At 74.9% G+C, this 55,805-nt stretch carries 54 protein-coding genes and 1 pseudogene (1 of these 55 running past the window's edge); 35 read left to right on the top strand and 20 right to left on the bottom strand.

From position 1 onward, the window contains the following. The 15 genes from ftsW to ACFVS0_RS08915 all read left to right on the top strand — a co-directional run. Nucleotides 1-369, top strand: the final stretch of a protein-coding gene (gene ftsW / locus ACFVS0_RS08985; protein WP_430552281.1) for a putative lipid II flippase FtsW. It extends 1,002 nt beyond the left edge of the window; the window shows 369 of its 1,371 coding nt (coding positions 1,003-1,371); its start codon lies off the left edge, out of view; its stop codon occupies nt 367-369. Nucleotides 370-379: 10 nt separating this feature from the next. Next, nucleotides 380-1,555, top strand: coding sequence for an undecaprenyldiphospho-muramoylpentapeptide beta-N-acetylglucosaminyltransferase (gene murG, locus ACFVS0_RS08980; protein WP_430587758.1), 1,176 nt, complete (start codon nt 380-382; stop codon nt 1,553-1,555). Further along, the gene (gene murC, locus ACFVS0_RS08975; protein ID WP_430563412.1) at nt 1,552-3,075 is read left to right on the top strand and encodes a UDP-N-acetylmuramate--L-alanine ligase; all 1,524 of its coding nucleotides are present in this window, start codon (nt 1,552-1,554) and stop codon (nt 3,073-3,075) included. Before murG ends, murC begins: the two co-directional genes overlap by 4 nt. Next, nucleotides 3,075-4,100 (top strand): cell division protein FtsQ/DivIB, encoded by a 1,026-nt coding sequence (locus ACFVS0_RS08970; RefSeq protein ID WP_430587757.1) that lies wholly within the window; start codon nt 3,075-3,077, stop codon nt 4,098-4,100. Before murC ends, ACFVS0_RS08970 begins: the two co-directional genes overlap by 1 nt. 240 nt (nt 4,101-4,340) lie before the next feature. Next, nucleotides 4,341-5,693, top strand: coding sequence for a cell division protein FtsZ (gene ftsZ / locus ACFVS0_RS08965; RefSeq protein ID WP_430552277.1), 1,353 nt, complete (start codon nt 4,341-4,343; stop codon nt 5,691-5,693). A gap of 7 nt (nt 5,694-5,700) precedes the next feature. Then, a complete protein-coding gene (locus tag ACFVS0_RS08960) occupies nt 5,701-6,519 on the top strand; it encodes a polyphenol oxidase family protein (protein ID WP_430563410.1) in 819 nt (272 codons plus the stop codon). A 160-nt stretch (nt 6,520-6,679) separates the two neighbouring features. Further along, a complete protein-coding gene (locus ACFVS0_RS08955; protein WP_430552275.1) occupies nt 6,680-7,153 on the top strand; it encodes a cell division protein SepF in 474 nt (157 codons plus the stop codon). A gap of 90 nt (nt 7,154-7,243) precedes the next feature. Continuing rightward, nucleotides 7,244-7,537, top strand: a complete 294-nt coding sequence (locus ACFVS0_RS08950; protein WP_430552274.1) for a YggT family protein — start codon at nt 7,244-7,246, stop codon at nt 7,535-7,537. Between the two features lie 208 nt (nt 7,538-7,745). After that, nucleotides 7,746-8,378: a DivIVA domain-containing protein gene (locus ACFVS0_RS08945; protein ID WP_430563409.1), complete on the top strand. Its 633-nt coding sequence runs from the start codon at nt 7,746-7,748 to the stop codon at nt 8,376-8,378. A gap of 159 nt (nt 8,379-8,537) precedes the next feature. Beyond that, nucleotides 8,538-8,999 (top strand): TraR/DksA family transcriptional regulator, encoded by a 462-nt coding sequence (locus ACFVS0_RS08940; RefSeq protein ID WP_430552272.1) that lies wholly within the window; start codon nt 8,538-8,540, stop codon nt 8,997-8,999. A gap of 51 nt (nt 9,000-9,050) precedes the next feature. Further along, the gene (locus ACFVS0_RS08935; protein WP_430587756.1) at nt 9,051-9,743 is read left to right on the top strand and encodes a signal peptidase II; all 693 of its coding nucleotides are present in this window, start codon (nt 9,051-9,053) and stop codon (nt 9,741-9,743) included. Between the two features lie 2 nt (nt 9,744-9,745). After that, entirely contained in the window at nt 9,746-10,684 is a 939-nt protein-coding gene (locus ACFVS0_RS08930) for an RluA family pseudouridine synthase (protein WP_430587755.1), read from the top strand. Nucleotides 10,685-10,692: 8 nt separating this feature from the next. Beyond that, nucleotides 10,693-11,109 (top strand): YkvA family protein, encoded by a 417-nt coding sequence (locus ACFVS0_RS08925; RefSeq protein ID WP_430563406.1) that lies wholly within the window; start codon nt 10,693-10,695, stop codon nt 11,107-11,109. 76 nt (nt 11,110-11,185) lie between these two features. After that, complete coding sequence (gene dnaE / locus ACFVS0_RS08920; RefSeq protein WP_430552268.1) at nt 11,186-14,773, top strand: DNA polymerase III subunit alpha; 3,588 nt, start codon at nt 11,186-11,188, stop codon at nt 14,771-14,773. After that, complete coding sequence (locus ACFVS0_RS08915) at nt 14,770-15,288, top strand: NUDIX domain-containing protein (RefSeq protein ID WP_430587754.1); 519 nt, start codon at nt 14,770-14,772, stop codon at nt 15,286-15,288. Before dnaE ends, ACFVS0_RS08915 begins: the two co-directional genes overlap by 4 nt. A 33-nt stretch (nt 15,289-15,321) precedes the next feature. On the opposite strand, the gene ACFVS0_RS08910 is transcribed toward ACFVS0_RS08915, so the two are convergent. Beyond that, nucleotides 15,322-16,062: a DUF899 family protein gene (locus ACFVS0_RS08910; RefSeq protein ID WP_430563404.1), complete on the bottom strand. Its 741-nt coding sequence runs from the start codon at nt 16,060-16,062 to the stop codon at nt 15,322-15,324. 115 nt (nt 16,063-16,177) lie between these two features. On the opposite strand from ACFVS0_RS08910, the gene ACFVS0_RS08905 reads away from it, so the two are divergent. Next, a complete protein-coding gene (locus tag ACFVS0_RS08905) occupies nt 16,178-16,582 on the top strand; it encodes a pyridoxamine 5'-phosphate oxidase family protein (RefSeq protein WP_430552265.1) in 405 nt (134 codons plus the stop codon). 23 nt (nt 16,583-16,605) lie between these two features. Here ACFVS0_RS08905 and ACFVS0_RS08900 read toward each other — a convergent pair whose 3' ends face one another. The 7 genes from ACFVS0_RS08900 to ACFVS0_RS08870 all read right to left on the bottom strand — a co-directional run bounded on the left by ACFVS0_RS08900 (nt 16,606) and on the right by ACFVS0_RS08870 (nt 23,769). Further along, nucleotides 16,606-16,833, bottom strand: a complete 228-nt coding sequence (locus tag ACFVS0_RS08900; protein ID WP_430552264.1) for an RNA-binding S4 domain-containing protein — start codon at nt 16,831-16,833, stop codon at nt 16,606-16,608. A 67-nt stretch (nt 16,834-16,900) separates the two neighbouring features. Next, nucleotides 16,901-17,890, bottom strand: a complete 990-nt coding sequence (locus ACFVS0_RS08895) for an ornithine cyclodeaminase family protein (RefSeq protein WP_430587753.1) — start codon at nt 17,888-17,890, stop codon at nt 16,901-16,903. An 89-nt stretch (nt 17,891-17,979) separates the two neighbouring features. Then, the gene (locus ACFVS0_RS08890) at nt 17,980-18,906 is read right to left on the bottom strand and encodes an ABC transporter permease (RefSeq protein WP_430552262.1); all 927 of its coding nucleotides are present in this window, start codon (nt 18,904-18,906) and stop codon (nt 17,980-17,982) included. Next, nucleotides 18,903-20,192: a hypothetical protein gene (locus tag ACFVS0_RS08885; RefSeq protein ID WP_430587752.1), complete on the bottom strand. Its 1,290-nt coding sequence runs from the start codon at nt 20,190-20,192 to the stop codon at nt 18,903-18,905. Before ACFVS0_RS08885 ends, ACFVS0_RS08890 begins: the two co-directional genes overlap by 4 nt. Next, entirely contained in the window at nt 20,189-21,817 is a 1,629-nt protein-coding gene (locus tag ACFVS0_RS08880; RefSeq protein ID WP_430587751.1) for an ABC transporter ATP-binding protein, read from the bottom strand. Before ACFVS0_RS08880 ends, ACFVS0_RS08885 begins: the two co-directional genes overlap by 4 nt. Nucleotides 21,818-21,892: 75 nt before the next feature. Then, nucleotides 21,893-22,939: a BMP family ABC transporter substrate-binding protein gene (locus ACFVS0_RS08875; RefSeq protein WP_430563399.1), complete on the bottom strand. Its 1,047-nt coding sequence runs from the start codon at nt 22,937-22,939 to the stop codon at nt 21,893-21,895. A 104-nt stretch (nt 22,940-23,043) separates the two neighbouring features. Continuing rightward, the gene (locus ACFVS0_RS08870) at nt 23,044-23,769 is read right to left on the bottom strand and encodes a GntR family transcriptional regulator (protein WP_430552258.1); all 726 of its coding nucleotides are present in this window, start codon (nt 23,767-23,769) and stop codon (nt 23,044-23,046) included. Nucleotides 23,770-23,832: 63 nt separating this feature from the next. Between ACFVS0_RS08870 and hisD the strand changes: the two genes are divergently transcribed. Both hisD and ACFVS0_RS08860 read left to right on the top strand, forming a co-directional pair. Further along, nucleotides 23,833-25,158 (top strand): histidinol dehydrogenase, encoded by a 1,326-nt coding sequence (gene hisD, locus ACFVS0_RS08865; RefSeq protein ID WP_430552257.1) that lies wholly within the window; start codon nt 23,833-23,835, stop codon nt 25,156-25,158. A gap of 108 nt (nt 25,159-25,266) precedes the next feature. Then, complete coding sequence (locus tag ACFVS0_RS08860) at nt 25,267-28,626, top strand: SNF2-related protein (protein WP_430587750.1); 3,360 nt, start codon at nt 25,267-25,269, stop codon at nt 28,624-28,626. Nucleotides 28,627-28,662: 36 nt separating this feature from the next. Here ACFVS0_RS08860 and ACFVS0_RS08855 read toward each other — a convergent pair whose 3' ends face one another. Together ACFVS0_RS08855 and ACFVS0_RS08850 are read right to left on the bottom strand one after the other, a co-directional pair. Beyond that, nucleotides 28,663-30,897 carry a RecQ family ATP-dependent DNA helicase gene (locus ACFVS0_RS08855; protein WP_430552304.1) on the bottom strand — a complete coding sequence of 745 codons (2,235 nt, stop codon included), beginning with the start codon at nt 30,895-30,897 and terminating at the stop codon, nt 28,663-28,665. A 249-nt stretch (nt 30,898-31,146) separates the two neighbouring features. Next, nucleotides 31,147-31,569 carry a hypothetical protein gene (locus ACFVS0_RS08850; RefSeq protein WP_430563395.1) on the bottom strand — a complete coding sequence of 141 codons (423 nt, stop codon included), beginning with the start codon at nt 31,567-31,569 and terminating at the stop codon, nt 31,147-31,149. A 79-nt stretch (nt 31,570-31,648) separates the two neighbouring features. Between ACFVS0_RS08850 and ACFVS0_RS08845 the strand changes: the two genes are divergently transcribed. Beyond that, a complete protein-coding gene (locus tag ACFVS0_RS08845; RefSeq protein WP_430587749.1) occupies nt 31,649-32,170 on the top strand; it encodes a Rieske (2Fe-2S) protein in 522 nt (173 codons plus the stop codon). Nucleotides 32,171-32,254: 84 nt separating this feature from the next. Here the strand turns inward: ACFVS0_RS08845 and adhP are convergent. Next, nucleotides 32,255-33,268, bottom strand: a pseudogene (gene adhP, locus ACFVS0_RS08840) (alcohol dehydrogenase AdhP); the annotation flags it as partial. A gap of 279 nt (nt 33,269-33,547) precedes the next feature. Between adhP and ACFVS0_RS08835 the strand changes: the two are divergent. The 6 genes from ACFVS0_RS08835 (at nt 33,548) to ACFVS0_RS08810 (ending at nt 38,342) form a co-directional block, all read left to right on the top strand. Next, the gene (locus tag ACFVS0_RS08835; protein ID WP_430587748.1) at nt 33,548-34,771 is read left to right on the top strand and encodes a histidinol-phosphate transaminase; all 1,224 of its coding nucleotides are present in this window, start codon (nt 33,548-33,550) and stop codon (nt 34,769-34,771) included. Further along, complete coding sequence (hisB, locus tag ACFVS0_RS08830; RefSeq protein WP_430547395.1) at nt 34,771-35,373, top strand: imidazoleglycerol-phosphate dehydratase HisB; 603 nt, start codon at nt 34,771-34,773, stop codon at nt 35,371-35,373. The genes ACFVS0_RS08835 and hisB overlap by 1 nt, the downstream gene beginning before the upstream one ends. Nucleotides 35,374-35,377: 4 nt before the next feature. Continuing rightward, nucleotides 35,378-35,923 carry a hypothetical protein gene (locus ACFVS0_RS08825; protein ID WP_430552251.1) on the top strand — a complete coding sequence of 182 codons (546 nt, stop codon included), beginning with the start codon at nt 35,378-35,380 and terminating at the stop codon, nt 35,921-35,923. 195 nt (nt 35,924-36,118) lie between these two features. Next, a complete protein-coding gene (hisH, locus tag ACFVS0_RS08820) occupies nt 36,119-36,760 on the top strand; it encodes an imidazole glycerol phosphate synthase subunit HisH (RefSeq protein ID WP_430586301.1) in 642 nt (213 codons plus the stop codon). 62 nt (nt 36,761-36,822) lie between these two features. Further along, nucleotides 36,823-37,554 carry a bifunctional 1-(5-phosphoribosyl)-5-((5-phosphoribosylamino)methylideneamino)imidazole-4-carboxamide isomerase/phosphoribosylanthranilate isomerase PriA gene (gene priA / locus ACFVS0_RS08815; RefSeq protein WP_429762153.1) on the top strand — a complete coding sequence of 244 codons (732 nt, stop codon included), beginning with the start codon at nt 36,823-36,825 and terminating at the stop codon, nt 37,552-37,554. After that, entirely contained in the window at nt 37,551-38,342 is a 792-nt protein-coding gene (locus ACFVS0_RS08810) for an SseB family protein (RefSeq protein ID WP_430587747.1), read from the top strand. The genes priA and ACFVS0_RS08810 overlap by 4 nt, the downstream gene beginning before the upstream one ends. Before the next feature lie 32 nt (nt 38,343-38,374). Here ACFVS0_RS08810 and ACFVS0_RS08805 read toward each other — a convergent pair whose 3' ends face one another. The 5 genes from ACFVS0_RS08805 to ACFVS0_RS08785 all read right to left on the bottom strand — a co-directional run bounded on the left by ACFVS0_RS08805 (nt 38,375) and on the right by ACFVS0_RS08785 (nt 42,309). Then, nucleotides 38,375-39,181, bottom strand: coding sequence for a S1C family serine protease (locus tag ACFVS0_RS08805; RefSeq protein WP_430587746.1), 807 nt, complete (start codon nt 39,179-39,181; stop codon nt 38,375-38,377). Then, nucleotides 39,178-39,663, bottom strand: coding sequence for a hypothetical protein (locus ACFVS0_RS08800; protein WP_430552247.1), 486 nt, complete (start codon nt 39,661-39,663; stop codon nt 39,178-39,180). The genes ACFVS0_RS08805 and ACFVS0_RS08800 overlap by 4 nt, the downstream gene beginning before the upstream one ends. 97 nt (nt 39,664-39,760) lie before the next feature. Then, the gene (locus ACFVS0_RS08795) at nt 39,761-40,168 is read right to left on the bottom strand and encodes a DUF1844 domain-containing protein (RefSeq protein ID WP_430587745.1); all 408 of its coding nucleotides are present in this window, start codon (nt 40,166-40,168) and stop codon (nt 39,761-39,763) included. A 123-nt stretch (nt 40,169-40,291) separates the two neighbouring features. Further along, the gene (locus ACFVS0_RS08790; protein WP_430564201.1) at nt 40,292-41,809 is read right to left on the bottom strand and encodes a catalase; all 1,518 of its coding nucleotides are present in this window, start codon (nt 41,807-41,809) and stop codon (nt 40,292-40,294) included. Between the two features lie 32 nt (nt 41,810-41,841). Continuing rightward, nucleotides 41,842-42,309 (bottom strand): Fur family transcriptional regulator, encoded by a 468-nt coding sequence (locus ACFVS0_RS08785; RefSeq protein WP_430552244.1) that lies wholly within the window; start codon nt 42,307-42,309, stop codon nt 41,842-41,844. Between the two features lie 315 nt (nt 42,310-42,624). On the opposite strand from ACFVS0_RS08785, the gene infC reads away from it, so the two are divergent. The 4 genes from infC to ACFVS0_RS08765 all read left to right on the top strand — a co-directional run bounded on the left by infC (nt 42,625) and on the right by ACFVS0_RS08765 (nt 45,320). Then, entirely contained in the window at nt 42,625-43,623 is a 999-nt protein-coding gene (infC, locus tag ACFVS0_RS08780; RefSeq protein WP_430552303.1) for a translation initiation factor IF-3, read from the top strand. 104 nt (nt 43,624-43,727) lie between these two features. Continuing rightward, nucleotides 43,728-43,922, top strand: a complete 195-nt coding sequence (gene rpmI, locus ACFVS0_RS08775; protein ID WP_079576291.1) for a 50S ribosomal protein L35 — start codon at nt 43,728-43,730, stop codon at nt 43,920-43,922. Between the two features lie 85 nt (nt 43,923-44,007). After that, on the top strand, nt 44,008-44,391 hold the full coding sequence (gene rplT, locus ACFVS0_RS08770) for a 50S ribosomal protein L20 (RefSeq protein ID WP_430552243.1): 384 nt from the start codon (nt 44,008-44,010) through the stop codon (nt 44,389-44,391). Between the two features lie 53 nt (nt 44,392-44,444). Next, the gene (locus tag ACFVS0_RS08765) at nt 44,445-45,320 is read left to right on the top strand and encodes a TrmH family RNA methyltransferase (protein ID WP_430587744.1); all 876 of its coding nucleotides are present in this window, start codon (nt 44,445-44,447) and stop codon (nt 45,318-45,320) included. Between the two features lie 199 nt (nt 45,321-45,519). Here the strand turns inward: ACFVS0_RS08765 and ACFVS0_RS08760 are convergent, their stop codons facing one another. Next, nucleotides 45,520-45,873, bottom strand: a complete 354-nt coding sequence (locus ACFVS0_RS08760; RefSeq protein ID WP_430587743.1) for a nuclear transport factor 2 family protein — start codon at nt 45,871-45,873, stop codon at nt 45,520-45,522. A 114-nt stretch (nt 45,874-45,987) separates the two neighbouring features. On the opposite strand from ACFVS0_RS08760, the gene ACFVS0_RS08755 reads away from it, so the two are divergent. After that, nucleotides 45,988-46,770, top strand: coding sequence for a helix-turn-helix domain-containing protein (locus tag ACFVS0_RS08755; RefSeq protein WP_430587742.1), 783 nt, complete (start codon nt 45,988-45,990; stop codon nt 46,768-46,770). An 83-nt stretch (nt 46,771-46,853) separates the two neighbouring features. On the opposite strand, the gene ACFVS0_RS08750 is transcribed toward ACFVS0_RS08755, so the two are convergent. Further along, complete coding sequence (locus tag ACFVS0_RS08750) at nt 46,854-47,525, bottom strand: SRPBCC family protein (RefSeq protein ID WP_430587741.1); 672 nt, start codon at nt 47,523-47,525, stop codon at nt 46,854-46,856. Nucleotides 47,526-47,559: 34 nt separating this feature from the next. Here ACFVS0_RS08750 and ACFVS0_RS08745 point away from each other — a divergent pair, with 34 nt between their 5' ends. Then, complete coding sequence (locus tag ACFVS0_RS08745; RefSeq protein ID WP_430587740.1) at nt 47,560-48,222, top strand: 2'-5' RNA ligase family protein; 663 nt, start codon at nt 47,560-47,562, stop codon at nt 48,220-48,222. On the opposite strand, the gene ACFVS0_RS08740 is transcribed toward ACFVS0_RS08745, so the two are convergent. Continuing rightward, nucleotides 48,219-49,715: an FGGY-family carbohydrate kinase gene (locus tag ACFVS0_RS08740; RefSeq protein WP_430587739.1), complete on the bottom strand. Its 1,497-nt coding sequence runs from the start codon at nt 49,713-49,715 to the stop codon at nt 48,219-48,221. The two genes, ACFVS0_RS08745 and ACFVS0_RS08740, sit on opposite strands and share 4 nt — an antisense overlap. Then, entirely contained in the window at nt 49,712-50,725 is a 1,014-nt protein-coding gene (locus tag ACFVS0_RS08735; RefSeq protein ID WP_430564208.1) for a sugar-binding transcriptional regulator, read from the bottom strand. The genes ACFVS0_RS08740 and ACFVS0_RS08735 overlap by 4 nt, the downstream gene beginning before the upstream one ends. Nucleotides 50,726-50,880: 155 nt before the next feature. Here ACFVS0_RS08735 and ACFVS0_RS08730 point away from each other — a divergent pair, with 155 nt between their 5' ends. The 4 genes from ACFVS0_RS08730 (at nt 50,881) to ACFVS0_RS08715 (ending at nt 55,728) form a co-directional block, all read left to right on the top strand. Further along, entirely contained in the window at nt 50,881-51,996 is a 1,116-nt protein-coding gene (locus ACFVS0_RS08730; RefSeq protein WP_430587738.1) for a zinc-binding dehydrogenase, read from the top strand. A gap of 42 nt (nt 51,997-52,038) precedes the next feature. Continuing rightward, nucleotides 52,039-53,388: an MFS transporter gene (locus ACFVS0_RS08725; protein ID WP_430586284.1), complete on the top strand. Its 1,350-nt coding sequence runs from the start codon at nt 52,039-52,041 to the stop codon at nt 53,386-53,388. Nucleotides 53,389-53,457: 69 nt separating this feature from the next. After that, complete coding sequence (locus ACFVS0_RS08720) at nt 53,458-55,173, top strand: dihydroxyacetone kinase family protein (protein ID WP_430586285.1); 1,716 nt, start codon at nt 53,458-53,460, stop codon at nt 55,171-55,173. 63 nt (nt 55,174-55,236) lie between these two features. Then, a complete protein-coding gene (locus ACFVS0_RS08715) occupies nt 55,237-55,728 on the top strand; it encodes a ribose-5-phosphate isomerase (protein WP_430587737.1) in 492 nt (163 codons plus the stop codon). Nucleotides 55,729-55,805 lie beyond the last annotated feature (77 nt).

Genomic DNA, 55,805 nt, shown 5'->3' with positions numbered 1-55,805 from the left:
GCCGTCCTCGGGATCGCGATGGCGCGGGTGGTGCGCCGGCACCCGGACCCGTTCGTGAAGATCACCACGGCCGCGATCGGCTGCTGGGTCGTGGGCCAGGCCTTCGTGAACATCGGCGTGGTGATCGGCGTCCTGCCGGTGATCGGCGTCCCGCTGCCGCTGGTGTCGGCGGGCGGGTCCGCCCTAGTCACGACGATGGTGGCGCTCGGCGTGGTGATCAGCTTCGCGCGCAGCGAGCCGGGCGCCGCCGAGGCCCTGGCTGCGCGCCGGAGCGTCGTCAAGCGCTCGGTCGCGGTCCTGTCGCGGCGCGGCCGGGCCGGCGGCGCCGGTGGGGGCGCGCGGCGCCGCGGGGGCGACGGCGGCCGATAGGGTCCTGCCTGTGAAGAGCTCTGCAGTCACGTCCGTCGTCCTCGCCGGGGGCGGCACCGCCGGCCACGTCAACCCCCTCCTCGCCGTCGCGGACGAGCTCCGCGCGCGGGAGCCGGAGGCCAGGATCCTCGCCCTCGGCACCACGTCGGGGCTGGAGGCCGACCTCGTCCCGGAGCGCGGCTATCGGCTCTGGCCGATCCCTCGCGTCCCGCTGCCGCGGCGCCCGAGCGTCGACCTGCTGAAGCTGCCGGGCCGCCTCAGCGCCGCCGTGAAGGCGGCCGAGGCCGCCATCGACGAGATCGGCGCCCAGGCGGTCGTCGGGTTCGGCGGGTACGTCTCGACCCCCGCGTACCTCGCCGCCCGGCGCAAGGGCGTCCCCGTGGTGATCCACGAGCAGAACGCCCGCGCGGGCCTGGCCAACAAGCTCGGCGCCCGCTGGGCGGCGGCCGTCGGGGCGACGTTCCCGGGCACCCCGCTGCCGGGGGCCCAGGTCGTGGGCCTGCCGCTGCGGGCCGAGATCGCGGACCTCGTCTCGGCCCGTGAGGCGGACGCCCTGGCCGCGCGGGTGCAGGCCGCCGACGCGCTGGGCCTCGACGCCGGCCTCCCGACGCTCGTCGTCACGGGGGGTTCCTCGGGGGCGGCGTCGGTGAACGCCGCCCTGGCCGGGTCGGTGGAGGCGCTGCTGCGCGCCGGCGTCCAGGTGCTGCACCTGACGGGCAAGGGCAAGGACGGACCCGTCCGGGCCGCGGTCGACGCCGCCACGGCCGCGGGCGGGCACGAGGCCGCGCGCTACCAGGTGCGCGAGTACCTGTCCGAGATGCAGCTCGCCCTCGCCGTCGTAGACCTGGTCGTGGCCCGCTCGGGCGCCGGCACGGTGTGCGAGCTCGCCGCCCTCGGCGTGCCCGCCGTCTACGTGCCGCTGCCCATCGGCAACGGCGAGCAGCGGCTCAACGCGGCGCCCTTGGTGGAGGCGGGCGGTGGCCTCCTCGTCGACGACGCCGACCTCACGCCCGCCTGGGTGGCCGAGCACGTGCCGGCGCTGCTGGCCGACCGGCCGCGGCTCGACGCGATGGCGTCCGCCGCCCGGGCGACCGGGGTGCGCGACGGTGCCGCCCGCGTGGCCGACCTCGTCGCCGCGGCGGTCGCGCAGGCGGACGCCGGCTCGGGCGCCGGGCGGCAGGCATGAGCGCCACCGGGTCGGCGCGGCCGCCGGCGCTGCCCGTCGAGGAGCTCGGCCGCGTGCACCTGGTGGGTGTGGGCGGCGCGGGCGTCTCCGTCGTCGCGCGGCTGCTGGCGGCCCGCGGCGTCGACGTCCAGGGCTCCGACGCCGCGGCCGGCCCCGCCCTCGAGGCGCTGCGCGCCGACGGGGTGCGGGTCTGGGTCGGGCACGACGCGGCGCACGTCGTCGGACCGGACGGCGCACCCCTGGTCGACACGCTCGTCGTGTCCTCCGCGGTGCGGGAGACCAACCCGGAGCTGGCCGCGGCCCGCGCGGCCGGGGTCCGGGTGCTGCACCGCTCCCAGGCGCTCGCGTCGCTGATGCTCGGGCGCCGGGCGGTGGCCGTCGCCGGCGCGCACGGTAAGACCACGACGTCGGCGATGGTCGCGACCGTGCTGCGCGCGTGCGGCGTCGACGCGTCGTTCGCGATCGGGGGCACGGTGCGGGTGCGGGACGCCGAAGGCCACGAGAGCGCGGTGCCCGGGGGGCATCTCGGCGCCTCCGACGTGCTGGTGGCCGAGGCGGACGAGTCGGACGGCTCGTTCCTCAACTACGCCCCCACGGTGGCCGTCGTGACGAACGTCGAGCCGGACCACCTGGACCACTACGGCTCGCAGGCGGCCTTCGAGCGGGCCTTCGAGGAGTTCGCCGGACGGATCGTCGACGGCGGCACGCTCGTCGCGTGCGCGGACGACGCCGGCTCGGCGGCCCTCGCGGGCGCGCACCGGGCCGCGGGAAGGGCCGTGGTGACGTACGGCGAGGCCGCGGGTGCCGACGTGCGGGTGCGCGACGTCGTCGTCGGGGCGGGGACCGTCGAGGCGGTCGTCTCGGGCGGCCCGCTCGGCGGCGAGCCGCGCGCGCTGCGCCTCGCCGTGCCGGGGGCGCACAACGCGCTCAACGCGACGGCCGCCGTCGTGACCGCGGTGCTGCTCGGCGTCGAGCCGGGCGACGCCGTGCGGGCCGCGGGCACGTTCGTCGGCACGGGCCGGCGGTTCGAGCCCAAGGGGGAGGTCGACGGGGTCCGCGTGTTCGACAGCTACGACCACCACCCCACCGAGGTGGAGGCGCTGCTGCGGGCGGCCCGGCCGGCGGCCGGGGACGGTCGCATCGTCGTGCTCTTCCAGCCGCACCTGTACTCGCGCACGCGGATCTTCGCCGACCGGTTCGCCGCGGCGCTGGCGCTCGCGGACGAGGTCGTCGTCACCGGTGTCTACCGGGCCCGCGAGGACGTCGACCCGACGGTGGGGCCGCGCACGATCACCGACCTGCTCGGCCGGACGTCGTCCGGCGGGGGAGTGCGTGCCGTCGAGGACCGGCTGGAGGCCGCGCACGTGGCCTCCGCTCTCGCGCGCCCCGGCGACCTGGTGCTCACCGTCGGCGCGGGAGACGTCACCGAGCTGGGTCCCGTGATCCTGGCGGACCTCGCCGCGCGTACCTCCGGCGTGGCGTCGCCGGGCGGCGGCGCCCCCGACGCGACCATGGGGTGATGCGACCGCCAGCCCGCCCGCGCCCGACCAGCACGACGTCGGGCCGCACGACGTCGGGACGATCAGCGGCGACCGCGCCGACCGGCACGCCCTCGGTGGGCGCCGGGACGCCGCCGGGGACGCGCGGGACGAGGGGAAGCCCGCGGGGGCCGGCGACCGGAGCCTCCAAGACGGCCTCGAAGGCGGCCTCGAAGGCGGCCCCGAAGACGGCCCCGGCGGCGCCCGCCGAGCCCCGGCGTCCCGGCGCCCGCACCGCGGCGACGGCGGTGGTCCCGGCCGGGCAGGTGGTCCCTCCCCGCGTGTCGACGGCGATGGCGGACCGCCTCGCCGAGCGCACCGCGATGCGCCGGCACCGCGCCTGGCGGCGCGTGCTCGCGTGGGTCCTCTCGCTGGCGCTCGTCGTGGGCCTCGCGTGGGTGGCGCTCTGGTCGCCGGTGCTCGCCCTGGAGAAGGCGGAGGTGAGCGTGACCGGCGCGGGGCGGTACGTCGACGAGGCCAGGGTGCGCGAGATCGCCGAGGCCCCGGACGGCACCCCGTTGCCCCGCCTGGACACCGTGGCGATGCGGGAGCAGGTGCTCGGGCTGCGCGGGGTGAAGGACGTGCGGATCGCGCGGGCCTGGCCCCACGGGCTCGCGGTGGAGCTCACGCCGCGCGTCCCGGTCGCGGCTGTGCCCGACGGCGACCGCCTGGCGCTCCTCGACTCGGCCGGGGTGCGCGTGGCGACGCGCGACGCGGCGCCGAAGGGGCTGCCGCAGGTGGACGTGCCGCTGGACGACGCGCTGGCGCTGCAGGCGGCGCTCCACGTGCTGGCGGCGCTGCCCGCCAAGCTCGCCGGCCAGGTGGACCACGTCAGCGCCGACACGCAGGACGCCGTCGAAACGGTGCTGGAGGACGGCACCACGGTCCGCTGGGGCGGCAGCTCGGACCTTCCGCTCAAGGTCGAGGCGGTGCGCACGCTGCGCAAGCTCGACGACGGCGCGCGGACCATCGACGTCTCGTCGCCCGAGCTGCCGGTGACCCGATGAGGGGGGCGGGGAGGGCGCAGCAGGCGCGGGCGGGTGAGGCAAGCACCGGGCGCGCGCGACACGCCGAGAGACGTCCGGCGTCGCGCCCACCGCGCCGCCTACCGTCGATCGCAGCAGCAACCTGACATAACTCTAACCCTCAACTCGAACCTTAAGGTTAGACCCGCGGGTCGGCCGGTCGGGGCGACGGGGGCGCGAGGACCGGACGTCGGGACAAGGAACGACCCGAGAGGCAACGACGTGGCAACTCCGCAGAACTACCTGGCAGTGATCAAGGTGGTCGGTATCGGCGGTGGCGGCGTGAACGCCGTGAACCGCATGATCGAGGTCGGGCTCAAGGGTGTCGAGTTCATCGCCATCAACACCGACGCGCAGGCGCTGCTGATGTCGGACGCCGACGTCAAGCTCGACGTCGGTCGCGAGCTCACCCGTGGCCTTGGCGCCGGCGCCGACCCGGAGGTCGGCAAGAAGGCGGCCGAGGACCACGCGGAGGAGATCGAGGACGTCCTGCGCGGCGCCGACATGGTCTTCGTGACGGCGGGCGAGGGCGGTGGCACCGGCACGGGCGGCGCCCCCGTGGTCGCCCGGATCGCCCGGTCGCTGGGTGCCCTGACGGTGGGGGTCGTGACGCGGCCCTTCACGTTCGAGGGCCGCCGCCGCTCCGTGCAGGCCGAGCAGGGGATCGACGCCCTCCGCGAGGAGGTCGACACCCTCATCGTGATCCCCAACGACCGGCTCCTGTCCATGTCCGACAAGAGCGTCTCGGCGATCGCGGCGTTCCACTCGGCCGACCAGGTGCTGCACTCCGGCGTCCAGGGCATCACCGACCTCATCACGACGCCGGGCCTCATCAACCTCGACTTCGCGGACGTGAAGTCCGTGATGCAGGGCGCGGGCTCGGCGCTGATGGGCATCGGCTCGGCCCGGGGCGAGGACCGCGCGGTGCAGGCGGCCGAGCTCGCGATCTCGTCCCCGCTGCTCGAGGCCTCCATCGACGGCGCGCACGGCGTCCTGCTGTCGATCCAGGGCGGCAGCGACATCGGCCTCTTCGAGGTGCACGAGGCCGCTCGCCTCGTCCAGGAGGCGGCCCACTCCGAGGCGAACATCATCTTCGGCACGGTCATCGACGACGCGCTCGGCGACGAGGTGCGGGTCACCGTCATCGCGGCCGGGTTCGACGGCGGCGTGCCGCAGGCCCGCAAGGACGGCCGCGGTCTCGGCCAGATCGCCGGCGCGCCGGCCAAGCCGACGGTCACCGTCGGTGAGGGGGGCACGACGGCGACGTCCGTGCCGCAGCCCGGCGTCCAGACCGCCCCGCCGCGCCCGCCGCAGCCGGCCACCGCGTCGGTGCCGGCGGCCCCCGTGCAGCCGCGACCGATCCCGGCGGAGCCGGACGACGTCCCCGTGAGCCTCGACGCGCCGCCGGCCCCGCCGGTCGGGGCGCGGCCTGCGGAGCAGCGCCGCCCGTTCACGGTGGTCGAGGACGCCGAGGGCGAGGGCGTCACCGTGGAGCGGCCGGTCGAGGTGCCGCGCCTGTTCGACGAGCCGCGCCGCCCGGCCGAGGAGCTCGACGTGCCCGACTTCCTCAAGTGAGCGCCGGGTGAGCGGGACTCACGGAGCGGTCGGCTGGGCCCAGGAGGCGTTGTTGCCGGACCAGTTCGGTGCGGGGCTGCTGCGGGTGGACCTCGGGGAGGGCGTCGTGGCGGGCTTCACCACGCGTCACGGCGGGGTGTCGCCCGCCCCCTGGTCGTCGCTCGACCTGGGCACCTCGACGGGCGACGACCCCGTGCGGGTGCGGGAGAACCGGGCCCGCGTCGGGGCGTGGCTCGGTGCGCCCGTGGCCTTCTCGGCCCAGGTGCACGGCGACCAGGTCCTGGACCTGGGCTCCGCCGAGCTCGCCGAGTGGTCGTCGACGGAGCCGCCGGTCGCGGCGGGCGAGGCCGACGCCATGGTCACCGCGGAGGCCGGTCTGGCGCTCGGCGTCCTGGTCGCGGACTGCGTGCCGGTCGTCCTCGCGGACCCGGTGGCCCGCCTGGTGGCGGTCGCGCACGCGGGCCGGGGCGGGGTCGCCCTGGGGGTCGTGCACCGCGTGGTCGAGCGGCTGCTCGCACGCGGGGCCCGGGCCGAGCACCTCCGGGCCGCCGTCGGCCCGGCGGTCTGCGGCGCCTGCTACGAGGTGCCGGCCGCGATGCGCGACGAGGTCGCCGCCGTCGTCCCCGAGACGTGGGCGACGACCACGGCGGGCACGCCTGCGCTCGACCTGCCGGCCGGCGTGCTCGCGCAGCTGGCGGCGCACGGCGTGACCGCCAGCCGGGTGGACCGGTGCACGCTCACGGACACCGACCTCTACTCCCACCGTCGCGCCACCGCCCAGGGCACGACGACCGGGCGGCAGGCGGGGGTCGTCGTCCTGACCTGACCCGCCGGCCCGGCGTGCCGAACTGACGCGGTCGTGACCTGACACGCCCGCGACGCGCGACACACCGGCGTGTCGTGCGCCGATGCCGCCACGGGCGTGGTTAACGTCGTGACACCGTCCGGGACGGAGGGCGGGACGTGGCGACGAACGGAGCAAGGCGATGGGCGGAGCGCTTCGCAAGACGATGCTGTACCTGGGGCTCGCCGACGACCAGGGTGAGTCGGAGGAGTACCTCGACGAGTACGAGGAGCTGGAGGCACCGGTGCGCGACCGTGACGACTACCAGGCGCAGGTCACCCCGCTGCACCGTGGCGGAGGGAGCGAGTCGGTGATCGCCTCCGACCTGCGACGCATCACGACCATCCACCCGCGCTCGTACAACGACGCCCGCACCATCGGCGAGGCCTTCCGGGGCGGCACGCCGGTGATCATGAACCTGTCCGACATGGACGACGCCGACGCGAAGCGCCTCGTGGACTTCTCGGCGGGCCTCATCTTCGGGCTGCGCGGGTCGATCGAGCGCGTGACGAACAAGGTCTTCCTGCTCTCGCCGGAGCACGTGGAGATCGCGGGCGAGGAGCCGCCGGCGGAGAAGGCCGCCCCCGGACGCGGGGCGTTCTACAACCAGAGCTGAGCGCGCGCCCGAGAGCGCCGATCGCACCGTCCGGCAGGGGCCGGGGCAGTCCTGCCCCGGCCCTGCGTCGTGCTCGGGTAGGTTCGTCCCGTGAGCCTCGTCTTCAACCTGGTCTACCTCGTCCTGTGGCTGTTCCTGCTGTGCCTCATCATCCGGCTCGTCTTCGACTGGGTGCAGTTCTTCGCGCGCGACTGGCGGCCGAAGGGCGTGCTGCTGGTGCTGGCGGAGGCGGTCTACACGGTGACCGACCCGCCCCTGCGCTTCCTGCGCGGGCTGATCCCGCCGCTGACCCTCGGTCAGATCCGGCTGGACATCGCGTTCCTCGTGCTCTTCATCGGCACGGGCATCCTCATGCGGGTGGCGTCGTTCCTGGCCACGATGTGACCGCCGCCGCGGCGGCTCTGCTGTGACCTCGGCCGGGTTCGCGCCGGCTGGGGACGAGCGCCCTGGTGCTGACCTGTGAAGACGTCGTGTGGGCGGGACGACCCGACCTCGCCGGGCAGGTCGCCCGCCGACACGTCCGCTACCGTGGTCATCCAGACGGCCCGGGAACCGGGTCCCACCGACCCTGCAAGAACGATGAGGTGAGACGATGGCGCTGCTGACGGCAGAGGACATCCTGAACAAGAAGTTCGCCGCGACCAAGTTCCGCGAGGGCTACGACGTCGAGGAGGTCGACGACTTCCTCGACGAGGTCGTGCGGACCCTCACGGCGGTCCAGGAGGAGAACGACGACCTGCGCTCCAAGCTCACCGCGGCCGAGCACCGGGTCGCCGAGCTGAGCCGCTCGGACGCTGCGCAGCAGGCGCAGCCCACGCCGACCCCGGCGCCCGCCCCGGCGCCGGCGCCCGCCCCGGCCGCCGCGAAGCAGCAGCCCGCGGAGCCGGAGTCCGCCACCGGGATGCTCCAGCTGGCCCAGAAGCTGCACGACGACTACGTGCGGTCCGGCCAGGAGGAGGGCGACCGCCTCATCTCCGAGGCCAAGTCCGAGGGCTCGCGCATCGTCCGCGAGGCCGAGGAGACCAGCCACCGGACGCTGTCGCAGCTCGAGCAGGAGCGGTCGCTTCTCGAGCGCAAGATCGACGAGCTCCGCCTCTTCGAGCGCGACTACCGCACGCGCCTCAAGAGCTTCCTGCAGAACCTGCTGGGCGACCTCGACGCCCGCGGCTCGGCCCTGCCGCCGCAGCGGCAGAACGCCGCTGCCGGTCGCGGCTCGGAGCTCTGAGCGGGGGGCCGTCACCCCGCGCACCCCGCTCCCTCGTCACGCCTCACGCCGAGCGGCCCGCACGACACGCACGCGTTCACCACGCGTGCTGTTGTGCGGGCCGCTCGGCGCACTTACGCTGCGGTGACTCGTCGTCGACGCACCAACGAAAGGGCACCGATGGCCAAGCTCTCGACCACCACGCGCGCGGCACTGCGCGAGAACTTCCCGCACCTCGCGCGCGACGTGAAGACGTTCCCGGTCCGCGACGGCGAGGAGCCCTGGACCCTGCACGAGGTGGAGGAGCTGGCGGCCTTCCTGCTCGAGGAGAAGGAGCGCCTCGAGCACGAGCTCGCGGCCGCCGACCAGGAGCTGTCGGACCTGCTGCGCAACTCGGGCGACGGCGCGGGCGACGACCAGGCCGACTACGGGTCGAGCGCCCTCGAGCGTGAGCAGGAGCTCACCCTGGTCAACAACATGCGCGACCTGCTCGCCCAGACCGCGCACGCCGTCGACCGCATCCGCAAGGGCACCTACGCCACCTGCGAGATCACCGGGCTGCCGATCGGCAAGGCGCGCCTGCAGGCGTTCCCGCGCGCGACGCTCTCGGTCGAGGCGAAGGCGCGCGAGGAGCGTCGCTGACCGGGCGGCCCTGCCCCGGCGACCGGCCCGGTCCGCCTACACTTGCGGACGATGTCGACCACGCCCGCCGGCTCCGCCCCGGCCCCTGAGCCCGCGCCGCGCGACGGCGCACCCGAGTCGCCCGTCTCGGACGCGCCCGACGACGCCGTCCCCACCGGGGACGCACGTGCTGTCGCCGAGGAGGCCGCGGTGCCCGAGGCGCGTCGTCGCCGGCTGATCGTGGGGACCTTCGTGCTCGCCGCCGTCGTGCTGCTGGTCGACCAGCTCACGAAGTGGTGGGCGGAGTCCGCCCTCGTCTGGGGGGACGACCCGAAGCCCCTGATCGGCGAGCTGCTGCAGCTGCGCCTCATCTACAACGACGGCGCGGCGCTGTCGATCGCCACCGGCATGACGTGGATCCTCACGATCGTGGTGTGCGTCGTGGTGGTCGTCATCGTGCGGGCCATCCGCCGGATCGGTTCCACCGGCTGGGCGGTGGCCCTGGGCCTTCTGCTCGGCGGCGCGCTCGGCAACCTCGGCGACCGCTTCTTCCGCGAGCCCGGGTTCGCCCAGGGGCACGTGGTCGACTTCATCGACTACGGCGTCTTCGTCGGCAACGTCGCGGACATCGCCATCGTCGCCGCCGCGGTGCTCATCGTCGTCCTGTCCTTCCGGGGGATCGGCCTGGACGGCCGACGGCACGTCGAGGGCGGGGACGCCCCGGCGGAGCCCGGCGAGCTGGCCGGGCCGACGGGGGAGCGCTGACGATGTCGGCCGGGTCCACCCGCACCCTGCCCGTGCCCGACGGCCTCGCGGGCGAGCGCGTCGACGCCGCGCTCGCGCGGATGCTCGGCTTCTCCCGCACCCAGGCGGCGGACCTCGCGGCCTCCGGCGCGGTGCTCCTGGACGGGCGCCCGGTCGGCAAGTCCGACCGCGTGGTCGCCGGCGGCTGGCTCGAGGTCACCGTCCCCGACGCGCGTCCGGCGGCGCCGGTGGTCGCCGAGCCGGTGCCCGGCATGGGCATCGCCTACGAGGACGACGACGTCGTCGTCGTCGACAAGCCGGTCGGGGTCGCCGCCCACCCGTCGCCGGGCTGGACCGGCCCCACCGTGGTCGGTGCGCTGGCCGCGGCCGGCTACCGGATCGCGACCTCCGGCGCGGCGGAGCGGCAGGGCATCGTGCACCGGCTCGACGTCGGCACGTCGGGCCTCATGGCCGTGGCGAAGAGCGAGGCGGCGTACAGCGGCCTCAAGCGGGCGTTCAAGGAGCGCACGGTCGAGAAGGTGTACCACGCGCTCGCGCAGGGTCATCCCGAGCCGACGACGGGCACCATCGACGCCCCGATCGGGCGGCACCCGAGCGCCGACTACCGGTTCGCGGTCGTCGCGGACGGCAAGCACTCCGTGACGCACTACGAGGTGCTCGAGATGCTGCCGGCGGCGTCGCTCGTCGAGGTGCACCTGGAGACCGGCCGCACCCACCAGATCCGGGTGCACTTCCAGGCGGTGCGGCACCCGCTCGTGGGCGACCTCACCTACGGCGCCGACCCGGTGCTCGCGTCGAAGGTGGGGCTGACGCGCCAGTGGCTGCACGCGGTGCGGCTCGGCTTCGAGCACCCGCTGACCGGCCGCTGGGTGGAGGTCACCAGCGAGTACCCCGACGACCTGGCGCACGCGCTCGAGGTCGTGCGCGGGGCCTACCGGTAGGGAGCCCGGTGACCGGCCTGCCCTGGTGGGCGGACGCCATCGCCGGTCTGGTGGTGGCCGTGCTCGCCCTCTGGGCGCTGCTGGCCGTCGGCCTGCTCGTCGTGCGGCGGCGCACCGGTCGCGGCTCGCTGCGGGGCGCCGTGCGCCTGCTGCCCGACGTGCTGCGCCTGGTCAGACGGCTCGCCGCGGACCGTGCCCTGTCGCGGCGCGTGCGTGCGCTGCTCGTCGTGCTGCTGGGCTACCTGGCGATGCCGTTCGACGTCGTCCCCGACGTCATCCCCGTGCTCGGCTGGGCCGACGACGTGGTCGTGGTCGTGCTCGTCCTGCGGGCCGTGGTGCGCAGCGCGGGGCCCGACGTCGTGCGCCGGCACTGGCCGGGCACGGACGACGGGCTGGCCGTGCTCCGCCTGCTGGTGCGATGGTGACGGCGGTCGCGGCCCTGTGAGGTTCCCCTCGGCGGGGCGGTCGGGAGTGTCGGAGGCGACTGCCTAGACTCGGTCCATGCCCGACGCAGGTTCCCCCATCGCCCAGCCGACCGGTACCGCCGAGGACGACTTCGTCCACCTGCACGTGCACACCGAGTACTCGATGCTCGACGGCGCGGCGCGCATGAACGACCTGTTCAGCGAGGTGTCGCGGCTCGGCCAGAAGGCCATCGCGATCACCGACCACGGGTACCTGTTCGGGGCGTTCGACTTCTGGAGCACGGCGCAGAAGCACGGGGTGAAGCCGATCATCGGCGTCGAGGCGTACGTGACCCCGGGCACCAGCCGCCACGACCGCACCAAGGTGCTCTGGGGCGAGCAGCACCAGCGGCGCGACGACGTCTCCGCGGGCGGCGCCTACACGCACATGACGCTCTGGGCACGCGACAACGAGGGGATGCACAACCTCTTCCGCGCGTCGTCGCTGGCGTCCCTGGACGGCCAGATGGGCAAGTGGCCGCGCATGGACCGCGAGCTCCTCGAGACGTACGGCAAGGGCCTCATGGGCACCTCGGGCTGCCCGTCCGGCGAGGTGCAGACCCGGCTGCGGCTGGGCCAGTGGGACGAGGCCGTGCGCGCGGCGGGCGAGCTGCAGGACATCCTCGGCAAGGAGAACTTCTTCGTCGAGCTGATGGACCACGGGATCGAGATCGAGTCCCGCACGTACAAGGACCTGCTGCGGCTCGCCGAGCACATCGACGCGCCGCTGGTGGCCACCAACGACCTGCACTACACGAAGCAGGAGGACTCCCACTCCCACGAGGTGCTGCTCGCGGTGAACTCCGGGTCGACGCTCGACGAGCCGACCTACGACCAGGGCGGCAGCCGGTTCGCCTTCAGCGGCGACAGCTTCTACGTGCGCTCGGGCGCCGAGATGCGCCGCCTGTTCTCCGAGCTGCCGCAGGCGATCGAGAGCACGCTGCTCATCGCCGAGCGCTGCGACGTCTCGTTCGACACCAAGGCCAACTACATGCCGCGGTTCCCCGTGCCCGACGGCGAGGACGAGGTCAGCTGGTTCGTCAAGGAGGTCGAGGCGGGCCTGCGCCGCCGCTACCCCGAGGGCATCGGCGACGACGTGCGCAAGCAGGCGAACTACGAGGTCGAGGTCATCATCCAGATGGGCTTCCCGGGGTACTTCCTCGTGGTGGCCGACTTCATCAACTGGGCCAAGGAGCAGGGCATCCGGGTGGGCCCGGGCCGTGGTTCGGCCGCCGGCTCGATGGTGTCCTACGTCATGGGCATCACCGAGCTCGACCCCCTCAAGCACGGCCTGATCTTCGAGCGCTTCCTCAACCCGGAGCGCGTGTCCATGCCCGACGTCGACGTCGACTTCGACGAGCGCCGTCGCGCCGAGGTGATCCGGTACGTCACCGAGAAGTACGGTGACGACCGCGTCGCGATGATCGTCACCTACGGCTCCATCAAGGCGAAGCAGGCCCTCAAGGACGGCTCGCGCGTGCTCGGCTTCCCCTTCGCGATGGGGGAGAAGCTCACCAAGGCGATGCCTCCCGCCGTCATGGGCAAGGACATCCCGCTGTCCGGGATCTTCGACCCGAAGCACGAGCGCTACGCCGAGGCCGCGGAGTTCCGCGCGGTGCACGACGCCGACCCCGAGGCGCAGCGCGTCGTCGAGACGGCGCGCGGCATCGAGGGCCTGAAGCGGCAGTGGGGCGTGCACGCCGCCGGCGTCATCATGTCGAGCCACCCGTTGATCGACATCATCCCGATCATGCGGCGCCCGCAGGACGGCGCGGTCATCACGCAGTTCGACTACCCGACGTCCGAGGGCCTCGGCCTCATCAAGATGGACTTCCTCGGGCTGCGCAACCTCACGATCCTCGACGACGCGCTCGAGAACATCGTCATGAACGGCAAGGAGCCGGTGGCGATCGAGACCGTCGAGCTCGACGACAAGGCCACCTACGACCTGCTCGCCCGCGGCGATACGCTCGGCGTGTTCCAGCTCGACGGCGGCGCGATGCGCTCGCTGCTGCGCCAGATGCGGCCGGACAACTTCGAGGACGTCTCCGCCGTCATCGCGCTGTACCGCCCCGGGCCGATGGGCATGAACTCGCACATCAACTACGCCCTGCGCAAGAACGGCCTGCAGAAGATCGAGCCGATCCACCCGGAGCTCGAGGAGCCGCTCAGCGAGGTCCTGGGCGAGACGTACGGCCTGATCGTCTACCAGGAGCAGGTGCAGCGCGCCGCGCAGATCCTCGCCGGGTACTCGCTCGGCCAGGCCGACCTGCTGCGGCGCGCGATGGGCAAGAAGAAGAAGGAGATCCTCGACAAGGAGTTCGTCCCCTTCGAGGCGGGCATGAAGGAGCGCGGCTACTCCAAGCCAGCGATCCAGGCGGTCTGGGACACCCTGGTGCCGTTCGCCGGCTACGCGTTCAACAAGGCGCACTCCGCCGGGTACGGCGTCGTGTCCTACTGGACGGCCTACCTCAAGGCGAACTACCCGACCGAGTACATGGCCGGCCTGCTGCAGAGCGTGCGGGACGACAAGGACAAGATGGCGCTCTACCTGGGCGAGTGCCGTCGCATGCACATCACGGTGCTGCCGCCCGACGTCAACGACTCCGCCGCCAAGTTCACCGCCGTCGGCGCCGACATCCGCTTCGGCCTGACGGCCATCCGCAACGTCGGCGCCAACGTCGTGGACGCGATCATCGCCGCCCGCGAGGAGAAGGGCGCGTTCACCTCGTTCACGGACTTCCTCGACAAGGTGCCGGCCGTGGTCTGCAACAAGCGCACCATCGAGTCGCTCATCAAGGCCGGGGCGTTCGACTCGCTCGGCCACCCGCGCCGTGCCCTGCTCGTGGTGCACGAGCAGGCGGTGGACTCGGTCATCTCCGTGAAGCGCAAGGAGGCCGAGGGCCAGTTCGACCTCTTCGCCGGCTTCGGCGGCGCGGAGGAGGACGCGGCGATGACGTTCGCCGTCGACGTGCCCGACCTGCCCGACTGGGACAAGAAGCAGCGGCTCGCCTTCGAGCGCGAGATGCTCGGCCTGTACGTCTCGGACCACCCGCTGTCGGGGCTCGAGCACGTGCTGGCGCGCGCGGCGGACACGTCGATCGCGGCGCTGATGGCCGACGAAGGGCGCCAGGACGGCTCCCAGGTCACGGTCGCGGGGCTGCTCACCAGCGTGCAGCGCAAGATGAGCAAGAACGGCAACCCCTGGGCGGCCGTCACGGTCGAGGACCTCGAGGGCGCCGTCGAGGTGATGTTCTTCGGCGAGACGTATCTCGCGTACTCGACGATCCTCGCGGAGGACCAGGTCGTCACGCTGCGCGGCCGCGTGCGGCGCCGCGACGACCAGATGCAGCTGCAGGCGATGGAGGTGTCGCTTCCGGACACGTCCGCCGTCGCCGACGCGCCCGTCCTGGTCACCGTGCCGCACACCCGCTGCGTCGAGCCGGTCATGGTGCGGCTGCGCGAGGTGCTGGCCACGCACCCCGGCTCGGCGGAGGTGCACGTGAGCGTCGCGGAGCCGGGCAAGCGGACGGTGGTGCGCGCGGCGGACACGCTGCGGGTGGAGAAGTCGCCCGCGCTGTTCGGCGACCTCAAGGCCCTCCTCGGCCCGAGCTGCCTGTCGTGAGCGCGGACGTGACGAGGGTCGAGGCGGGCCCGGGCGACGGCTCGGCGGACCACCGCTTCCGGGTGGTGCCGGCGGCGTACGTGTACCTGCGCCGCGAGGGGCAGGTGCTGCTGCAGCTGCGGCAGGGGACCGGGTACCGGGACGGGCACTGGGCCGCCGCCGCGGCGGGGCACGTCGAGGCGGGGGAGTCGGTGCTCGAGGCGGCGGTGCGTGAGGCCCGCGAGGAGCTCGGCGTCGTCGTCGACCCCGCCGACCTGGTGCCCGTGACGACGATGCACCGCGGACAGCCCGGCGGCCCGGCGCTCGAGCAGCGCGCCGACTTCTTCTTCACCGCGACCCGGTGGTCCGGCAGCCCCGAGATCCGCGAACCCGCGAAGGTCGGCGACCTGCGGTGGTTCCCGTTCGTCGCGCTGCCCGACCCGGTCGTGCCGCACGAGCTCGTGGTGCTGCGCGCCCTGCACGACGAGGGACGGCACGGCACCCGCGTGCCGCCGATCCTCACCGACGGCTTCTGAGGGCGCGACCCGCCGGGAGGCTCTCGCGGCCGGTCAGTGGTGGTGGCCGTGCGCCGCGTGCGGGTCGTACGGCGCGGCCTCGGGCCGGGACCACTGCGGAACGGGGCGCCCGCGGTCCTTCCACCACGTCGCGGTCGGGTGCTGCGGCCAGCCGGCGGGGGAGTCCTCCCACTCCTCCTGCCGCCCGTACGCGGTCAGGTCGAGCAGCTGGGCCTGCGCCATGATCGCCTCGACGCCGCGGTGCGTGGTCTCGTTGGTGAGGAACACCCGGTCGTCGACGCGCAGGTAGCAGGAGATCAGGCCGCGGTCGTCGCTGAGGCCGCCACCCACCGCCTCGTCGGTGACGCCCTGCATCGAGTACCAGGGCACCCGGTAGCCCATGAACTCCACGAAGGGCGCGACCTCGTCCCACGGGCCCTCGCAGAAGACGGCGAACGTCACGCCGCGGTGGTGCAGGTAGGCGGCGTCCTGCACGCTCCAGATGCTGGCCGTGCAGCCCTCGCACTGCCCCTCGACCGGCTGCCCGGCGTGCCACATGTGCTTGTACGCGATCAGCTGGTCTCGCCCGTCGAAGACGTCCAGGAGCGGGACCGGCCCGTCGGGGCCGACGAGCAGCGCGCCCGCGTCGACCTCGGTCATCGGCAGGCGCCTCCGCGCGGCGGAGATCGCGTCCCCCTCGCGGGTGTGCGCCTTCTCGCGGGCACGCAGCGCCTCGCGGTCACGCAGCCACGTGGCGCGGTCGACGGGGGAGGGGGAGGCGGCGGTCTCGGTCACGGCGGGCTCCTCGGCAGGTCGGGTCCGGGGCAGGGCGGTCCGGCTGCTCCGGTCGGTGGTTCGACCGGCGCGCGCCCCCGGACTCATCGGTGCCCCGCGGCCGTAGGCTCGGGGCGTGTTCCGCCTCAACCCCGAGCAGCTCGTGTTCGTCACCGAGCGCCACCTCGCCACCCTGACCACCCTGCGCGCCGACGGGAGCCCGCACGTCGTGCCCGTCGCCTTCACCTGGGACGCCGAGGCGGGCGTCGCGCGCACCACGGCGCGCCGGTCGTCGACCAAGGTGGCCAACGCACGCCGGGAGACCTCCGCGGGAGGCCGCCCCCGCGCGGCGCTGTGCCAGGTGGACGGCGGGCGGTGGCTGACGCTCGAGGGGACGATCGAGGTGAGCGAGGACGCCGACGAGATCGCGGACGCCGTCGTGCGGTACTCGAAGCGCTACCGGCCGCTGGAGCACGACCCCGAGCGCGTCGTGCTGCGCCTCACCCCGGACCGGGCGATGGCCTCGACCTACATGGCCTGAGCGCCCCGGCTCCCCGGCGGTGCTCAGGCGACGACGGCGGTCTCGTCGCCCTCGGGCAGGGCCACCGTCACCCGGTCGCCCCGGACCAGCTGGCGCCCGCGGCGGGTCTCGGGTTCCTCGTTGACCCGGACCTCGCCGTCGGCGACCAGGTCACGCGCGTGGGTTCCGGACTCCGCGAGGCCCGCTAGCTTGAGGAACTGCCCCAGCCGGATCATGTCGTCGCGGATGGGGACCTCGATCGGGGCGCTCATGGGACCCATTGTCCGTTCTCGCGGTCGCGGTCCGGGCACCTCGCCGCGTGCGCGTGGCGACGGGGTGTCACGCCGCCAGGTCGACCGCGACGCCACGGCCGGCCGCTCGCGCCCGCTCGAGCAGGACCGCGCCCAGTGCGACGTCGAGGACTCCGAGCCCGACCGAGTCGAAGAGGGTGATCTCGTCCGGGGCGCGGCGCCCCGTCGCACGGCCCGTGACGACGTCGCCGAGCTCGAGGCGGCACGCGTCGGCGTCGATGGCCCCTTCGGCGATGGCGAGGAGCGCGTCGCCGGACTCGTGCAGGGCGGTCCCCACGGAGTCGACCACGACGCGGGAGCGCGCCATCGCGGCCCCGTCCACCTCGCGATGGTCCGGCCGGGGCGGCGCGCCGACGACGTTCACGTGCAGGCCGGGGGCGAACCACGACCCCTGGACGAGGGGGTCGCGGGCGGGGGTGAGCGTGCACACCACGTCGGCCGTCCGGACCGCGGCCTCGGGAGATCCGACCGCCTCCACGGCGAGGTCCGGGAGGTGCTCGGCGACCTGCGCGGCGAAGGTCGCGACGCGCTCCGTGGTGCGGGACCAGACGAGGACGCGCTCGAGCGGCCTGACCTCGGCCAGCGCCCGCACGTGCTCGAGCGCGAGCGCGCCCGCGCCGACGAGGCCGAGCACGCGGGCGTCCTCGCGTGCCAGCCACCGCGTCGCCACGGCGCTCGCGGCGGCCGTGCGCAGCCGGGTGGGGACCGCGCCGTCGAGCACCGCGGCGGGCGCGCCCGTGCTCGCGTCGACGAGCACCAGGACGGACCGCTGGGCCGGCAGGCCGCGGTCGCGGTTGCCGGGGACGTCGGCCAGCAGCTTCGAGCCGGCGAGCCCGGCCCGGCCCGACACGGCGGTCATGGGCAGGAAGTGCGCGGCGGGGTCGAGCGCCGCGGCCGTGAGCGGCGCCTGCGCGGCGACGCCGTCCGCGAGGTCTGCGAAGGTCTGCTCGACGAGGTCGACCACCTCCCGGGGCGACACCAGCCCGGTGAGCTCGGATCGGGTGAGGACGAGGGGCACGGGCGCTCCAGCATGGTCGGCGGGACGGGCGGTGGGACGGTCGGTGGGATCGTCGGTGGGACAGGCGGTGGGACGGACCGCGGCGGTGCTCATGCGGTGCGTCCGAGCCGGGCGAAGGGCGTGGTGAGCCCCGACGGCGGGCGGCTGTGGGTGACGAGCCCGGCGACGGCCAGCAGCGCGAGGACGTACGGCAGCATGACGAGCAGCGCGAACGGCACGTCCACCCCCAGTGCGGGCAGCGTGAACTGCAGCGCCTGCGCCAGGCCGAAGACCAGCGCCGCCACGGCGACGCCGACCGGGCGCCAGCTCCCGGCGATCACGGCCACGACCGCGAGATAGCCGACGCCCGCCGTCATGTTGTCCGTGAAGGTGTGCACCTCCGCGAGGGCGAGCTGGGTGCCCGCGAGGCCGGACAGCACCCCGACCACGAGCACCGCCAGGAACCGGACGCGCAGCACGGGCACGCCCGCACGGTCGGCGCTCGCGGCGTCCTCGCCGACGGCGCTCAGGGCGATGCCCCACGCCGTGCGGCGTGACGTGAGGAGGCCGAGCCCCACGACCACGGCCAGCAGGACGTACGCGAGGCCGGTCTGCTGGAACAGCGCGGGGCCGAGGACGGGGAGGTCGGACAGCCAAGGCACCGCGACCCGGTCGAAGCCCGGGACGACGGTGCCGCGCTCGAGGAGCAGGCGGGCGCCGAAGGTGGTGCCGGCGAGCGCGAGCGCGTTCGCGGCGATGCCGGTGACGATCTGGTCGGCGCGCAGGACGACGCTGAGCAGCGCCTGCAGGAGCCCGGCCAGGAGCCCCGCGGCGGCGCCGCAGGCGACGCCGACGAGGGCCGACCCGGAGGCCGTGGCCCCGACGACGGACGCGAACGCGCCGGTGAGCATCATGCCCTCGACGCTCATGGTCAGGACTCCCGAGCGCTCGCCCACGAGCTCGCCGCTCGCGGCGACCAGGACGGGGACGGCCAGGGCGACGCCTGCGGCGAGCAGGTCGGTGAGGGTGTCGATCACGGGGTCGCCTCCGGTCGGGGGGTCGTCGGGACGGTGCGGTGCGCGCGCCGGTGCCGGGCCGGGCGCACGGCCCAGACCGCGGTCCCGGCGACGCCGAGGATGACGAGGCTCTCCGCGACCTGCGTCAGCGACGCGGGGACGCCGGCGGCGAGCTGCAGGTTGATCCCGCCCGACACCAGGAAGCCGAGCGCGGCCGCGACGACCACGGCGACGGCGCACGACCCGCGCGCCAGCAGGCCGACGACGAGGCCGGAGAACCCGTATCCCGACGAGATGCCGTCGTCGAGCACGTACGGCGCGGACACGACGAGGACGCCGCCCGCGACGCCCGCGGCCGCCCCGGCGGCGGTCAGCGCGGAGAACCGGAGCCGGTCCACGCCGAGGCCGAGGCGGTGCGCCGCGGGCCGGGACAGGCCGACGGCGGCGAGCCGGACGCCGGTGCCGGTGCGGTGCAGGACGAGCGCCACGACGCCCGCGGCGACGAGGGCGAGCACCGCGGCGACGGTCGCCGGCGAGCCCGGGACCCCGAGCAGCGGCAGGTGGGCCGCCTCCACGAGGGGGGCGGACTGCGGGAGCGTCTCGGAGCTGGTGACGGGCTGGCGCAGGAGTGCCTCCTCGTGCACGGCGAGGACGAGGACCGCGGCGCCGACGAAGTTGAGCAGCAGCGTGGTGATGACCTCGCTCACTCCGCGCCGGACGGCGAGCCAGGCCGCGATCGCGGCCCATCCCGCGCCGCCCGCGGCGGCGGCGAGCAGGACGAGGGGCAGCGCGACGGCCGGGGGCGCGCTCGGGGGCAGGGCGGTGCCGACCGCGGTCCCGGCGACCGCCCCCACGCAGATCTGGCCCTCCCCGCCGACGTTGACCAGGCCCGCGCGGTGCGCGAGCAGGAACCCGGCGGCCACCAGGAGCAGGACCGCCGCCGTGTTGACGGCCGAGCCGATCGCGTACGGGGTGCCGACCATGCCGTCCCAGAGGGCCGCCGCCGCCTCGGCGGGCGGCGCTCCGGCGAGCGCGGCAAGGGCGGCGGCCACGGCCAGGGCGCCGGCGACCGCCGCGGCCGGGACGAGGACGGGCGCCAGGTCGCGGAGCCGGGCCGTCGGTCCGCGCGGCGGCGCCTCCCGACCACCGTCGGCGGGGGAGCTCGTGGGGCCGGGCTGTTTCGGCGTCCCGGTCGGTGTTCCTGTGGGTGTCCCGCTCGACGGCGTGGGCGGGGGCGCCGGCGGCGAGCCTGGCGCGGTGCTCCGCGGGGAACGTGCGGCGGCGAGGGCGCGTGCGGCGAGGGTCATACGGCTGCTCCCGTCATGAGGTGCGCGACCTGGTCGCGCGCGTCCGGCGCGTCGGTGGGCACGGCGTCGCTCAGCCGGCCCCGGTAGGCGACGTGCACGCGGTCGCACGTCGCGAGGAGCTCCGAGAGCTCGCTGGAGACCACCAGCACGGCGACGCCGGACGCGGCGGCGTCGCGCAGGCGGGTGACGACGTCGTCGACGGCGCCGAGGTCGAGGCCGCGCGTCGGCTGGGCGGCGACGACGCAGCGCAGCGGGTCGAGGCTGAGCTCGCGGGCCAGCACGGCCTTCTGCTGGTTGCCGCCCGAGAGCGAGGAGAGGGGTGCGTCGAGGTCGGCGGCCCGCACGTCGAACCGGGCCGCGAGGTCGCGCGCGTCGGCGCGCAGCGCACGCCGGTCGAGGAGCCCGAACCTCCGGTAGGCGCCGAGACGCCCGAGCAGGAGGTTCGTCGTGACGCTGAGCGCCGGGACGACGGCCTCGTGGTGGCGGTCCTCGGGGACGACGCCGAGGCCGAGCGCGGTGCGCCGTCCCGGCGTCGCGCGGGTGAGGTCGTGCCCGTCGAGCAGGACCTGTCCCGCCGCCGGGGCGCGCGCCCCGGAGAGCGCCGCGACGAGCTCGCTCTGGCCGTTGCCCTCCACGCCCGCGATCCCGACGACCTCGCCGGGTCGGACGGCCAGGTCGACGTCGTCCACCAGCCGCTCGCCGTCCGCGCCCTCCACGACGAGGCCGCGGACGTCCAGCGCGACGGGCAGGGACGCGTCGGGTCGCGGCGGGGCCGGACGGCGGGCCGCCGCCTTCCCCTCCACGTCGACGCTCGCGGCGAGCACCGGGTCGAGCCCCCCGACGTCGCGACCGATCATCAGGGTGACCAGGTCCGCCGTGCCGAGCGCGTCGGGACCGCCGCCGTCCTCGGCCGTGGGGCCGCCGTCGCCGGGGCGGGTGATCCGGCCGCCCCCGACGACGCGCCCGCCCCGCAGCACCGTGGCGCGGTCGCCGACGCGCCGCACCTCCGCCAGCTTGTGGGTGACGAGGACGACGGCCGTCCCGGCGGCCGCGACGCGGCGACAGGTCCCCAGCAGCCGCTCGACGTCCTCGGGGCCGAGGACGCCCGTGGGCTCGTCGAGCAGCAGCAGGCGCGGCCGGTCGAGCAGGGCGCGCACGATCTCGACCTGCTGGCGCGCGCCGATGCTGAGCTCCCCGGTCACGGCCGCCGGGTCGACGCGCAGGCCCAGGTCGTCCTCGATCTCCGCGAGCCGCGTCGTGAGCCCCGCGAGGTCGGGGCGCAGCCGCCGCCCGCGCCCGAGCAGGAGGTTCTCCCGCACGGTGAGCGTGGGGACCAGCGAGAAGTGCTGGTGGACCATGCCGATGCCCAGGCGGATCGCCTCGGCGGGGGACGCGGGGGCGTACGGCGCTCCGTCCAGCAGCAGCTCGCCGCGGGTGGGGGGCAGGGTGCCGAAGACGAGGTGGCACAACGTCGACTTGCCGGCGCCGTTCTCGCCGAGCACGCAGTGCACCTCGCCGGCGGCGACCGTGAGGTCGACGTCGTCGAGCGCGGTGTGCGCGCCGAAGCGGCGGGTGACGCCGCGGAGCTCGAGCGCGGGCGTGTCGCCCGGTCGCGGTGGGGGCACGGGACCTCCTCGGTCGGTGGTCGGTCCGGCAGGACGGAGCCGGGTCGGTACGGGGCCGGGTCGGTGCGGGCCGGGTCAGTACGGGGCGACGTCGCCGCTGGCGACGGACTCGGTGAGGGTCGCGAGCGCGTCCGCGGTCTCGGGGTCGTCGCCGCACAGGACGAACTCGGTACCGCCACGCTCGGACGTCAGGCCGAAGGGCACCTGCGCCGCCTCCCACGTGCCGTCCAGCACCGCCTGCACGGCGTACTCGACCTCGGTGCCGATGTCCGTGCGCACGTACCCGGCGTACGGTCCGGTGCACTCGCCGGGGATCGGCCCGCCGATCATCGCGGCGTCCGCGTCGGCCGCGGCCTGCTCGATGCCCTGCTTGCCGAGGTTCACGATCTGCCCGACGACGTCGACCCCGACACCGAAGTTCGCCGCGGCGGCCTGCTTCGCCTTGGCCGGGTCGTTGAAGTCGCCGAGGAACTGCGGCGTCACCACGGTGGTGCCCGGGACGGCGGCCTCGGCGCCGTTCGCGAAGGCGGCCGAGGCGTTGACGATGGCCGGCAGCTCGACCCCGCCGATGAAGCCGATCTTCCCGGTGGACGACGACAGGGCCGCGACGGCGCCCGAGAGGTACTCGGCCTCCGCCTGCTGCGGGTCGTAGTAGGCGAGGTTGTCCAGCGGCTCGGCGTCGGCCGGCCCGCCGATCTCGACGAACGTGACGTCGGGGAACTGCGGAGCCACCTTGCGGAGGTCGGCGTCGGTCTGCCCGCCCACGGAGATCACCAGGTCGGAGCTGCCCGCGAGCCGCACCAGCGTCTGCTCGTAGTCGGCCGCGGCGACCTCCTCGACGAACGACATGTCGACCTCGTCGCCGAGCTCCTCCTCGACCCGCTGGTACCCGAGGTAGGCCGACTGCATGAACCCCGTGTCCGAGGTCGAGCCGGGGAGGAACACGCCCACGGCCAGAGGCCCGTCGGCCGTCGGGTCGGTGCCGGAGGCGGCAGGGGTGCCGCAGGCCGCGAGAGCGAGGGTCCCCGCGGCGGCGAGCGCGGTGGCCAGGCGCCGGCGGGTCGGTGCGGCGGGAGACGGTCCGGTGCGGTGGGTGCGGGTTCCGGGGCGGGGGCTGCGCATGTCGTCCTCCAGTGAGTTAGCGGTATACCACTAATGGAGGAGTCTCGGGACGTCGTGTTTCCAGGGGGTCAACCGGCCGTAAATGCTGCGTGACCGTGCGCCCGTCAGCCGGCGCGCCGGCCCCGGTTGCGCGACCGGGTCGCCTCGACGGGGTCGACGGGGGAGGAGGCCCAGGTCTCGGCGAGCGCGAGGCTCGGCCCGCGTCCCGAGGCCACGTGCCGCTGGGCGAGCGCGCCGACGGTCTCCGCGTCGCGGGCCTCGATCGCCGCGAGCATCGCCGCGTGCTCCTCGCACTGCTCGCGGGTGTCCCGACGCTTCGTGAGGTGGAAGAGCCAGCGCACCCGGGCGTCCAGCGGCGCGAGCATCGACCGCAGCAGCGTGTTGCCGCACGCCTGCACCACCGCCGCGTGGAAGCCGGCGTTCGCCGCGGCCGTCGCGGCGTCGTCGTGGGCGTCGAGGGCCTCGCGCGCGGCCTGCACGGCGGCCGCCATCGTCTCGAGGTCGGCGGCCGTGCGACGCAGCGCCGCGAGCCGGAACGCCAGCACCTCGACGCTCTCGCGGACCTCGAAGAGCTGCTCGACGTCCTCGCGCGTGAAGGGCGCGACCAGCGCCCCCTGCCGGGGCACCAGGATGACCAGGCCCTCGCCCTCGAGCTGCTGGAGCGCCTCGCGGAGCGGGACGCGCGAGACGCCGAGCTCGGCGGCGATGTCCCTCTCGACCAGCCGCTGACCCGGATGGAGGTCGAGGCCGATGATGCGTGCCTTGATGGTCTCGTAGGCGGTCTCGCGCAGCGAGCGGCTGTCGCCGCGGGGCGCGGGGGGCGTGGTCACGCACCGATCCTAAGGAGCGGGCGGGGCCGGTGGCCGGACCGGGGCCCGGCCTAGACTGGTCCGGTGATCCGACGCATCGACCTCCGCGGGCAGGACCTGACCCGCACCGAGCTGCTCGGGGTGCTGCCGCGCCCCGAGATCGGGGTGGACGAGGCCGTCCAGGCCGTCACCCCGATCATCGCCGACGTCCGGGCCCGCGGTGCCGCCGCGCTCCGCGACCTGTCGGAGCGCCTCGACGGCGTGCGTCCGGAGCATCTGCGCGTCCCGGTGGAGGCGCTGGCCGCCGCCCTCTCGGGGCTCGACCCGCAGGTGCGGGCGGGGCTCGAGGAGGCCATCCGGCGGGTCCGGGCGGTGCACGCCGCGCAGGTGCCGACGGAGCACGCCACGCAGCTCGCGCCGGGTGCGGTGGTGCGACAGCGGTGGGTCCCCGTGCAGCGCGTGGGCCTTTACGTGCCCGGTGGCCGCGCCGTGTACCCGTCGTCCGTGATCATGAACGTGGTCGCCGCGCAGGAGGCCGGGGTGCCCGGGCTCGCCGTCGCGTCGCCGCCGCAGAAGGACGCCGGCGGGCTGCCGCACCCGACGATCCTCGCCGCGTGCGCGCTGCTCGGCGTCGACGAGGTCTACGCGGTCGGCGGGGCCCAGGCGGTGGCGATGTTCGCGTACGGCGCCGCCGGCACCGAGCCGCAGGACGGCGACGTGCTGTGCGACCCGGTGGACGTCGTGACGGGCCCCGGCAACGTGTACGTGACGGCGGCCAAGCGCCTGGTGCGCGGCGTCGTCGGCATCGACGCCGAGGCCGGGCCCACGGAGATCGCCGTGCTCGCCGACGAGACGGCCGACCCGGGGCACGTCGCCCTCGACCTCATCAGCCAGGCCGAGCACGACCCGATGGCCGCCTCCGTCCTGGTCACGCCGTCCGTGGAGCTGGCCGGCGCCGTGGAGGCCCGGCTGAGCGACCTGGTGGGCTCCACCAAGCACTCGGCCCGCGTCCTGCAGGCGCTCGGCGGACCGCAGTCCGCCGTCGTGCTCGTCGACGACCTGGAGCAGGGTCTCGCGGTGGTGGACGCCTACGGCGCGGAGCACCTGGAGATCCAGACCGAGGGGGCAGCGGCGCTCGCGGAGCGCGTGCGATCGGCGGGGGCGATCTTCGTCGGTCCGTGGTCGCCCGTCTCCCTCGGCGACTACATGGCGGGCAGCAACCACGTGCTCCCCACCGGCGGCTCCGCGCACTTCTCCAGCGGCCTCGGCGTCCACGCCTACCTCAAGTCCGTCCAGGTGGTGGAGTACACCCGCGACGCGCTCGAGGAGCTCGCCGACCGCATCGTCGCCGTCGCGAACGACGAGGACCTGCCCGCGCACGGCGAGGCCGTCCGCGGGCGCTTCCTCTGAGCAGCCGCACCACGCCCACGACCGGTCCTCGCCGGCGCGCGGAATAGTGTGCCAAGCGGCACGGCCCACGGCGTCGGCCGCGTCGGAGGGCCGTGCGAGCATGGGCGCATGCCCTCGCCGCCACCCCGCCTCGACCCGGTCGTGGTGGGCGACGTCGTCGGGAGCGCCGCGTTCCGCCGCGCACAGGGCTACCAGCGTGCGGGCATGGTGCGCACCTGGCACTGGGACCCCGACGCGCGGGCGCTCACGGCCCGCGTCGCGGGCAGCGGTGCGCAGCCCTACGCCTGTCGCGTGACGTTCACCGTCGGGGCCGACGGGCGGTACGCCTACGACGGGTCGACCTGCAGCTGTCCGGTGCGAGCGGACTGCAAGCATGTCGCAGCCGTCCTGCTGCACGTCGGTGCCCAGCCCGAGGCGGCCGGGACCGCCGTGGCCGCCGTCAGCGGTGACGAGGACGGCGACGAACCCGTGGGCTGGAGGGGGCGCCTCGCCGCGGTGACCGGAGCCCCGGACGCCGGGTCCCGCCGGCCGGCCGCGCACGGCACCCGCGACGGCGGCACCCTGCCGGTCGCGCTGCGGTTCCGGCTCGACGAGGAGTTCGGCGGCCTGCCCCCGGAGCTCTCGGTGCGGCCGGTCGTGCCGGGGCGCACCGGCTGGAAGGTCGCGCCCGAGGCGAGCTGGGAGGCGCTGGCCACCGGCCTGTACGCGTTCGCCGACGTGCGGGCCACGCCCGCGCCCGAGGTGCGGCGCTGGTTCGCCGACCTCGGGTCCGCCCTCGGCGACGGGGGCGGGTTCGGCCGCGGCCGGCGCGCCTGGCGCCCCCTGGCCGCCGGCGGACGCGGGCTGTGGGCGCTGCTCGCCGAGGCCGCGGACCTGGCGATCCCGCTCGTCGCGCACGGTGCGCGTGACGAGGTGCTCCTGGCGGACGCGGCGGAGCTCCGCCTGAGGGTGGGGACCGCGGTCGGCGCGGCGGACGGCGGGGTGCACCTGGACCCGGTCGTGGCCTTCGACCGCGTCGACGTGGCCCCGGGTGCCCCGCTCGGCACGGTGGGGGACACCGGCCTGTACGCGGTCGAGGCCTCCGGCCGGCGGACCGTGCTCCGGCTGGGGCCCACGCCGCGGCGGCTGTCCGACGCCGCGCGGGAGCTCGTCGTCGTGGGCCGGGTGGAGGTGCCGGGCGACGACGTGGCGGAGCTCTACGCCGAGCACCTCCCCGCGCTCCGTCGCGCCGTGCGCGTCGTCACCGACGGCTCCGTCGCGCTGCCCGACCCGCCGCGCCCGGTGCTCGTCGCCGAGGTCGCCTTCCCGTCGCCGGAGCACGCGCTCCTGACGTGGGCGTTCGAGTACCCGACGCTCGAGCACACGACCCCGGGCGCGGGCAGGGTGCGTCGCGTCGCGCTGGACGGGGCGACGTCGGACCCGGTGCGGGACCCGGAGGCCGAGGCCGAGATCCGGGCCAAGGCGCAGGCGACCGTCCGGGGCGTGCCCGGCTTCGAGCGCTTCGACCTCGCCGCCCGGACGGACCTCAAGGGCCTGGACGCCCTCGACCTCGCCCACGGCGTGCTCCCCGCGCTGGCCGCCACGGGCGACGTGCGCGTCGAGGCCGGCGACGTGCCGCACTACCTGCACCTGGACGCCGCGCCCCGCGTGGTCGTCTCGGGGGCGCCCTCGGGGGACTCCGACTGGCTCGATCTCGGCGTCTCGGTGACCGTCGGCGGCAAGGCGCTCCCTTTCGCCCGCCTGTTCACCGCCCTCGCGCGCGGCGACAAGCGGCTGCTCCTCGTCGACGGGTCGTGGCTGCGCCTCGACCAGCCGGTGCTGGGCCGCCTGCGTGACCTCATCACGGAGGCCACCGCGCTGAGCGACCGGCCGGGCAAGGCGCGGGTCAGCCGCTACGACGCGCAGCTGTGGGGCGAGCTCGAGGACGTGGCGGACGTCGTCGAGGCCGCGGAGGCCTGGCGGCGGTCGCTGGCCGGCCTGCGCGCGCTCGCCGCGGGGGAGCGTGTCGCGGAGGCGTTGGACGTGCCCGACGGCGTGCGCGCCGAGCTGCGGCCGTACCAGCGGCAGGCGTTCGAATGGCTGACCTTCCTGTGGCAGCACGGGCTCGGGGGGATCCTGGCCGACGACATGGGGCTCGGCAAGACGGTCGAGACGCTCACGTTCCTGGCGCACGCGCGGACGACGGCGGCGGACGCCCCGCCCTTCGTCGTCGTCGCCCCGGCCTCCGTGGTCGGGAACTGGGTGGACGAGGCGGCGCGCTTCACCCCCGGGCTGCGGGTGGTCGCGATGCCCGCCACCTCGCGCACGCTCGGCACCGACCTGGCCGAGCTCGCCGCCGGGGCCGACGTGGTCGTCACGTCGTACGCCGTCTTCCGTCTCGAGTTCGACGCGTTCGACGCCCTCGAGTGGGGCGGGCTGATCCTCGACGAGGCGCAGGTGGCGAAGAACCCGCGCACGCGGGCGCACGAGACCGCCCGGCTGCTGCGCGCCCCGTTCAAGCTGGCGGTCACGGGCACGCCGCTCGAGAACAACCTCATGGAGCTGTGGGCGGCCCTCGCGATCGTCGCGCCGGGGCTGTACCCGTCGATGCACCGCTTCAAGGCGGAGACTGCACGGCTGGTCGACGCCGCGGCCGCCGACGACGACCCCCAGGTGGTCGCGGCCGGCAACCGCGCGCTCGCACGCCTCAAGCGGCGCATCCGCCCGCTCGTGCTGCGCCGCACCAAGGAGCAGGTCGCCCCCGAGCTGCCCGAGCGCACCGAGCGCGTGCTGCGCGTGCCGCTCACCCCCGACCACCGCAAGGTCTACGACACCCACCTGCAGCGCGAGCGACAGCGGTTGCTCGGGCTGCTGGAGGACTTCGACGCGAACCGCGTGGCGATCTTCCGGTCGTTGACGACGCTGCGCCGCCTCGCGCTCGACGCGTCGCTCCTCGACGACGCGTACGCGGGCGTGGGCTCCGCCAAGCTCGACGTGGTGACCGACGAGCTGACCGAGATCGCCGCGGAGGGCCACCGGGCGCTCGTCTTCTCGCAGTTCACGTCGTTCCTGCGGCGCGTCGAGCAGCGCGTCACCGCCGCTGGGCTGCCCGTCGTCTACCTCGACGGCGCCACCCGCCGGCGCGCGGACGTCGTGCGGGCCTTCAAGGAGGGCGACGCCCCGGTGTTCCTCGTCTCGCTCAAGGCGGGCGGCGTCGGGCTCAACCTCACCGAGGCCGACTACGTCTACCTGCTGGACCCGTGGTGGAACCCCGCCACCGAGGCGCAGGCCGTCGACCGCACCCACCGCATCGGGCAGACCCGCAACGTCGTCGTGACGCGCCTGGTCGCGCAGGACACGATCGAGGAGAAGGTCATGGCGCTCGCGCGGCGCAAGGCCGCGCTGTTCGACGCCGTGCTCGACGACGCGGCGGGCACGTTCGCCCGGGCGCTCGCGGCCGACGACGTCCGGGGGCTGCTCGACGGCTGACCAGGTGCCCCGCCCGCCGCGGCGCGCGCGGACGCGTCAGCGCACGCCGAGCACGAACGGGTGCACCGCCGCGGCGCCGGCCTGGCGCAGCAGCCGGGCGGCCACCGTGAGCGTCCAGCCGGACTCGGTCCAGTCGTCCACCAGCAGCACGGTACGGCCCGGCAGGCCGCGCAGGGCGGCGTCGCCCAGCTCCGGTCGCAGGCGCCGCGCCACTCCCGCGAGGCGCATCGCCGAGTTCACGTCGTGCCGGTCGGGCTGCTCGGAGCCGGCGGCCGGCCCGACCGCGCCGATGAGCGGCACGCCCAGGTAGGCGGCCAGCCCCGAGGCCAGGTGGTAGGTGAGCTGCGGACGGGTGGCCGACCGCACCGCGACCACGCCCTCGATCGCGTGGGACGCGCCCGCGTCGTCCGCCCCGTCGCCGCCGTCGCTGCGGCCGGGGTGGATGGCGTCCCAGTCGTCGAGGACCCGCGCGGCGGCGTGCCGCAGCGGCACGGGCACCTCGCCGTCGGGTGCACCCGCCGCGAACAGGTCGCGCAGCGGGCCCGACCAGCCCAGCCCGTCGAGGCGGGCGACCGCGCGTCCCGGCTCGGCGCGCTCGCCGGGCGCGATCTTGCCCTTGAGGTCGAGGCCGAGGGCGGCCAGCCCGGACGGCCACATCGCGCGCGGTCCGACCTCCACGCCGGGCCGGTCCATGTCGGCGCGCGCGGCGGCCACGGCCTCCGCGTCGGGGACGGCGGGCAGCGTGACACCGTCGCACCGGTCGCAGCGGCCGCAGGCCCAGCCGTCGGGCAGCTCCGGGTCGTCGAGCTGGGCGCGCAGGTACGCCATCCGGCACCCGGAGGTGGCCACGTAGTCGACCATGGCCTGCTGCTCCGCCTGGCGGGTGGCCTCCACCCGTGCGTAGCGCTCGGCGTCGTACGCCCAGGGGGTGCCGGTGGCGACCCAGCCGCCCTGCACGCGGCGCACCGCGCCGTCGACGTCGAGCACCTTGAGCATCGTCTCCAGCCGGGACCGCTTGAGGTCGACCTGCGTCTCGAGTGCGGCGGTCGACTGCGCGCCCTCGGACGCCCCGAGGGCGCCGAGCGTGGCGCGGACCTGCGGCTCGGCGGGGAACGCCTGCGACCCGAACCAGTCCCAGATCGCCCGGTCCTCGTGCCCGGGCAGGAGCACGACGACGGCGTCGTCCACGCCACGGCCCGCGCGGCCCACCTGCTGGTAGTAGGCGATGGGGGAGGAGGGGGCGCCGAGGTGCACGACGAACGCGAGGTCGGGCTTGTCGAAGCCCATGCCGAGCGCGGACGTCGCCACCAGGGCCTTGACCCGGTTCTCCTTGAGGTCCTCCTCCAGCTGCTCCCGCTGGGTGGGGTCGGTCCGGCCGGTGTAGGCCGCGACCGCCAGCCCCGCGCCCCGGAGCTGCTCGGCCACCTGCTCGGCGGCGGACACGGTGAGGCAGTAGACGATGCCCGACCCCTCGACGTCCTGCAGCGCCTCCACGAGCCACGCCACCCGCGTGGGCTGGTCGGGGAGCTCGAGCACGGCGAGGTGCAGCGACTCGCGGTCCAGCCCGCCCCGCAGCACGAGCACGTCCTCGTCGGGGACGGGGTCGCCGCCGGCGGCCGTTCCGTGCACGCCGAGCTGCTCGGCGACGTCGGCGGTGACGCGGGCGTTGGCCGTGGCCGTCGTGGCGAGGACGGGGATGCCGGGCGGCAGGTCGGCGAGCAGCGTGCGGATGCGGCGGTAGTCGGGCCGGAAGTCGTGGCCCCAGTCGGAGATGCAGTGCGCCTCGTCGATCACCACGAGGCCGGCGTCGGCCGCCAGGCGGGGGAGCACCTCGTCGCGGAACGCCGGGTTGTTGAGCCGCTCGGGCGAGCACAGGAGCACGTCGACCTCGCCCGCCGCGATGTCCGCGTGCACCTGGTCCCACTCGGTGACGTTCGAGGAGTTGATCGTCACGGCGCGGATCCCGGCGCGCGACGCCGCCGCGATCTGGTCGCGCATGAGCGCCAGGAGCGGGGACACGATGACGGTGGGACCCGCGCCCCGGGACCGCAGCAGGGACGTCGCGACGAAGTACACGGCGGACTTGCCCCACCCGGTGCGCTGCACGACGAGCGCGCGGCGGCGGAACGCGACGAGCGCCTCGATCGCGCGCCACTGGTCCTCCCGCAGCGTCGCGTCCTCGCGGCCGACCAGCGCGCGCAGCGACTCCTCGGCCTGCTCGCGCAGCGTGCCGCCGCCCTCGCCCGCGCTGTCGAGCAGCCCGCGGAGCATCGCGAGCTTCGCGCGCTTGGCGGCGTCGGGTGCCGACGCGGGTTCGGGGGACGGGACGGGCGGCGGGGCGGTCCGCGGCCCGGGCGGGGCGCCGTGCTCGTTCTCGTTCTCGGGCGCCTGGTCGTCAGGCGGCGGGACGTCCTCGTCCGTCGGGTCGAACACGAGGTCGGCGTACGGGTCGTCGGGGTGGCTCACGTCTTCGATCGTAGGGGGCGCCGCCGACGGCTCCGGCCCGTCCTCCACAGGCCGTCAGCGCACGTACTCCCGCAGGAGCGCCACGGACGACGCCACCACCGCGACCACCTCGGCCGCGGCGGCGACGATCTCGGTGGCCCCCGCGAACGTCTCGTTGACGCCGTAGAAGCCGACCGTCGTCGACAGGACGAACGCGAGCAGCGTCAGGCCGCCGAAGCCGATGCCGCCGACGAGCGGCAGCCAGTGCCGCCAGGCCACGAGCAGCCCGGCCAGCACGACGCCCGCCACGGCGTTGAGGAGGAAGAGGGGGCCGACGACGGCGATCGTGTCGTAGCCGTCGACGTACAGCACGACGTGGACGACGGCGGAGACGAGGACCGCGATCGCGGCCGCGAGTCGCCAGCCGCGCGCGACGGGCGGCCGGGCCGAGGGGGTGGGCCGCGGCCGGGGTGGCACCGCGCCGTGCGACGAGTCCATGATGATGATGCTCCCACTCCTCGGTGGTGCCGTCAGCGGAAGCGTCCGGCGGGCCGGGGCCCGACCCACCGGAGGCGCCATGCCGACCAGCCCAGCGACCAGCCCTCAGGCCAGCCCTCAGGCCAGCCCTCAGGCCGGCCCGACCGTGCCCGACGCGGCCGCCTGCTCCTGCGGCCCGACCCGCCGACAGCTGCTGCGCGGCACGGGCGCGGCGGCGGGCGCGATCGCGGGCGCCGGGGTGCTCGCGGCCTGTGCCGAGCAGAAGCCGACGCCGCAGGAGGCCGCGGCCTCCGCGAGCGCGGCGGGCGCGGGCACGGTCGTCGTCGCGCTCGCCGACGTGCCGGTGGGCGGCGCCGTCGCCGCGAAGGTCGGTGGTCAGGACGTGCTCGTGACCCAGCCGACCCAGGGCGAGGTGCACGCGTTCAGCGCGATCTGCACGCACGCGGGCTGCACGGTCGCGCCCGGCGAGGGCGAGCTGCTGTGCCCGTGCCACCAGTCGCGCTACGCGCTGACGGACGCCGCGGTGCTCGGCGGGCCGGCGCCCGAGCCGCTCCCGTCGATCCAGGTCGAGGTCTCGGGGGACGACGTCGTGCTCGCGTGACGGGGCGCACGGACGACGGGGGCCCGGGGGAACACGCCACCGGGCCCCCCCCCTGCGCGGGGGGCATCCGCTCCCCCCCTCCCCTACGACACGGCCCGTCATTCTTCCCCCCATCCCCTCCTCTAAGACCGCATTGATGTCGCCGAGGGGGCGCACCGTGTAGGTCGGGTCGACCTTGCCGCGGGCGAAGAAGTCGAGGGCCTCCGCCATGTCCTTGCGGGTGCCGACGATCGAGCCGCGCACGGTGAGCCCGAACAGGACCGTGGTGAAGATGTCCAGCGGGAACTTCTCCGGGGGCAGGCCCACGAGGGACACCGTGCCGCCGCGGCGCAGCGCGCCGACGGCCTGCGGGAACGCGTGGGCGTTGACCGCGGTCACCAGTGCGCCGTGGACGCCGCCGCCGGTCTTCTCCTGCAGCTCGGCCGCGGCGTCGGCGGAGGTGGCCGCGTTCACGGTCACCTCGGCCCCGTGCTTGCGCGCCAGCTCGAGCTTGGCGTCGTCGACGTCGACCGCGGCGACGCGGCGGCCCATCGCGACCGCGTACTGCACGGCGATGTGGCCGAGGCCGCCGATGCCGGAGATCAGCACCCACTCGCCCGGCTTGGTGTCGGTGACCTTGAGGCCCTTGTAGACGGTGACGCCGGCGCACAGGATCGGGCCCACGGCCGACAGGTCGACGCCCTCGGGGACGATCGGGGCGTACCGGGAGTCGACGAGCATGTACTGGCCGAAGGAGCCGTCGACCGAGTAGCCGCCGTTCTTCTGGTTCGGGCAGAGGGTCTCCCAACCGGTCTCGCAGTACTCGCACTCGCCGCAGGCGCTCCACAGCCAGGCGTTGCCGACGGTGTCGCCGACCTTGACGCGGGTCACCTGGTCGCCGACGGCGACGACGTGCCCGACGCCCTCGTGGCCGGGGACGAACGGCGGGCTCGGCTTGACCGGCCAGTCGCCGTGCGCGGCATGCAGGTCGGTGTGGCACACCCCGGTGTAGTCGACCTTGACCAGGGCCTCGTGCGGGCCGGGCGTCGGGATCTCTCGGTCCTCGACGGTCAGGGGCTCGGTGAACGAGTGGACGACCGCGGCCTGCATGGTGCTCATCTGCTTCTCCCTCTCACGGGCCGCTCGCGGGCGGCCCACATGTCGAACTGCTGATACCTCGACGGTAGGCGCGATGCCTCCGCGACGCAGCCCCAGGGCCTTGTGAAGGCTGTCACAAGCCGCACGATCAGGCCGTTCGCTGCATGTGTAATCCTTCACAAAGTGGATGGTCGGTCGATCCGGCACGGTCGGCAGCGGTCGGCCCGACCCGGGCTCGCGTGCCCGGCCGAGGGGCGGACGCCGCCCTCGGGCGCTCCGGCCGTTCCGTAGACTGGCGCGGTGACCACCCCCCTGTCCGCCGCACCCGCGGGCGGCGTCGACGGCGCGCGGCTGCCGCTGCGTCCCGAGCTCGCCGCCGAGGTGCCCTACGGCGCCCCGCAGCTCGACGTGCCCGTGCGGCTGAACGTCAACGAGAACCCGTACGCCCCGTCGGAGGCCGTGGTCGCGACGATCGCCCACCACGTCGCCGAGGCGGCGCGCGGGCTCAACCGGTACCCGGACCGCGACTTCGCCGCCCTGCGCGGCGACCTGGCCGACTACCTGGCGCTCGAGTCGGGGGTGCGGGTGGCGCCCGAGCAGGTCTGGGCCGCCAACGGCTCCAACGAGGTCATGCTGCACCTGCTGCAGGCGTTCGGGGGCCCCGGCCGCACCGCGCTGTCCTTCGCGCCGACCTACTCGATGTACCCCGAGTACGCGCGCGACACGCACACGCGCTGGGTCACCGGCCGCCGCGAGACCGACTTCACGCTCGACGTCGACCACGCGGTCGCGACGATCGAGGAGGTCCGCCCGTCCGTGGTCCTCCTCGCCAGCCCGAACAACCCGACCGGCACGGCGCTGCCGCTCGCGACGGTGGAGGCGATCCTGGACGCCGCGGCGAGGACCGAGGTGCCCGACGCCCCCGAGCGCGACGGTCGCCGCGCCGGCGCGGTCGTCGTGGTCGACGAGGCGTACGCGGAGTTCCGGCGCCCCGGCACGCCGTCGGCCCTCGAGCTGCTCGGCACGCACCCCCACCTCGCGGTCTCGCGCACGATGTCGAAGGCCTTCGCCGCGGCCGGGCTGCGGCTCGGCTACCTGGCCGCCTCCACCGCGCTCGTCGACGCCCTGCGTGTCGTCCGGCTGCCCTACCACCTGTCGGCCGTCACGCAGGCGGCCGCACGGGGAGCGCTGGCGCACCACGACGAGCTGCGGGCCCAGGTGCGCGACCTGCGCGACGAGCGCGACGCCCTCGTGGCGTGGCTGCGCGCGCAGCGCGTGGACGGCCTCCCGCTGCAGGTGGCGGACTCCGACGCGAACTTCGTGCTGTTCGGCACGTTCGAGGACCGGCACGCCGTCTGGCAGGGCCTGCTCGACCGCGGGGTCCTCATCCGCGAGACGGGGCCCGACGGCTGGCTGCGCGTCTCCGTCGGCACGCCCGGCGAGAACGCCGCGTTCCGGGCCGCGTTCATCGAGGTCGTCAGCGAGACGTTCAGCGGCGCCACGGCGCCCGAGGAGGAGGACTGATGCAGCACCGCACGGCCCGCGTGGAGCGCACGACGAGCGAGTCGAGCGTCGTCGTCGAGCTGGACCTCGACGGCACGGGGCGCACGGAGATCTCGACGACCGTGCCGTTCTACGACCACATGCTCACCGCGCTCGGCAAGCACTCGCTGATCGACCTCACGGTGCGCGCGACCGGCGACACCCACATCGACGCGCACCACACGGTCGAGGACGTCGCCATCGTGCTCGGCGAGGCGCTGCGCGAGGCGCTGGGCGACAAGCGCGGCATCTCCCGCTACGGCGACGCGACCGTGCCGCTCGACGAGGCGCTCGCGCTCGCGGTCGTCGACGTCTCCGGCCGGCCGTACCTGGTGCACTCCGGCGAGCCGGAGGGGCAGGAGTACCACCTCATCGGCGGGCACTTCACCGGGTCCCTCACGCGGCACGTGCTCGAGTCGATCGCCCACCACGCGGGCATCTGCCTGCACGTGCGGGTCCTCGCGGGCCGCGACCCCCACCACATCGTCGAGGCCCAGTTCAAGGCGCTCGCCCGCGCGCTGCGCGCCGCCGTCGCCCCCGACCCGCGCGTCGAGGGCGTCCCGTCCACGAAGGGTGCGCTGTAGCCGCATGACCACCGATCCCGACCGCCAGCCCGACCCGCAGCCGGACCTGCCCGACGACCTGCCCGAGGGCTTCGAGGTCCCCGACGACCTGTCGGGTCTCGACGGCACCCGCAAGGACCCCGACCTGGCGGTCCTCATCACACAGATCGCCGGCGCGGAGCCCTTGGCGGCCGCCTGCTCGCTCGCGGAGCTCGACGTCGACGCCGTGCCCACGCCCGTGGGCGCCGTCGCCGTGCTGCGCGACACGAGCGACGATGCCCCCGACCACGCCGCCGCGGCGATCTCGAAGCTCGTGGCGGGCGTCCCGCTGGTGCTCGTGACCCGCTGGGGCGAGCAGCTCACCTGCGTGCGCTACGCCGACGGCGAGGCGCAGGGCGAGCTGCCCCCGGGCCTGGTGCTGGGAGGCGCGCCGGAGGCGCTCGAGGACCTCGTCACCGGCCAGCTCACGGTGGCCGACCTGCCGGGCGTCGTGCCGTCGACGAGCATCGGCCGCTTCAAGGCGATGCGGATGCTCACGGGCGCCGCGCGCAAGGCCCGCAAGAAGCAGTAGGGGAGACGCATGCCGGACACGCCCAGCGACTCGACCAGCGACTCGACCAGCGACTCGACAGGCACGGTCGACCGGGACAGGATCACCGCGGCGCAGGAGGCGGCGGGGATCACGCCGTTGCTGCCGCACGGCGGCGCCGCGGCCGACCTCAACCCCGCGCCGGCGCCCGCGCGCCCGGACGGACGCTCCCACGTCGTGGTGCTCGACTACGGCTTCGGCAACGTCCGCTCGGCCGTGCGCGCGCTCGAGCGGGTCGGTGCCGACGTGGAGCTCACCGCCGACCTGGCGCGGGCCGCCGAGGCCGACGGCCTCGTCGTGCCGGGCGTCGGCGCGTTCGCCGCCTGCATGGCCGGCCTGCGCGCCGTACGGGGCGACCAGGTGATCGACCGGCGCCTCGCGGGCGGTCGCCCGGTGCTGGGCATCTGCGTCGGCATGCAGGTCATGTTCGACGCCGGCGTGGAGCACGGCGAGCGCGCCGAGGGCCTGGGCGAGTGGCCCGGCGTCGTCGAGCGGCTCGACGCCCCGGTCGTGCCCCACATGGGCTGGTCGCCCGTGGAGGCTCCCGAGGGCTCCCGCCTCTTCGCGGGGGTCGAGCACGAGCGGTTCTACTTCGTGCACTCGTACGCGGCGCAGCAGTTCACGCAGGGGCACGACGGCGACGCGGACCCGCGCTACACGCCGCCGCTGGTCACCTGGGCGCGGCACGGGGCGCCGGGCGCGGAGTCCCGGTTCGTCGCCGCCGTCGAGAGCGGTCCGCTGGCCGCCACGCAGTTCCACCCCGAGAAGTCCGGCGACGCCGGCGCGACCCTGCTCGAGAACTGGGTCCGCTCGCTCTGAGCGCCGTCGACCCGATCACCCCCGCACCCGAACCTGCCGTTCCAGAAGCTGGAGACACCCTGATGACCGACCGCCTCGTGCTGCTGCCCGCCGTCGACGTCGCCGACGGCCAGGCCGTCCGCCTCGTGCAGGGGGAGGCCGGCTCGGAGACGTCCTACGGCGACCCGCTGGCCGCCGCCCGCGACTGGCAGGCGGGCGGCGCCGAGTGGATCCACCTCGTGGACCTCGACGCGGCGTTCGGTCGCGGCTCGAACGCCGACCTCCTCGCGCAGGTCGTCGCGGAGCTCGACGTCCAGGTCGAGCTGTCCGGCGGCATCCGCGACGACGCCTCGCTCGAGCGCGCGCTCGCCACGGGAGCCCGGCGCGTCAACATCGGCACCGCCGCCCTGGAGGACCCGGAGTGGACCGCCCGCGTCATCGCCGAGCACGGGGACGCCGTCGCCGTGGGCCTCGACGTGCGCGGCACGACGCTCGCCGCCCGCGGCTGGACCCAGGAGGGCGGCGACCTGTGGGAGGTGCTCGCCCGCCTGGACGACGCCGGCTGCTCCCGGTACGTCGTCACCGACGTGACCAAGGACGGCACGCTGCGCGGCCCGAACGTCGACCTGCTGCGCGAGGTCGCCTCGCGCACGCCGGCCAAGGTGGTCGCGTCCGGCGGCATCTCCTCGCTCGCGGACCTCGAGGCGCTGCGCGCCCTGGTGCCGGACGGCGTCGAGGGCGCCGTGGTGGGCAAGGCCCTGTACGCCGGGGCGTTCACGCTGCCCGAGGCGCTCGACGTGGCGGGCCGGCCGTGACGGCCGGGGACGGCCGGGCCCTGCCGGGCCACCTGAAGTCCATCCAGCCGACGTCGCAGTTCGCGGGCGACGACGGCTCGGCCGACCCGGAGCTCGCCGCGCTGCTGGTCGCGCACGCCGCGGGCACGGGGTCGCTGGAGGACGTCGTGCGGCGCCTCGCCGTGACCCGTGTGCTGGTCCCCGTGCTCGCCGAGCTGGCCGTCGCCGACGTCGTCGAGCACGAGGGGCCCGCGGGCACGCAGGAGCTGCACGTCGACAAGGAGGCCGCGGCCGGCGTGGTGGCGATCGAGGCGCCCGACGGTCGCCGCGCGCTCCCCGTCTTCACGTCGGTCGGCGCGATGACGGCCTGGCGGCCCGACGCCCGTCCCGTCCCGGTCGAGGCGGCCCGCGCGGCCCTCTCGGCGGTGAGCGAGGACTGGTCGCTGCTGGTCGTGGACCCGGCCGGGCCGGCCACCGCCCTCGTGCCCCGGCCTGCGGTCTGGGCGCTCGCCCAGGGCGAGGAGTGGCGCCCGGCGCTGGTCCCCGCGGGCCCGGACGGCGCCCTCGAGGTGGACCCGGAGGTCGCCGCCGCGGTCGCGGACGCCGCGGCGCCGGTGCAGCACGTGGTGCGCGCGCACGCCGAGCGCGGACGCCGCGCGGAGGTCGCCGTCGTCCTGGCCCTGGACCCGGGGCTGGACCGGCCGGGGCTGGACCGCGTGCTCGCGCAGGTGAACGCCCGTCTCGGCGCCTCGACGGTGATCTCCGGCCGCGTGGACTCGCTCGAGCTGCGGGTGGGCGCGGCGCGCTGACCCGGCGTGCCGACCCGGCGTCGCCGGGCCTCCTAGCCGGTGGGCGTCGCGGACGGGCTGCCGGACGGCTGTGCGCACGGCGGCAGCGCCCGGAAGCCGTCGGCGTCGTCGAGCAGCCGTTCGAGGGTGGAGAGCGGCACCAGCAGCGAGCGGCCGTCGGAGGTCTTCGCGTACACGACGCCGATCACCCGTCCCCGCGTGTCGAGGGCGGCCGACCCCGACGAGCCCGGCTCGACGGGGGCGTCGGTGAGCAGCACCTCGCCCAGGTTCTCGTGCAGCGGGTCGGTCGTCGGCCCGATGACCTCGCCGGCGGTGATCGTCAGCTCGCCGCCCTCGGGATAGCCGACCACGGTGACGGCGTCGCCGGGCCGCGGGTCGGCCTCCGCGAGCGTCGGGTAGCTGGGCAGCGGGTCCGCGGTGCGCACGAGGGCGAGGTCGGCCAGGGATGCGCTGCCCGCGGCGGAGACCTCCAGGTCGCGCCCGTCGTAGGTGCTGACCTCCAGGGACTCCGAGTCCGCCACGACGTGGCGGTTGGTGACGAGGGTGTGCGCGTCGACGGCGAAGCCGGACCCGGTCGACAGGCCGTCGCAGCCGACGTTCCGGATCCGCACGGCCATGCGCTGCACGGCGTCGAAGCCGTCGGGGGACAGGCCCTCCGCGTCGTCGGGGGAGAGCGACGCCGGGGCGGACGGCGCGACGCGCGTCGGGACGACGTCGTCCGGGACCGCGGGCGGGAGCGCGGGGAGCACCCCGCAGCCGGCGAGCGTCGCGGCGAGGAGGAGGGCCGGCGCCGGGCGCAGGCCGCGCGCGCGGCCTGGCCGGGTACCTGGTCGGGTCACTGCTCGAGCTCCTGCTCGAGCTGGTCGTTCGCCTCGGAGGCCTGCCGGCACAGCGTCTCGACGTCGGAGGCGAACCGGTCGAGGTCCTTCGCGTCGTAGGAGCCGCGGTCCTCGAGGTACGTGATGAGCTGCGACTGGGCGTCGACGCAGTCGCCGAGCGCCGTGGTCACGACGCCCGCCGCCTCGCTCACGCGCCGCTGGTAGTCGAGGTACTGCTGCGAGGCGACGTTCTCGTCCCCGAGCTGGGCCTTCTCGTTGGCGAGGTCGGTGATGCGGGCCGTGGCGGTCGCGAGCTGCTCGCGGGCCGCGACCAGCTCGGCGTCGGTGGCGTCGAGCTCTGCGTCGAGGGACGCCACCCGGTCGGCGTACCCCCGCGCCTCGTCCTCCCAGGCCGCGCTGTGCGCCTGCCAGCGCGTGGTGGTCACCCACAGGTACGCGCCGATGCCGAGCGCCCCGGCGAGCAGCACGGCCAGGACCGCCACGACCGGGCGGCGGTCGCGGCGACGAACGGGTGCGCCGCTCCCCGCAGGGGGTGGCGAACGGTCCGGGGGCGGCGGCCAGGCGGACGGGGCGGACATCTCAGACGACGGAGCCCGTGAACTTCTCGCCGGGGCCCTCGCCGGGCGCGTCCGGCACGACCGACGCCTCGCGGAACGCGAGCTGCAGGGACCGCAGGCCGTCGCGCAGCGAGCGGGCGTGCTGGTTGCCGATGTCGGGGGCGCTCGTCACGACGAGCGCGGCGAGCGCCGTGATCAGCTTCCGCGCCTCGTCGAGGTCCAGGTGCCCCTGGGCGTCGGCGTCCTCCGCGAGGCCGCACTTCACGGCGGCGGCGCTCATGAGGTGCACGGCCGCGGCGGTGATGACCTCGACCGCGGCGACGTCGGCGATGTCACGGGTGGCGTCGTCGGCCGCGGCGTCGGCGGTGGAGGGGGTCGCGGGGGTCGCGTTCGCGGAGTCGGTGGAGATGGCGTCGGGCGAGGTGCTCATGGGGTCCATCTTCGCATCGGGCGGGACCGTGACGGCCCGCGGGGGACGGCCGAGGCCGGGCCCCCGCGGGGACCCGGCCTCGGTGAGCGGCGACGGCGGACGCGCGTCGCCGTGCCTGTCGCGTCAGATGCCGACGGGCTCGACGTCCGGGCCCGAGCCGGCGGCGGCCGGCGACGGCACGTGCCCGGCCGACACCTCGGCGCGGAGCTTGGCGCCGAGCTCGGCGTCGACGTTCGTCCAGTACTGGAAGAACCGCTCGCGGATCTCGTCGATCGTGATGGCGAGGCCCTGGCCGGTGAGGGTCTCGAGGAACCGCGCCTTGGCGCCGTCGTCGAAGACCTCGCGGTACAGGGTGCCGGCCTGGCCGAAGTCGTCGTCCTCGGCGTGCAGGGTCTGCGCGGAGCGCAGCAGCGCGCCGTCCGACTCCCACGCCGCCTCGACGCCGAGCAGCGGGTCGGCCACGGGGCCGCCGGCCTCGCCGAACGAGTTCGGCGTGTACACGCGGTGCTCGGCGCCGTTGAAGTGGTACTGCATGTTGCCCTGGTGCATGTAGTTCGCGACCGGGGCGGCGTGCGGCTGGTTGACCGGCAGCTGGTTGAAGTTCGTGCCGATGCGGTGGCGCTGGGCGTCCGGGTAGGAGAACACGCGGGCCATGAGCATCTTGTCCGGCGAGATGCCGGTGCCCGGCACCTGGTTGCCCGGCGAGAACGCGGCCTGCTCGATCTCGGCGAAGAAGTTCTGCGGGTTCCGGTTCAGCGTGAACGTCCCGACCTTGATGCGCGGGTAGTCCTTCTTCGACCAGGTCTTCGTCATGTCGAACGGGTTGAAGCGGTACGTCTTCGCGTCCTCGTACGGCATGACCTGCACGTAGACGTCCCACGAGGGGAACTCGCCGCGGTCGATGGCCTCGTACAGGTCGCGGCGGTAGTAGTCGGCGTCCTCGCCGGCGATGCGCTCGGCGTCCTCCGCCGACATGTGCTCCACGCCCTGGTTCGACAGGAAGTGGTACTGCACCCAGAAGCGCTCGCCCTCGGCGTTGACCCACTGGTAGGTGTGCGAGCCGTAGCCGTTGAGGTGCCGCCACGACTTCGACAGGCCGCGGTCGCCCATGACGTAGGTGACCTGGTGGGCCGACTCGGGGGAGAGGGTCCAGAAGTCCCACTGCATGTCGGCGTCGCGCAGGCCCGAGGCGCCGAGGCGCTTCTGCGAGTGGATGAAGTCCGGGAACTTCATCGCGTCGCGCAGGAAGAACGTGGGGGTGTTGTTCCCGACGATGTCGAGGTTGCCCTCGGTGGTGTAGAAGCGCAGGGAGAAGCCACGCACGTCGCGCCAGGTGTCGGGGGAGCCCTGCTCGCCCGCGACGGAGGAGAAGCGCAGCAGCGTCTCGCTCGTCGCGCCCTTCTGGAAGACCGCGGCGCGGGTGTACTGCGACACGTCCTCGGTGATCACGAGCTCGCCGAAGGCGCCACCGCCCTTGGCGTGCGGGTTGCGCTCGGGCACGCGCTCCCGGTTGAAGGAGGCGAGCTTCTCGACCAGGTAGCGGTCGTGCAGGACGGTGGGCCCGTCCGCGCCCACGGTCAGCGAGTGCGCGTCGCTCGCGACCGGGGTGCCGGTCTGCGTCGTCGTGAACGGCGTCGTCATGAGATGACGTCCTTTCTCAGGGGGGTTCCGGTTCAGAAGGTCGTGCCGTGGCCGGCCGCCGGGACGGGGTCGGCGGCCGAGCGTCCGGCACAGTCGGGGCACAGGCCCCAGAAGGTGACCTCGGCGAGGTCGACGGCGAACCCGTGGGACGCGCTGGGCGTCAGGCAGGGTGCGTGACCCACGGTGCAGTCGACGTCGGCGACGGCGCCGCACGAGCGGCACACCACGTGGTGGTGGTTGTCGCCGGTGCGGCGCTCGTAGCGCGCGGGGTGCCCGGCCGGCTCCATCCGGCGCAGGAGGCCGGACGAGGTGAGCGCGTGCAGGCAGTCGTAGACGGCCTGCACGGACACCGAGCCGAGGTCGGCCCGCACCGCGCGCACGACGTCGTCCGCGGTGGCGTGCGGGTGCTCGGAGAGCGCGCGCAGGACGGCGAGCCGGGAACCGGTGACGCGCAGGCCCCGCTCCCTCAGCAACGTCTCGTCCGTCCTCGCCGTGGTCATGGCCGCGACCCTGCCACACTTTCTGGAACGATTCCAGTAAAGGTCGTGGCAGGGTCGGCCGAGACGCTCGCCACACCGGCCGGACGGGCGGCGATCCCGTGCTAGCCTTGACAGCTGACCGACCTGGGTCCGTCCGTACGCCGCTCCGCGGAGCGTCTGCAGGGCTCAGGTGCATCAAGTGGATCTCATCCCACCCGAGCACCGACCGAGCGCCCCCGGCGCCGACAGGAGCCGGGTCCCGGTCGGACGTCCCTCGTGGACGTCCGCCTCGGTCGTCGGAGCGTTCGCGCCCCGGCGTCGGTAGATGGCCTCCACCTGTGCTCAGGTCGGGGGCCTTTCCCGTCCCTGGCGGTCTACCGACGAGTTCCTAGGAGCATCACCATCAGCGAGCCTCGCATCAACGATCGGATCCGCGTCCCCGAGGTCCGACTCATCGGCCCGGGCGGGGAGCAGGTCGGCGTGGTCGCCACGGGAGTCGCCCTGAAGCTTGCCCAGGACGCCGACCTCGACCTCGTCGAGGTGGCCCCGGACGCCCGTCCGCCCGTCGCCAAGCTCATGGACTACGGCAAGTTCAAGTACGAGTCGGACATGAAGGCGCGCGAGGCGCGGCGCAACCAGGCGAACACGGTCCTCAAGGAGATCCGGTTCCGCCTGAAGATCGACCCGCACGACTACGGCACCAAGAAGGGCCACGTCGTGCGCTTCCTGGAGGCCGGCGACAAGGTCAAGGTCATGATCATGTTCCGTGGTCGTGAGCAGTCCCGCCCCGAGATGGGCGTGCGCCTGCTGCAGCGCCTCGCGGAGGAGGTGTCGGACCTCGGCTTCGTCGAGTCGATGCCGAAGCAGGACGGCCGCAACATGACCATGGTGCTCGGCCCGGTGAAGAAGAAGGCCGACGCCAAGGTCGAGCAGCGCAAGCGGTCCAGCGAGATCAACGCGCAGCGCAAGACCAAGTCCGAGGTCAAGGCCGAGGCCCGCGCCCAGGCTGCGCCCTCGCAGCCGACGCCGGAGCCCGAGCCGACGGAGCCCGAGCCGACGCAGCCCGAGGTCGAGGTGCAGGAGGCGCCGGCCCCCGAGGCCGTGCAGCCGACCCCTGCACCGGTCGCCGAGGAGAAGCCCGCCGCTGCTCCGGCGAAGGCCGCCGCTCCGGCCAAGCCGGCCGCCGCTCCGGCCAAGCCGGCCGCTGCTCCGGCCAGGCCGGCCGCCGCGCCGAAGCCGGCCGCCGCGACGCCGAAGCCCGCGACGCCGAAGCCGAGCACCCCTCGGCCGGCCGCGCCGCGGCCGCCGAAGCCGAGCCCCCGCGCAGGGCGCTGAGGCCGAACACACACGACCATCTGGCACCGGGCCGCTCGCCGGCCCCGGTCCGCACCACGTCCCCGCCGGCCGGCGGGTGACCGACACGAGGAGAGACGGCAGTCATGCCGAAGAACAAGACGCACTCCGGCGCCAAGAAGCGTTTCCGGGTCACCGGCAGCGGCAAGATCATGCGTGAGCAGACGAACGCTCGCCACTACCTCGAGCACAAGTCCAGCCGCCGCACGCGTCGTCTGGCCCAGGACCAGGTGGTCTCGGCCGCCGACGTCAAGACCATCAAGAAGCTGCTCGGCAAGTGAGCCCTCGGCGGCCACCCGCTCCCGGTGACACCGAGGAGCACGGCCGCCGGGTCCACTTCCGACCCGACACTGCAAGGAGCATCACGTGGCACGCGTGAAGCGGGCGGTCAACGCCCACAAGAAGCGCCGTACGACCCTCGAGCGCGCCAGCGGCTACCGCGGCCAGCGTTCGCGTCTGTACCGGAAGGCGAAGGAGCAGGTCACCCACTCCCTCGTCTACTCGTACCGCGACCGCAAGGCGAAGAAGGGCGACTTCCGCAAGCTGTGGATCCAGCGCATCAACGCTGCGTCCCGCGCGCAGGGGCTGACCTACAACCGCCTCATCCAGGGCCTCAAGGCCGCTGAGGTCGAGGTCGACCGTCGCATGCTCGCCGAGCTCGCGGTCAACGACGTGGCGGCGTTCAACGCGCTCGTCCAGGTCGCCAAGGACGCGCTGCCGGCCGACGTCAACGCGCCGAAGGCCGCCTGAGCCACCGCTCAGCACCCGGACGCCCGGACACCCCCGACCTGTCGATGCCGCGCATGATCTCAGGCATCCCCGACGTGACGCTCGCGAACCCGCGGGCGGACCGGGTCAAGCAGGTCAGGGCGCTGTCCGGGCGTCCTGCGCGTTCCCGGCACGCGCAGTTCCTCGTCGAGGGCCCTCAGGGCGTGCGCGAGGCGGTCCGCCACGCGGCCCACGACGTCCGGGACGTCTATCTGACACCCGCCGCGGCCGAGCGCTACGACGAGATCCTGCGCGACGCCCTCGACGCCGGCCTGCACCTGCACGTCGGGACGCCCGAGGTGCTGGAGGCGATGAGCCCCGACGCCCAGGGTGTCCTGGCGGTCGTGCGGGCACGGTCGTACGGACTCGACGAGGCGGTGGCGTCGTTGGCCGAGGCGCGGGCCGCCGAGGGGCGCCCGCTGCTCGTCTCCGTGCTGGCCGCCGTGCGCGACCCGGGGAACGCGGGCACCGTGATCCGCGCGTCCGACGCCGCCGGCGCCGACCTGGTGGTCCTCGCGGGCCACAGCGTCGACCCGCACAACCCGAAGGTGGTGCGGTCCACGGCCGGCTCGCTGTTCCACCTCCCGGTCGTCACCGGGGCGTCGCTGGCCGAGGCCGTCGCCGTCCTCCGGTCCGCCGGCTGTGTCGTCCTCGCCGCCGACGGCGCGGGGACCCACGACCTGGACGACCTGCTCGACGTCGCGGGCGCGGCCTCGCGAGAGCCCGACCAGCCCGACCTCTCCGGCTCGACGGCATGGGTCTTCGGCAACGAGGCCTGGGGTCTGCCCGAGGCCGACCGTGCCCTCGCCGACGCGGTCGTGCGCGTGCCGATCCGCGGCCAGGCCGAGTCGCTCAACCTCGCGACCGCCGCGACCGTCTGCCTGTACGCCAGCGGGCGCGCCCAGCGCTAGGACGCGTCTCCTCGACGCGCGTCGAGGCGCGCGGCAGACCGACCAGGCGACGTCTTCCCGGTACCGCGTGTCCGGTCCTCGACCTCGTGCTGAGGACGCTGCCGGAGGCCGCCGCGCCAGGTTCTTGACGTGGTTCTTGACGCGGCGGCCTCCGGTCACAGGGTTCGTCGGACGTCGTGGGCGTCGGTCGAGCGAGGCGTCAGGCAGGAACCCTGTCGAGGAAGCCGCGAACGTCGCGGATGCGCTGGTCCGCGTCGACCACGAGGACGTCGAAGCCGATCACGACCGGCTCCTCGCCGGCCGGTCCGAGGCCCCACTGGAAGCGGACCTGCTGATGGTGGGCGTCGATGTCGCCCACGGGGGTGAAGACGAAGCCGGGGAACTGAGCCTGGACAGCCTGAATGGTCGTCTCGACCGCTTCGCGGCCCTGCGCCTCGGCGAGCGGGTCGACGTAGGCGCAGTCCTCGGCCCAGTGGCGGGTGAGGAGCTCGGCGCGGGCCGACGTGTCGGTGGCGTTCCAGGTGTCGAGGTAGCGGGTCACGATCTCGTTCATGGCGTCTTCCCTTCTCGATGACGTTGCACCCGAAGACTCGCCGCTCGTCGACCGTCCGGTCGATGACCTCTGAGGTCATGGTCGCCTTTGACAGGTGCTGCCTACGCTCCTCCCATGACCTCGACGGTGATGGCTCCATCGGTCGGCAACGAACTGCGCCGTTGGCGTGAGCTGCGATCCTTGAGCCAGCTCGCGCTCGCCACCCAGGCGGAGGTGAGCACCCGGCACGTGAGCTTCGTCGAGACCGGAAGATCCCGGCCGACCCCGGAGATGATCCTCCGGCTGGCCGAGGTGATGCGGGTACCCCTGGGCGAGCAGAACCGCCTCCTGCTCGCGGGGGGCTTCGCTCCCCGTTACGCGCACCGTGCCACCGACGACGAGGCGCTCGCGCCGGTGATGGCCGGGTTGCGCACCTTGTTGGACGCCCACGCGCCGTACCCGGCGTTGCTCCTCGACGACCGTTGGGACGTGGTCGACGCCAACCGGCCCGTCGACGCGCTGGTCGCCGGCTGCGACCCGAGGCTGCTCGAGCCTCCGCTCAACGTGATCCGGCTCTGCCTGCACCCGCGAGGACTCGCACCGCGCATCCGCAACCTGCCCACCTGGCGAGAGCACCTGCTTCACCAGCTCCAGCAGCGCATCGCCCGCACCGGCGGCGACCACGACCTGGTCGCGCTCCGGGAGGACGTCGTCGACTACCCCTGCGACGGTGAGCCCCCCACCCGACCATCGGCCGACCCTGTCGTCCCGCTGGAGATCGAGGCGGGTGGGGAGGTGCTCCGGATGTTCAGCGTGGCCAGCCAGATCGAGAGCGCCTCCGACGTCACCCTCGACGGTCTGCACCTCGAGACCTTCCTGCCTGCCGACGACCACACGCGCCGGCTGCTGAACCCCTGACGTGCGCCCGAGAGGCCGTGGCGGGTCCGTCCACGTCGGCCGTCGAAGGTGGTCTCGAACGCGTCGCGGGCCGTGACAGCGAGTCACCGAACGTGCGACGCGCCTGAGCCCCGCCGGTCCGCTCGCCCCTCGGCGCGGTCCCGGATGCCGCGCAGCATCGCGGCCGACATCACCCAGCTCGCCACCTGCGTGGCCTCGACGACGAGCCGCCCCGCGACGCCGTGCGACCGGTACCGCTCCCGCACGAGCAGCCGCGTCCCGGCGGACCGTCCGGGCCACGGGCGCAGCACGAACGCCCACGAGAAGTCGAAGGGCGGCGCGCCGTCGGGACCGCCCTCGTCGCCCAGCAGGACCAGGTGGCGCCGCGGCTCCAGCGCGGCCACGCGGAGCCCGAAGCCCTCGGCGAGGTGCACCCGGTCGCCCGGGCCGAGGCGCTGCCACTCGGGCACCACGCGGTCCGCGGAGCGGATGTCCAGGCCCATCAGGCGCTCGATCCGGTCGTAGGAGTAGAACCCGCCGCGGCCGTAGCCGAGCTGCAGCAGCCAGGGCCACACGGCGGCGGCGGGCGTACGGATGCCGACGGCGCGGGTCGCGACCACGTCGGCCGACGGCACGAGGTCGTCCCCGGGCAGCGGCTGGTCGGCCTCCAGGGCGGCCGTGCCCCAGGTCTGGGTCATGCGCCGGGTCAGGAGCGCGGCGCCGACGCCGGCGACGGCCAGGGTCGTGCCGGCGAGCGCGCGGCGGGTCGTGGGCATGCCCCCAGCCTGCCGCGGGGCCTAGCATCGCGCCATGCGCCTGTTCACGGCCGTGTACCCGTCCGCCGAGGCCCTCGCCCACCTGGAGCTCGCCCTCGCCGGCGTGGGCGGCGCGTCCGTCGCGGACCCGGGCCGCGGGCTGCGCTGGGTGCCGCCCGAGCAGCGTCACGTCACGCTGGTCTTCCACGGCGAGGTGCCGGACGGGGCCGTGCCGGACTACGTGGACGCGTTGGGCGACGCGCTGGCCGACGTGCCGCCGTTCGAGCTGGCCCTGAGCGGCGGCGGCACCTTCGGCGGCCGCACGCTCTGGGTGGGTGTGGCCGGGTCGGTCGACGACCTGAGGCGCGCCGGCGAGCTCGCGCAGGACGCCGCCGTCGGCGCGTCGGGCCTGCCCGCCGCGGACCGCACGTCGGGACGGCCGCACCTCACGGTCGCGCGGGCGTCCGCTCGTGCGACCGTTCCTGCCGCGGCGGGCCGGCGGCGGGTGGACTCCGCACGCGGAGGCACGCGGGGGCCGCGCGGGCGGGAGGCCGACGCGTCGCCGCTGGTGCCGTGGGCGCGGGCGCTCGCCGTGTACCGGGGGCCGTCGTGGCGGGTGGACGCCGTGCACGTCGTCGCGTCCCGGCTCGGGGAGGGGCGGTCGGGCGGGCCGCTGCACGAGGCCGTCGCCGAGGTCCCGCTGGCCGGCGCCGCCTAGGGCGCGTCGGCCGCGCCGGGCGAGGCGTGCTGGACGTCCGCCAGGCGGTGCACGGTGTCCCGCGTCGTGCGGTACAGCTCCCGGTAGCCGTCGTAGAGGATGTCGTAGCGCGCCGCCCGGGCAGGGTCCGGCTCGATCCGGGTCGTCAGGGGGTTCCACCGCGCGATGTCGACCTCCGCCACGGCGGACGCGGCGAGGTAGGCCGCGCCGAGGCACGCGCCCGACGACCCGTCGGCGAGGACCTGGGGGAGCCCGGTGACGTCGGAGACGATCTGCGGCCACAGGGCGCCCTGCGACCCCCCTCCGACGGCCACCCCGCGCAGCGCCGGCGCTCCGGCGCCGCGCAGGAGCTCGAGGTTCTGGCGGACGCCGAAGGCGGTCGCCTCGAGCGCCGCGCGGTACACGTCCCCCCGGGAGTGCTCGAGCGTGAGCCCGGCGATGACGCCGCGGGCGTCCGGGTCGTGCAGCGGGGTCCGTTCGCCGGCGAAGTACGGGAGCATGAGGAGGCCGCGGCTGCCCGCCGGGGAGCGCTCGGCCTCCGCGACCAGCTCGCCGAACCCGGGGCCGCCGAACAGCCCGCGCAGCCAGCCGGTGACCGCCCCGCTGGTGGCGGTGCCGGCCGTGAGGTCGTACGTCCCGGGCCGGACACCGACCGCCGACCAGAGGTCGCGGTGGTGCAGCAGGCGGTGGCCCGACGCGATCATGAAGAGCGTGCTGCCGTACATGAGGGCGACGTCGTCCGGGGCCGTGGGGACGCTGGCAGCCTCCGCCCAGGCGTCGATCGTCCCGAGCACGACGGGGGTGCCCTCGGGCAGGCCGGTCCGCCGCGCGGCGTCGGCCGTGACCTTCCCGGCCACGTCACCGGGCAGCCCGAGCGCGGGCAGGGTGACCTGGCCGCGCAGCCGGTCGGCCCAGCGCTCGTGCCAGGTGCCGGCGCGCAGGTCGTAGAGCGGCGCGGCCTGGCTGGCCGACGTGTGGTCGAGGCGGTAGGCGCCCGTGAGCCTCCAGACGAGCCAGGACGACGGCATGAACAGGCGGCGGGCGCGGGCCCAGACCTCCGGCTCGTGCTCGGCGACCCACGCGAGCTTGGGCCCCACGGCCTGGCTGGAGAGCCGGGAGCCGGTGGCCCGCTCGACGGCCTCGGCCCCGAGCTCTGCCTCCAGCCGGTCGATCTGCGCGGACGCGCGCGTGTCGACGCCGTAGAGGATGGCGGGGCGCAGGGGCGTGCCCGCCGCGTCCGTGAGGACGGCGCAGGGGCCGACGCCGCTGGTGCCCACCGCGACGACGGGGACGTCGCACCGGCGGCGCAGCCGCGCCGTGAGCTCCGCGAGCTCGTCCCACCAGACCTCCGGGTCCATCTCGACGTGCCCGGGACGAGGGCGGTCGGGCTCGTGCTCGATCGTGGCGCGCGCCAGCACACGACCGTCGAGGTCGACGAGCACCGCCTTCGCGCTCGAGGTCCCGATGTCGACGCCGAGGACGGCCCCGGTCATGGGCGGCGCGCCGCCGGCCGGTCGAGCGCCTCGAGCAGGGCGCGCGCCGTCGGCGCGTCGGTCACGAGGGAGCGCACGAGTCCGGCCCGCACGGCGCCGACGATGCTGGGCACCTTCTCGACGCCCACGGCGACGCCGACGCACCGGTCGAGCCCCTGGAGCAGCTCGCGGGGGGTGCGCACCATCCGGTCGCTGCCGGGGAACTCGATCGCGGCGCCGGCGGCGTCGAAGAAGTTCATGCACACGTCCCCGATGGCGTCGCGGAACGTCGACGCGTCCGCAGGGATCGAGCGGGAGATCGAGTTCCGGGTGGCGGTCGGCGCGCCGATGCCGACCACGGCGGCGCGGGCGGACCGCCAGAGGCCGATCACGTGCCGGAAGGTCGGGTCCTCGTCGAGCGAGCGGCGCATCGGGACCGTGGGCAGCACCTCGGTGAACAGGAACGCCGGGAAGGCGCCCGTGCTCTCGGCGGCAAGGCGGGCGATCTCGTTGGTCTGGTACCAGGCGACGGGCTCGCTGAGGCCGCCGACGGTCGGGACGACCTGCACGCCGGTCATCTTGGGCAGCGGCTCGCGCACGACCTCGTAGACGGTCCGCCCGGACGAGAGCAGCAGCACGTCGCCGGGCTCCAGACCCATGTCCTCGATCTCCGCGCCGACGGCGGGGGCGAGGTCGGGGCCGAGCCGGCTGGGATGGACGGGCGGCACGACGCGGGCGCCGTCCAGGCCGAGGGCCTCGCGGAGGCGCGCGGCGAGCACGCCGCGCTCGTCGGAGCGGGGGTCCACGACCTCGATGCGCACCAGGCCGAGCCGGCGCGCCTCGGTCACGAGCCGGCTGACGGTGGGGCGCGAGACGTCCAGGCGCTCCGCGATGGCGGCCTGCGTCTCGTTGTCGACGTAGTACATCCGCGCCGCCTGGTACGCCAGGTCGGCGGCGGTCACCTCGTGCTCGCTCCGGTGCTCGCTCAGGTGGTCCGTCCGGTCAGGCCTCGCGTCGTCGCGCTCGCTCACGGTGCTCCCAGGGTCTCGGGACGTCGTCGGACGACGGTGATTCTTCCCCTTCCGCGCGCCCGGCGCTCCTCTCCTGAACAAGTGTGCGTGACAAATGTTCACGGAGTGGCTACGGTGGCCGCGTCCGGAACCCAGAGCCAACGGAGGCCAGACCCGTGCCCCTCGTCACGAACGCCGAGACCGCCCTTCCCGAGACCATGCGCGCCGTGGTCGTCCACGGTCCCGAGGACTACCGACTCGAGACCCTCCCCGTGCCCGTCCCCGGGCCGGGGGAGCTCCTGCTGCGCGTCGACGCCGTCGGCGTCTGCGCCAGCGACCTGAAGTGCTACCACGGCGCCGCGAAGTTCTGGGGCGACGAGCACCGCCCGGCCTGGGCGCAGAAGGGCGTGACGCCCGGCCACGAGTTCGCCGGCACCGTCGTCGCGGCCGGCGACCAGGGCGCGCTCGACAAGCGCGAGGCCGCGCTCGGCGACCGGCTCGCCTGCGAGCAGATCGTGCCCTGCTGGGAGTGCCGGTACTGCCTGCGCGGCGCGTACTGGATGTGCGGCCCGCACGACATGTTCGGCTTCAAGGGCTTCAACGGGGCCATGGCCGAGTACGTGCTGGTGCCGGAGCGGGCCCTGACGCACCAGGTCGACCCCTCGATCGCGCCGCAGCACGCCGCGTTCGCCGAGCCGCTGTCCTGCTCGATGCACGCCGTCGAGCGCGGCGGGATCCAGCTGGACGACGTCGTCGTGGTGGCCGGCGCGGGCCCGATCGGCCTCGGCGCCATCGCCGGCGCCCGCCAGAAGAACCCGTACCTCGTCGTCGCGCTCGACATGAGCGACGCCAAGCTCGAGCTGGCGAGCAAGGTCGGCGCCGACGTGACGATCAACATCACGACCGAGGACGCCGTCGCGCGGGTCAAGGAGCTCACCGGCGGCTACGGGGCCGACGTCTACATCGAGGCCACCGGCCACCCGTCGGCCGTCGCGCAGGGCCTCGACCTGCTGCGCAAGCTCGGCACCTTCGTCGAGTACTCGGTCTTCAAGGACGACGTGACCGTGGACTGGTCGATCCTCTCGGACGACAAGGAGCTCGACGTGCTGGGCGCGCACCTCGGCCCGCACTGCTGGCGCCCCGCCATCAAGCTCATCGAGTCCGGCACCCTCCCGCTCGAGGAGGTGTGCACGCACCAGTTCCCGCTCGAGCGCTTCCAGGACGCCCTCGACCTGGTCGGCGACTCGGCGGGCGGCTCGGTCAAGGTGTCGATCGTCCCGTCGCTGTCCTGACCTCGCCCCACCGCCACGGATCCGACCGTTCGAAGGAGAACCATGTCTGAGACCACGACGCGCGACGACGCGCCGTCGCCGGCCACCGAGTCCCGGCTGGAGCGGATGGGTATCCCCCGCTCCGTCGCGTGGGGCTATCTGGGCGTCCTGCTGTTCATGACCGGGGTCGGCGTCGACTCCAACTTCATCACCCCGCACCTCGTCGAGGCGCTCGGCAGCCCCGAGGCGACCGTCGCCACGATCATCACGGCGTACAGCCTCACCGTGCTCGTGGGCAGCTATCTGTCCGGGGCGCTCGCGGACCTCCTCGGGCCGCGCAAGGTGATGCTGCTCGGGTTCGGCGTCTGGGTCGTCTTCCAGGCCCTGTTCCTCGTCGCCCTGGACAGCGGCAGCTTCTGGGCGGTCGCGCTGACCTACGCGATCCGGGGCTTCGGCTACCCGCTGTTCGCGTTCGGCTTCCTGGTCTGGGTGAACGTCGCCACGCGCCCCGAGCGCAACGGCTCCGCCGTCGGCTGGTTCTACGTCGCGTTCACCGGCGGGCTGCCCACCCTCGGCTCGCTCTTCGCCATCGGCGCCATCCCGACGTTCGGCGGCGGGTTCGCCGGCGAGGCCGGTGCGATGTGGGCGTCGCTGCTCCCGGTGACGCTCGGCTTCCTCGTCGCGTGGTTCGGCGTGCGCGACCCGCGCGGGTCGCGCCGGATCGCGCCCGCCGGCGACTCGGCCTCGACGGTCATGCTCTCCGGCCTGTCGCTGACGGTGCGCAGCCCCAAGGTGCTCATGGGCTTCCTCGTGCGCCTCATCAACACCGCGCCCCAGTACGGCATGTTCATCGTGCTTCCCGCCGTGATCGCCGACGAGCGCGGCTGGGGCCAGGCCCGGTGGCTGACGATGACCGTGCTCGTGTACGCGACCAACATCCTCGTCAACGCCCTCTTCGGGTGGATCGGCGACCGCATCGGCTGGCAGCGCACGGTGAAGTGGTTCGGCGTGTTCGGGTCGTCGCTCGGCCTGCTCGCCTGGTGGTACGTGCCGCAGCTCGTGCCCTACGGCTCCGACTGGGGCTTCTGGGTCGCGACCGCCGCCGGGTGCGTCTTCGGCTGCCTGCTCGCCGGGTTCGTCCCGATGGGCGCGATCATGCCGGCGCTCGCCCCCGAGCGGAAGGGCGCCGCGATGGCCATGTACACGACCGCCGCGGGCGGGGCCGCCTTCCTGGGCTCGGCCGTCGTCGCGCTGGGCTTCGCCGTCGGCCTCGGCGGCCAGGGCATCGTCTGGATGTTCGTGGCCCTCTACGCCGCGGCCTTCGTCATGGTCGGCCGCCTCACCGTCGACCAGCCGGGGCACACGCCGGCCGGCCGGTCGACCAGGCGGCCCGCCGCCGAGGCGGTCCGCTGACGGCGGGCCCCGCCGGCTTCCCGCTCCGCACGCCTCCGCACGACACCCGAACGAACGAAGGACGCTCCCATGACGAGGATCTTCGACGACCCGGAGGAGTTCGCCGACGACCAGCTCGCCGGATTCCTCGACCTCTACGCCGACCGCTTGCGCGGCGTGCCCGGCGGCGTCGTGACGCTGCCGGACGGCGAGCCGCAGGTCGCCGTCGTGATCGGCGGCGGCTCGGGCCACTACCCGGCCTTCTGCGGCACGGTGGGGTCCGGCCTGGCGCACGGCGCCGTGGTCGGCAACATCTTCACCTCGCCGTCCGCGGCCCAGGCGTACTCCGTCGCGAAGGCGGCCGACCAGGGGCGCGGGGTGGTGCTCAGCTTCGGCAACTACGCCGGCGACATCATGAACTTCGGCATCGCCGCCGAGCGGCTGCGCAAGGAGGGCATCGACGCGCGGGTCGTCGTCGTGACCGATGACGTCGCGTCCGCCGAGGACCCCGAGCAGCGCCGCGGCATCGCGGGCGACTTCTCCGTCTTCAAGGCGATGGGCGCCGCGGCCGCGGCGGGCCTCGACCTCGACGAGGTGGAGCGGGTCGGCCGCGCGTCGAACGCCGCGACCCGCACGCTCGGCGTGGCGTTCTCCGGCTGCACGATGCCGGGCGCCGAAGCCCCCCTCTTCCAGGTGCCCGCCGGGCACCTGGGGCTCGGCCTCGGCATCCACGGCGAGCCGGGCATCGAGGACGTCCCCCTGCTGCCGGCGGAGAAGCTCGCCGGCCTCCTCGTGGAGCGCCTCCTCGCCGCGGCGCCGGACTCGTCGTCGACGCGCCTCGCGCCGGTGCTCAACGGCCTCGGCACCACGAAGTACGAGGAGCTCTTCCTCCTGTGGCGGCACGTGGCCCGGCTGCTGCGCGAGCGGGGCTTCACCCTGGTGGAGCCGGAGGTCGGCGAGCTCGTCACGAGCCTCGACATGGGCGGCGTGTCCCTCACCCTCCAGTGGCTGGACGACGAGCTGGAGCGGTGCTGGACGGCCGACGCCTACACCCCGGCGTACCGCAAGCAGCGTGCGCCCCTCGAGCGGCTCGACGCCTCGGGGCGCGGGGGTGCCGCCGAGGGCGTGGCCCAGGACGAGGCCGTGCCGCCGGCGAGCGACGCCTCCCGGGCGCTCGCGGGCGCCGTCCGCGACGGGCTGCGCGCCCTGCACGCGGTCGTCGCCGAGCACGAGGAGGAGCTCGGCCGCATCGACGCGGTCGCCGGCGACGGCGACCACGGCCGAGGCATGCTCAAGGGCGCCACCGCGGCCCTGCGCAGCGCCGAGCAGGCGCCGCCCGAGGCCGGTGCCGCCTGGCTGCTCGGCCGCGCGGGGCGGGCGTGGGCCGAGCAGGCCGGCGGCACCTCCGGCGTGCTCTGGGGCGCCGCGCTGGAGGCGTTCGGCGGGTCGCTCGGGGACGACGGGGACGCGTACGACCCCCCGAAGGTCGCCGACGCGATCGACGCGTTCGCCGAGTCCGTGCAGGACCTCGGCCGCGCGCAGGCGGGGGACAAGACCCTGCTCGACGCACTGCTGCCGTTCGCCGCGTCGTTCCGTGAGCAGGCGGGGGCCGGCGCCCCGACGAGGGACGCCTGGGCGGCGGCTGCCGACGCGGCGACCGAGGGTGCCCGCGCCACCGCGGACCTGCGCCCGCGCGTCGGGCGGGCTCGGCCGCTCGCGGAGAAGTCCCTCGGCACCCCGGACGCCGGCGCGACCTCGTTCGCGCTCGTCGTCACCCGCGTGGGCGAGGTCCTCGCCCGCGACTGAACAGACCCATCAGCACCTGGCGGCGCCCGCAGCACCGGCGCGGCAGGAGAAGGAGACACCGGCATGACAGCAACGGACGACAGCGCGACCGAGGCGGGCACGGGGCTGCGCCTCGTGGTCGGGTCCGACGACGCGGGCTTCGACCTCAAGTCCCTCCTCGCGGGGGACCTCGCCGACGACCCCCGCGTCGCGACGGTGACGGACGTCGGCGTGGGTGCCGACGGGCACACGGCGTACCCGCACGTCGCGGTCGAGGCGGCCCGGCTCGTCGCGGCCGGCGAGGCCGACCGGGCGCTCCTGGTCTGCGGCACGGGGTTGGGCGTCGCGATCGCGGCGAACAAGGTGCCCGGCGTCCGCGCGGTGACGGCGCACGACTCGTACTCGGTCGAGCGCTCCGTGCTCAGCAACGACGCGCAGGTGCTCTGCCTGGGGCAGCGGGTCGTCGGCCCGGAGCTCGCCCGCCGGCTCGTGCGCGAGTGGCTGGGCTACGCGTTCGACCCCGCCGGCGCGTCGGCGGCGAAGGTCGAGGCGATCTGTGGTTACGAGGTCGCCTGAGACGTGACGAGACCGGCGTGGGGGGGGGCCCCCTTTCCCCCCCGGGGGGTGGGCACCCCCCCCCCCCCCCCCCCCCC

The organism is Isoptericola sp. NPDC058082, assembly GCF_042885055.1.
Classification (GTDB): Bacteria; Actinomycetota; Actinomycetes; order Actinomycetales; family Cellulomonadaceae; genus Isoptericola.
Note: the sequence above shows the minus strand (reverse complement) of the source record. Positions and strands in the feature narration are given on the sequence as shown.

Excerpts from the sequence above, each read along its gene's own strand:
- murC (WP_430563412.1), top strand. The coding sequence starts at position 1,552 with ATGAGCGCCACCGGGTCGGCGCGGCCGCCGGCGCTGCCCGTCGAGGAG.
- ACFVS0_RS08970 (WP_430587757.1), top strand. The coding sequence starts at position 3,075 with ATGCGACCGCCAGCCCGCCCGCGCCCGACCAGCACGACGTCGGGCCGC.
- ACFVS0_RS08955 (WP_430552275.1), top strand. The coding sequence starts at position 6,680 with ATGGGCGGAGCGCTTCGCAAGACGATGCTGTACCTGGGGCTCGCCGAC.
- ACFVS0_RS08945 (WP_430563409.1), top strand. The coding sequence starts at position 7,746 with ATGGCGCTGCTGACGGCAGAGGACATCCTGAACAAGAAGTTCGCCGCG.
- ACFVS0_RS08940 (WP_430552272.1), top strand. The coding sequence starts at position 8,538 with ATGGCCAAGCTCTCGACCACCACGCGCGCGGCACTGCGCGAGAACTTC.
- ACFVS0_RS08935 (WP_430587756.1), top strand. The coding sequence starts at position 9,051 with ATGTCGACCACGCCCGCCGGCTCCGCCCCGGCCCCTGAGCCCGCGCCG.
- ACFVS0_RS08930 (WP_430587755.1), top strand. The coding sequence starts at position 9,746 with ATGTCGGCCGGGTCCACCCGCACCCTGCCCGTGCCCGACGGCCTCGCG.
- dnaE (WP_430552268.1), top strand. The coding sequence starts at position 11,186 with ATGCCCGACGCAGGTTCCCCCATCGCCCAGCCGACCGGTACCGCCGAG.
- ACFVS0_RS08900 (WP_430552264.1), bottom strand. The coding sequence starts at position 16,833 with ATGAGCGCCCCGATCGAGGTCCCCATCCGCGACGACATGATCCGGCTG.
- ACFVS0_RS08885 (WP_430587752.1), bottom strand. The coding sequence starts at position 20,192 with ATGACCCTCGCCGCACGCGCCCTCGCCGCCGCACGTTCCCCGCGGAGC.
- ACFVS0_RS08875 (WP_430563399.1), bottom strand. The coding sequence starts at position 22,939 with ATGCGCAGCCCCCGCCCCGGAACCCGCACCCACCGCACCGGACCGTCT.
- ACFVS0_RS08860 (WP_430587750.1), top strand. The coding sequence starts at position 25,267 with ATGCCCTCGCCGCCACCCCGCCTCGACCCGGTCGTGGTGGGCGACGTC.
- ACFVS0_RS08855 (WP_430552304.1), bottom strand. The coding sequence starts at position 30,897 with ATGCTCCGCGGGCTGCTCGACAGCGCGGGCGAGGGCGGCGGCACGCTG.
- ACFVS0_RS08850 (WP_430563395.1), bottom strand. The coding sequence starts at position 31,569 with ATGGACTCGTCGCACGGCGCGGTGCCACCCCGGCCGCGGCCCACCCCC.
- ACFVS0_RS08845 (WP_430587749.1), top strand. The coding sequence starts at position 31,649 with ATGCCGACCAGCCCAGCGACCAGCCCTCAGGCCAGCCCTCAGGCCAGC.
- hisB (WP_430547395.1), top strand. The coding sequence starts at position 34,771 with ATGCAGCACCGCACGGCCCGCGTGGAGCGCACGACGAGCGAGTCGAGC.
- ACFVS0_RS08825 (WP_430552251.1), top strand. The coding sequence starts at position 35,378 with ATGACCACCGATCCCGACCGCCAGCCCGACCCGCAGCCGGACCTGCCC.
- priA (WP_429762153.1), top strand. The coding sequence starts at position 36,823 with ATGACCGACCGCCTCGTGCTGCTGCCCGCCGTCGACGTCGCCGACGGC.
- ACFVS0_RS08795 (WP_430587745.1), bottom strand. The coding sequence starts at position 40,168 with ATGAGCACCTCGCCCGACGCCATCTCCACCGACTCCGCGAACGCGACC.
- ACFVS0_RS08790 (WP_430564201.1), bottom strand. The coding sequence starts at position 41,809 with ATGACGACGCCGTTCACGACGACGCAGACCGGCACCCCGGTCGCGAGC.
- ACFVS0_RS08785 (WP_430552244.1), bottom strand. The coding sequence starts at position 42,309 with ATGACCACGGCGAGGACGGACGAGACGTTGCTGAGGGAGCGGGGCCTG.
- rpmI (WP_079576291.1), top strand. The coding sequence starts at position 43,728 with ATGCCGAAGAACAAGACGCACTCCGGCGCCAAGAAGCGTTTCCGGGTC.
- ACFVS0_RS08765 (WP_430587744.1), top strand. The coding sequence starts at position 44,445 with ATGATCTCAGGCATCCCCGACGTGACGCTCGCGAACCCGCGGGCGGAC.
- ACFVS0_RS08760 (WP_430587743.1), bottom strand. The coding sequence starts at position 45,873 with ATGAACGAGATCGTGACCCGCTACCTCGACACCTGGAACGCCACCGAC.
- ACFVS0_RS08755 (WP_430587742.1), top strand. The coding sequence starts at position 45,988 with ATGACCTCGACGGTGATGGCTCCATCGGTCGGCAACGAACTGCGCCGT.
- ACFVS0_RS08750 (WP_430587741.1), bottom strand. The coding sequence starts at position 47,525 with ATGCCCACGACCCGCCGCGCGCTCGCCGGCACGACCCTGGCCGTCGCC.
- ACFVS0_RS08745 (WP_430587740.1), top strand. The coding sequence starts at position 47,560 with ATGCGCCTGTTCACGGCCGTGTACCCGTCCGCCGAGGCCCTCGCCCAC.
- ACFVS0_RS08740 (WP_430587739.1), bottom strand. The coding sequence starts at position 49,715 with ATGACCGGGGCCGTCCTCGGCGTCGACATCGGGACCTCGAGCGCGAAG.
- ACFVS0_RS08725 (WP_430586284.1), top strand. The coding sequence starts at position 52,039 with ATGTCTGAGACCACGACGCGCGACGACGCGCCGTCGCCGGCCACCGAG.
- ACFVS0_RS08720 (WP_430586285.1), top strand. The coding sequence starts at position 53,458 with ATGACGAGGATCTTCGACGACCCGGAGGAGTTCGCCGACGACCAGCTC.
- ACFVS0_RS08715 (WP_430587737.1), top strand. The coding sequence starts at position 55,237 with ATGACAGCAACGGACGACAGCGCGACCGAGGCGGGCACGGGGCTGCGC.